The sequence below is a fragment of the Mycolicibacterium celeriflavum genome (genome assembly GCF_010731795.1).
Classification (GTDB): Bacteria; Actinomycetota; Actinomycetes; order Mycobacteriales; family Mycobacteriaceae; genus Mycobacterium; species Mycobacterium celeriflavum.
Window position 1 is genome coordinate 115,344 of record NZ_AP022591.1, and the last position, 57,214, is coordinate 172,557.

The window sequence follows — 57,214 nt, forward strand, 5'->3', positions numbered from 1 at the left end:
TCGTGGGCCGGCGCGGCGCTGGTGCGGGTCGGGCCCCGTGGCTACCGAGACCTGATCATGCTGCGGGGACGAACCGAAACCGCGCTGCTGCCATACGATCCAGGCTCCACCACCGATACCGGTATCATTCTCGACGACCATCACCCCCGCCGGCTACGCGCCGGACTGGAAGGCGAGATCACCAACCTCTACTACCCGGCGAAGACCTACGACAACAACACCGAAGGCTTCGTGCGGGCACTGATCCGCAGCGAGAACGGCGCGGAGTACGCGCGGTTACTGGAGGTCACCACCACGGCCGACGGCGTGGCTTACCAGGTCCTCGCCGAGCGCCCGGACTACGAGCTCGACGAGTTCACCGTCAGCGACGACCTGTCCACCGTGGCGATGCTGTGGAATATCCACGGGGCCAGCGAGTTACAGATCCTCGAGCTCGGCGACAACTTCCTGCACGAGCCGATCCCGCTGCCCGGCATGGTCGCCAGCCAGTTGAGCATCAGCGCCGGCGGGTCGATGCTGGCGGTGACGGTCGAGGGCCCCTCGACCCCACCGACCGTCGAACTCGTCGATCCCCGCACAGGGGTGTGGGAGACGGTCGACCGCGAACCCAGCTCCGGACCGCTCAGCGCCGATCCGACCCTGGAGACCGTGATGGCTCGGGACGGCCTGCGATTCACCGGCTGGCTGTTCCGTCCACCCGAGGGCACTCCGACGATCGGCGCGATGCTGTTCCTGCACGGCGGGCCCGAGGGGCAGGGCAGGCCCGGCTACAACGAGTTCTTCCCGGCACTGCTCGAGGAGGGCATCAGTGTGTTCCTCCCGAACGTGCGGGGTTCGGGTGGGTTCGGCCGGTCATTCATGCACGCCGATGATCGAGAGCGGCGGTTCGCCGCGATCGACGATGTCGCCGACGCGGTCGCGTATCTCGTCGAGCAAGGCGTCGCGCCCGCCGACCGCATCGCGTGTTGCGGATGGTCCTACGGCGGCTACCTGACCCAGGCGGCGCTGACCTTCCACCCCGACCGGTTCGCCGCCGGAATCAGCATCTGCGGCATGAGCGATCTGAACACCTGGTACCGCACCACCGAACCGTGGATCGCAGCCGCCGCATACCCCAAGTACGGCCATCCGATCAGTGACCGCGAACTGCTCGAGGAGCTGTCCCCGCTGCAGCGCGTCGAGGCGATGACGGCGCCATTGCTACTTGTACACGGCGCCAACGACACCAACGTCCCGCCCACCGAATCCCAGCAAATGTGCGATGCGCTGCAATCGCTTAACCGAAAGGTCGAACTGTTGATGTTCGACGACGACGGCCACGAGATCGACAAGCGCGAGAACCGCGCCGTGCTGGTCAAAGCCATGCGCGAGTGGCTGATTGCGTCGTTCAGCGCTCACCGGAGCTCGTAACGCGATTGTGGCCGTAGCCAGGTTTACCGAAATTATCTGCGGGGTAAACACGCTGGGCACGCGCCGACCGGCGCTGTCGAAGGAGGCGCAGCATGCGAGGTGGCGGAATTCTCGGCGTTGTAGTTCTCATCTGGTTGCTGATCGGTGTGGTTGCCGCGTATCAGCGGGGTTACTTCAGCAACAGCGAAACCAATTGTGCGACAGCGGGCAGCATCGCCCTCACCGTTGTCGTTGGGCCGTTGAACTACGCGGGCGTCAACCCGAAGGTCACGAATTGCGACCTGCCCGAGCCCAGCCAGTGACCAACTGGCAGTGAACAACTCAAAAGAAATGGAGTCACGATGATTGTCCTCGGAGCAATTCTGCTCATCCTCGGTCTGGTGTTCGGGATCTCGATCCTGACCTATATCGGTGTGGTGCTGCTCGTCATCGGTGCGGTCTTCTGGATCCTCGGGTCCGTCGGACGCCCGGTCGGCGGGCGAAAAGTCTGGTACTAGCGCCTAGCCGCTCCGACCGGCCGAGGTCAGCGCTGCGAGCGTCATCGCCTTCAAGACGGCTCGCGGGTTGGCCTCGGCCGTTTTGGTCGCTCCGGGTTTCAGGACATGCGGGGTGGAGTTCAACAACCCGAACGTCGCGTGTGCCATCAACCGGGCGTCGGCCTCGGCCAGTGAGTCGTTGCGCTGTCTGAGCACATCCACCCAGATCTCGACGTACTGCCGCTGCGCCTTGCGCACCTGGCGCTTGGCCGAGGGGGGCAGATTGCCGAGGTCGCGGTCCTGGATCCGGATGAGGTCGGGCTCGCCGAGCGTGAACTCCAGATGGAAGTCGATCAGACCGTCCAGTGCCGAGGCCGGATCCCCGGCGGCAGCGACGACCTCCCTCGCGCCGGCCAGCAGCCGGGTGCTGATCCCGACCAGCAGCTCGACCAGCAACGCCTCCTTGTTGGGGAAGTGCCGGTAGATCGCCGGTCCGCTGACCCCCGCGGCGGCGCCGATGTCCTCCAGCCGCACCGCCAAATATCCCCGCTCGGCGACCAGTCGTTCGGCCGCGGCGATCAACTGCGACCGGCGGTCGGATTTCGCCTTGCTGCGGCTCGTCGAGGGCAGCTGAGGGGCCGGAGTAGGGGACAACGCGCCTCCTCCCGCCAGCCGGTAGACATTTCGGTTAATCGTGACTAACATACCACGGGTTAATCGTAATTAACTCAACTGGAACGGGTTCATCGATGACACCGCGGGCTTCACACCGCGAGGGGCACCTCGCGTTGGTCGACGAACTGCGTTCGAAACTCGCTGCTGCGGCGCTCGGCGGTTCCGAGCGCGCCCGCGAGCGGCACGTCAGCCGCGGCAAGTTGCTGCCCCGCGACCGGGTGGACGGCCTGCTCGATCCCGGCAGCCCGTTCCTCGAACTCACCCCGCTCGCCGCCGACGGCATGTACGACGACGAGTGTCCGGGCGCGGGCATCATCACCGGTATCGGCCGGGTCTCGGGCCGGGAGTGCGTGATCGTCGCCAACGACGCGACGGTCAAGGGCGGCACGTACTACCCGATCACGGTCAAGAAACATCTGCGCGCCCAGGAGGTCGCCGGACAGAACCGGCTGCCGTGCATCTACCTCGTCGACTCGGGCGGAGCCTTCCTGCCCCGGCAGGACGAGGTGTTCCCGGACCGGGATCATTTCGGTCGAATCTTCTACAACCAGGCCAATCTGTCGGCCGAGGGCATCCCGCAGATCGCGGCCGTGCTGGGATCGTGCACCGCGGGCGGCGCGTACGTACCCGCGATGAGCGACGAGGCCGTGATCGTGCGCAATCAGGGCACCATCTTTTTGGGCGGGCCACCGCTGGTGAAGGCGGCGACGGGTGAGGAGGTGACGGCCGAAGACCTCGGTGGCGGCGATCTGCACTCCAAAACCTCCGGGGTGACAGACCATTTGGCCCATGACGACCGCGACGCGCTGCGAATCGTGCGGCGCATCGTCGCCACGCTCGGGCCCCGCGAGCCGCTGCCGTGGGACGTCTGGCCGGTCGAGGAGCCGGTGGCCGACCAGAGTGAGCTCTACGACGTGGTGCCGGTCGACTCACGGGTTCCCTACGACGTACACGAGGTCGTCACCCGCATCGTCGATGGCGGCGAGTTCGCCGAATTCAAGGCCGAGTACGGCAGCACGCTGGTCACCGGCTTCGCCCGCATCCACGGCCATCCGGTCGGCATCATCGCCAACAACGGCGTGCTGTTCAGCGAATCAGCGCTCAAGGGCGCACATTTCATCGAGCTGTGCGACAAACGGAGCACGCCGCTGGTCTTCCTGCAGAACATCTCCGGCTTCATGGTCGGCCGAGACTACGAGGCGGGCGGTATCGCCAAGCATGGCGCGAAGATGGTCACCGCGGTGGCTTGCGCGCGGGTGCCCAAGCTCACCGTCGTCATCGGCGGCTCCTACGGGGCGGGCAACTACTCGATGTGCGGACGCGCGTATTCCCCGCGCTTCCTGTGGATGTGGCCCAACGCCAGGATCTCCGTGATGGGCGGCGAACAGGCGGCGGCAGTGCTGGCGACGGTGCGCGGCGAGATGAGGGCCGAGGAGGAAGAAACCTTCAAGGCGCCCATCCGCGCCCAGTACGAACACCAAGGCAACCCGTACTACTCGACCGCACGGCTCTGGGACGACGGGGTGATCGACCCCGCCGACACCAGAACCGTTCTGGGGCTGGCACTCTCGGTCGTCGGTCAGGCCCCGCTCGAATCGGTTTCCTACGGCGTGTTCCGGATGTGATGGCGTGGACTCATTTCTCGCTCCGGCCCTTCCCTCCGCTCCTCGCTGCGCTGCGGTACTCGTCCCCTGCCCTTCGGGCGTGGGCCCAGCGATGCTCAGGAAGGACCTTTGCTCGTGACCTTCGACACTGTTCTGGTGGCCAACCGCGGCGAGATCGCCGTGCGGGTCATCCGTACGCTGCGGGCGATGGGTATCCGCTCGGTCGCGGTGTTCAGCGATGCCGATGACGGCGCACGCCATGTCGCCGAAGCCGACGTCGCGGTGCGCATCGGGCCGGCGGCCGCGCGGGAGAGCTACCTCGACATCGAAGCCGTGGTCGCGGCGGCCCGACGGACCGGCGCGCAGGCCGTGCACCCCGGCTACGGATTCCTCTCGGAGAACGCCCAATTCGCCGCCGCGCTACAGTCGGCCGGAATCGTTTTCATCGGCCCACCGGTCGGTGCGATCCAGACCATGGGCGACAAGATCGCGGCGAAGGCAGCGGTGTCGGCCTTCGGGGTGCCCGTGGTGCCCGGCGTGTCCCGCCCGGGCCTGTCCGACGACGATCTCGTCGCCGGCGCTGAAGAGGTCGGTTTCCCCGTCCTGGTCAAGCCGTCGGCCGGCGGCGGCGGCAAGGGTATGCGCGTCGTGACCGAATCCGCGGAGTTGCCGGCCGCCCTCGTCTCGGCGCGCCGCGAGGCCGCCGCCGCGTTCGGCGACGACACGCTGTTTCTCGAACGGTTCGTGCTGAATCCGCGTCACATCGAGGTGCAGGTGCTCGCCGACGGCTACGGCGCCGTGGTGCATCTCGGCGAACGCGAGTGCAGTCTGCAGCGGCGCCACCAGAAGGTCGTCGAGGAGGCGCCGTCCCCGCTGTTGGACGAGGCGACGCGGGCGCGGATCGGCGCGGCCGCGTGCGACACCGCGCGCAGCGTCGACTACACCGGTGCCGGCACCGTCGAGTTCATCGTGTCCGCCGACCGGCCAGACGAATTCTTCTTCATGGAGATGAACACGCGCCTGCAGGTCGAGCACCCGGTCACCGAGATGGTCACCGGCATCGACCTCGTCGAGCAGCAGGTGCGCATCGCAGCGGGGGAGAAGCTGTCCATCGCGCAAGCCGACATCACCATGTCCGGGCACGCGATCGAGGCCCGTGTCTACGCCGAGGATCCCGGGCGCGGTTTCCTGCCGACCGGCGGCCGGGTGCTCGACCTGGCCGAACCCCAGGGGCCCGGCATCCGGGTGGATTCCGGCCTGTCGCGGGGCTCGGTGATCGGCAGTGACTATGACCCGATGCTGTCGAAGATCATCGCCCACGCCGGCGACCGGGCCACTGCCCTGCGGGCTTTGGACCGGGCGCTGGCGCAGACCGCGGTCCTCGGTGTCACCACCAACATCGAGTTCCTGCGTTTCCTGCTCGCCGATCCCGACGTCGTGGCGGGCCGTCTCGACACCGGTCTGCTCGACCGTCGAAGCCCGGACTTCCGTTCGGCGACCGCGCAGGACGCCGACCTGGTCGCGGCCGCGGCGTACAAGTGGCTGCGCGCGTGGCCGCAACCCGTCGGCGACCTGTGGGCAGTTCCATCGGGCTGGCGGATGGGTCCGCACGCGCCGACCACATACCGGTTGCGGTCGGGTGAGCGCACCGACCACGTCCACCTGACCGGCACGCCGACGGCGGCGACTGCGGTGATCGAGGACGGCCAACCACGTTCCCTGTCGGCCTCTTTGGCCGGTGACCGGCTGGCGGTCACGTTCGACGGCGTGCGCAGCGACTACGTCGTCGCAGCCGACGACGGACAGATCTGGCTGGCCGGCGCCGGCCACACCGTCGCGGTCGAGGAAGTCCGCGAAGCCCCGGTGCGGCCCGACGACGCGCACAGCGGCGACGCCGAGCTGACCAGCCCGATGCCGGGTTCCGTTGTGGCCGTCGGGGTGACCGACGGAGAACGGGTCGAGGCGGGCGCCGTCGTGGTGACCGTCGAGGCCATGAAGATGGAGCACGCGCTGGCCGCCCCGGTCGGCGGCGTGGTGGAACTCCTTGTCGCCGAGGGCGATCAGGTGAAGGTGGGCCAGCCGCTGGCACGAGTCGCCGCGGATGCCCCCACAGCGGAGAAGGAAGAGCTATGAGTGAATTTCTGGCCACCGGCATGCTGCCGGACCACTACGAACAGCTGGCCAAGACGGTGAGCGACTTCGCCCAGAGCGTGGTGGCGCCCGTCGCGGCCAAACACGACGAAGAACACTCGTTCCCGTACGAGGTGGTCGCGGGGATGGCCGACATGGGCTTGTTCGGCCTGCCGTTCCCTGAGGAGTACGGCGGCATGGGCGGCGACTACTTCGCGTTGTGCCTGGCGCTGGAGGAACTCGGCAAGGTCGACCAGAGCGTCGCGATCACGCTCGAGGCCGGTGTGTCACTGGGCGCGATGCCGGTGTACCGGTTCGGGAACGAGAAGCAGAAGCAGGAGTGGCTGCCACTGCTGGCCAGCGGCAAGGCGCTTGGTGCGTTCGGGCTCACCGAAGCCGGCGGCGGTAGCGACGCCGGTGCCACGAAGACGACCGCCAAGCTCGACGATGGGCATTGGGTGATCAACGGGTCCAAGCAGTTCATCACCAACTCGGGTACCGACATCACCAAGCTCGTCACGGTCACGGCCGTCACAGGCGAAAGTGGTGGCAGGAAAGAGATCTCGGCGATCCTGGTGCCCGTTCCGACGGCGGGCTTCACCGCCGAACCGGCGTACAACAAGGTGGGCTGGAACGCGTCGGACACCCACCCGCTGAGCTTCGACGACGTGCGGGTGCCCGAGGAGAACCTGCTCGGCGAACGCGGGCGGGGCTACGCGAACTTCCTGCGCATCCTCGACGAGGGCCGCATCGCGATCGCCGCGCTTTCGGTCGGATCCGCGCAGGGCTGCGTCGACGAATGCGTCCGCTACGCCAAGGAACGCGAGGCGTTCGGCGCCGCGATCGGCACCTACCAAGCCATCGCGTTCAAGATCGCACGGATGGAGGCCCGCGCGCATATCGCCCGCACGGCCTATTACGACGCCGCCGCGCTGATGCTGGCCGGTAAGCCGTTCAAGAAGGCGGCTTCGATCGCCAAGATGGTTGCCAGTGAGGCCGCGATGGACAACGCCCGTGATGCGACCCAGATCTTCGGGGGCTACGGCTTCATGAACGAGTATTCCGTCGCGCGGCACTACCGCGACAGCAAGATCCTCGAAATCGGCGAGGGCACAACCGAAGTGCAGCTGATGCTGATCGGGCGGGAGCTGGGCCTGTGAGTGAGAAGAAAGTCGTCGTCCAGCGTGGCCTGTGGTACGAGGAGTTCGAGACCGGCGTGCTCTATCAGCACCGGCCGGGGCGCACCATCACCGAGGCGGACAACGTCTTGTTCACGACGTTGACGATGAACACCCAGGCGCTGCATCTGGACGCCGCGTTCTCAGACGCGTTACCGCCGTTCAACCAGCGACTGGTCAACTCGATGTTCACGCTGTCCACGCTGGTCGGGCTGTCGGTGGCGCAGCTGACCCAGGGCACGATCGTCGGCAATCTCGGCTTCGGTGAGGTCGCGTTCCCCAAGCCGCTTTTCCATGGGGACACGTTGTACGCGGAGACCGAGGTGCTCGAGAAGCGCGAGTCGAAGAGCCGGCCGGGTGAGGGCATCGTGACGTTCGCGCACACCGGTCGTAATCAGCACGGCGATATCGTGGCGACGGCGTCGCGCAAGACCATGGTGCGCAAGAAGCCTGCGGAGGAGAGCTGATGTCCCAGCCGACGGGACTGGCGACGGGACCGGCCTGGTTGTTCTGCCCTGCCGACCGCCCCGAACGATTCGAAAAGGCCGCCGCTGCCGCCGATGTCGTGATCCTCGACCTCGAGGACGGGGTCGCGGCCAAGGACCGGGAAAATGCCCGCGCCGCGCTCATCGACAATCCGCTGGACCCGGCCCGCACGGTGGTGCGGGTCAATCCGAGCGCCACCGCCGATCACCAACTGGACCTCGAGGCGCTGTCGAAAACCTCCTACACCACGGTCATGCTCGCCAAGACCGAGGACCCGCAACAGGTTCGCGACCTCGCACCGCTGGACGTCGTGGTGCTGATCGAGACGCCACTGGGTGCGCTCGCGGTGACCGATCTGGCGCGCATGGACAACGCGGTCGCGCTGATGTGGGGCGCCGAGGACCTGTTCGCGGTCACCGGTGGCACGGCCAACCGCTATCCCGACGGCAGTTACCGCGAGGTCGCCCGGCATGTGCGGTCGCAGACGCTGCTGGCGGCCAAGGCGTACGGGCGGTTGGCGCTCGACTCGGTGTTCCTCGACATCAAGGATCTCGACGGGCTGCGCGTCGAGGTCGACGACGCGGTGGCGGTGGGTTTCGACGTCAAGGTCGCGATCCATCCCTCCCAGGTCGCGGTGATCCGTGAGGGCTATGCGCCCACCTCCGAACAGGTCGAATGGGCGCGACACGTGCTGGCCGCCGCCCGCGATGCCAAGGGTGTCTTCCAATTCGAAGGCATAATGGTGGATGCCCCAGTACTGCGGCGGGCAGAGCGCATCGTCGCGTTAGCGCCACACCCCGGCGACTAGCCGACACCCCCACACCGGGGGGTTTGCTCTGAACGTCTCCGTGCTGAGCACCTCAGTCGCCTGACGGCGCGATCCGCCGTCAGTGACCCTAGGAGGCGGTATGGCAGGGTCTGTTCAGGCATCCCTCGATGTCGAGTTGGAGCCGGTTCAACTGGTCGCCCCGGACGGGACGCCGACCACCTCGAACGCCGCCTCTGGGTACCGCCGAGACCTCCCGCCCGAGACGCTGTCGTGGCTCTACGAGTCGATGGTCGTCACGCGCGACCTCGACACCGAGTTCGTCAACCTGCAGCGACAGGGCGAGTTGGCGCTGTTCGCCTCCTGCCGCGGCCAGGAGGCCGCGCAGATCGGCGCCGCCGCCTGCCTACGCAAAACCGACTGGCTGTTCCCGCAGTACCGGGAGATCGGCGCGTTTCTGCTGCGCGGCATCACGCCCGCCCAGATGGGCGCCGTGTGGCGCGGCAAGTGGCACGGCGGGCTCGGATTCACCGAGAAATGCGTCGCGCCGATCGCGATCCCGATCGGCACCCACGGACTGCACGCGGTCGGCGCCGCGATGGCCGCGCAACGCCTCGGCGAGGATTCGGTGACGGTGGCGTTCCTCGGCGACGGCGCCACCAGCGAGGGCGACGCCCACGAAGCGTTCAACTTCGCCGCGGTGTACCGGGCGCCGTGCGTGTTCTTCGTGCAGAACAACCAGTGGGCCATCTCGGTGCCGGTCAGCAATCAATTGGCCGCGCCGTCGATCGCGCATCGTGCCCTGGGCTACGGCATGCCCGGCGTCCGAGTCGACGGCAACGACGTGCTGGCGTGTTTCGCGGTGACCGCTCAAGCCGCGCAACGGGCCCGCGACGGCGGTGGCCCGACGCTGATCGAGGCCGTCACCTACCGCATGGGACCGCACACCACCTCCGACGACCCCAACCGCTACCGATCGCAGGAGGAGGTCGACGCGTGGGCGGCCCGCGATCCGATCAGCCGCTACCGCACGTATCTGCAGTCGGTCGGGGTCTTCAGCGACCGTCTCGAGGAACGGGTGCGGGCCAGATCGAAACGGCTGCGCGCCGAATTGCGCGACGCGGTCGTCGGTTCCGAGGACTTCGACGTCACCGAGATCTTCGACACCGTCTATCACGACATCACGCCCGACCTGGCGGCCCAACGCGGACAACTGACCGCCGAACTGGCGAAGGAGGTGTGACATGACCCAGATCATCGAACGGCCCCCGATGCACGGCGACGACACACCAGAGCCGCGCGGACCGCTGCTGACGCCGATGCCGGCGGAGTCTGTTCTGCCGACGCTGACCATGGCGCAGGCCATCAACCGCGCCTTACACGACGCGATGGCCTTCGACGATCGGGTGCTGGTGTTCGGCGAGGACGTGGCCACGCTCGGCGGCGTCTTCCGCGTCACCGAGGGCCTTGCCGAAACCTTCGGCGAGCAGCGGTGTTTCGACACCCCGCTGGCGGAGTCGGCGATCGTCGGCATCGCAATCGGAATGGCGATCCGCGGGCTCATGCCCGTTCCGGAGATCCAGTTCGACGGGTTCGCCGCCCCGGCATTCGATCAGATCGTCAGCCATCTGGCGAAGTACCGGATGCGTACCCGCGGTGACCTCGACATGCCGGTGACCATCCGCATCCCGTCCTTCGGCGGTATCGGTGCCGTAGAACACCATTCGGAGTCCACCGAAACCTACTGGCTGCACACCGCTGGTTTGAAGGTGGCGGTCCCGTCGACACCGTCGGATGCGTATTGGCTGCTGCGCCAGTCGATCACCAGCCGCGACCCCGTCATCTACCTGGAGCCCAAGCGCCGGTACTGGGCACGCGAACCGGTCGACACGAGCACGCCGGGGCTGCCGCTCGGACGGGCGGCGATCCGGCGCGCCGGCGCGGACGTCACCGTGGTGACCTACGGTCCGCTGGTCGCCACCGCGCTGAGCGCAGCGGAAATCGCTTCAGAGCATCATGACTGGAGCATCGAGGTGCTCGACCTGCGCACGTTGAACCCGTTGGACTTCGAGGCGGTCGCCGAATCGGTGCGACGCACCGGCCGCGTCGTGGTGATGCACGAAGGCCCGCGCACCTTGGGCTTCGGCGCCGAACTGGCCGCCCGCATCCAGGAGGAGTTGTTCTACGACCTGGAGGCTCCCGTGTTGCGGGCGACCGGGTTCGACACGCCGTATCCGCCTGCCCGGCTGGAGAAACTGTGGCTGCCCGGGGTGGACCGGTTGCTCGACTGTGTCGAACGAACGTTGGAGCAGCCGTGAGCGTGATGGATTTCCGGGTTCCCGATCTCGGCGAGGGCCTCGAAGACGCGACGATCACGGCGTGGAGCGTCTCGGTCGGCGACGACGTCGAGCTGAACCAGACGCTGTGCACCGTCGAAACCAACAAGGCCGAGGTCGAGATCCCGAGTCCCTACGCGGGTCGCGTCGTCGAACTCGGCGGACGCGAAGGCGACACGTTACCCGTCGGCGCCACGCTGGTGCGCATCGCGACCGACGCCGAACCACCCGCCGAGAAGCGCAAACCCGTGCTGGTCGGGTACGGCACCGACGACGCCATGGACGACAGCAGGCGGTCGAGCGCGCCGCCGCCACACCGCGGTCGCGCCAAGCCGCCGGTCCGGAAACTGGCCGCCGAGCTCAACGTGGATCTGGGCACGCTGACCGGCTCCGGGCCCGGCGGTGTGATCACCCGCGAAGACGTGCTCGCAGCAGCGGGCCGGTCCGCGCCGACCCCGGACATGGTGGCGGTCCGCGGTGTACAGGCCGAGATGGCCCATCGAATGAGCTTGTCGCGCAGAGAGATTCCGGATGCCCACGCCTCTGTCCAGGTCGACGGCACGGACCTGCTTCGGCTGCGCGACCGGCTGGGCGAGCGAGCCGACGAGGACGCGCCGATCACGCCGTTCGTGCTGACGCTGCGGCTGTTGACGATCGCGCTGCGGCATCACCCGAACCTGAACGCCACCTGGGTCGACACCACCGACGGCGCGCAGATCCACCTGCATTCGGCCGTGCACCTCGGGTTCGGGGTCGCAGCGCCGCGCGGCCTGTTGGTGCCGGTCGTCAGCGATGCACACCTCAAGACGACCCGGGAACTGGCGGCGACGGTGGCCCGACTGATCCGAGATGCCCGGGCGGGCACCGTCAAACCGACCGAACTGCAGGGCTCGACGTTCACGGTGTCGAACTTCGGTGCGCTCGGCCTCGACGAGGGTGTGCCCGTGATCAACTACCCCGAGGCCGCGATCCTCGGCGTCGGCTCGCTCAAGCCGCGTGCGGTCGTCGTCGACGGCGCAGTCGTCGCGCGGCCCACGATGACCCTCACCTGCGCCTTCGACCATCGCATCGCCGACGGTGCGCAAGCGGCAGCCTTCCTGGGCGAACTGCGCGACCTCATCGAGGCGCCGGACACGGCGCTGGTCGACCTTTAGAGCATGGGCTTCGGCGGCAGGCGCGGCAGCGGATGTCCCTGCGGTAGCGGTGCCACATACACCGCGTGCTGCGAGCCCCTGCACGACGGTGTGCGCGTCGCGGCCACCGCCGAGGAGTTGATGCGTTCGCGGTACTCCGCCTACGAGAAGGGCGTCGCGGACTATCTGTTCCGAACATGGCATCCGCGGACGCGGCCACCACGCGTCACGGTGGACGCCGAGGTGACATGGACCGGACTCGACATCCACGACGTGGTGTCGACCGGTGCCGACGACGAACGCGGTGAGGTCGAGTTCACGGCCCGCTTCGTCAGGGCCGGGCAGTCCGGCGCCTTGCGCGAGCGCAGTCGGTTCGAGCGCCGGTCAGGGCGCTGGCTCTACCTCGACGGCGAGTGACTTCGGTGTCTGCCGATGGCGTTCACCGCCAAACCCACGAGCCACATCGATCGACTCTTCGCAGCGAAAGGGCGAGAACGCGTGCACACAACGTCGTCAGCTGTGACTCGCCGGGCGCAAGTGGTGACCGGGTAGGAGCGATTATTTGCGGCGGGCGGCCGCGAGCCGCTGCGCAAACTCCGGCGACTGGATCGAGGTGGCCTGCGGACCCAGTTCGATGCCGACCGCGACGCCGTGTTGGTCGGTGTCCACGACGCCCGGGTTGGCCGTCGCCCGCATCGACGCCTTGGTGGACAGCACCACCTCGCGCGGCGCGCCGGCCGGGCCTGCGGCCAACTCGCGGGCGGCGGCCACCGGATCGTCGGCGACCGCGAGCGCCAACCCGTGCCGCACGGCCGATTCCGCGTCGAAACGCATGCCGAACAGCAGCGAGGCGCGCGCCACCTGCGGCCCCACGGCGCGCTGAAGCATCCAGGTAGCACCACCGCCCGGGTGGATGCCCAGCTTCTGGAAGCGCGGGTCGAAAAGCGCCGCCGGCCCCGCGATGCGCACGTCGGCGGCCAGCGCCAGGTTCAGCCCCGCCCCGACCGCTGCGCCGTTGACCGCCGCGATCGTCGGCAGCGCGCAGTCGGCGACCGCCAGGAAACCGTCGTAGATCTTGCGCAATCCGTCCTCGGTCGCCTCGCCCAGCGCGCTCAGATCGGCGCCTGCGCAGAACGCTTTGCCCGCACCGGTGACGATGAGCGCGTGCACATCGGTATCGGCTTCGGCGGCGTCGACGGCTTCGCGCAATGCGGCCGAAATCTCGAAGGTGACCGCGTTGCGGCGCTCGGGATCGTTGACGGTCAGGACGGCGATGCGGTCCTCGACGTGGACCAGTACCGGATCAGACACCCGCTCAGCCTAATGACCGATGTCGGGCAGCCTTCAGTTGGCGACCGTGAGCGTGACGTTGTGCAATGCCACGGCGACGTCGGTCGGCAGGATGTCGACGAAGGTCGGGGCGTTGCGGTCGGCCGGCGCCGAGGCGATCACATTCGCGGGATAACTCGGGCTGCACGGGAAGTTGTGGCAGCGGTACCAGAAGCCCTGTGCGCTCTGGTACGGCGGCATGCTCGGTGCCTGGTCGACGCGGTAGCGGCCCGGTTCGATCGTTGCCGTCGCCCACCCCGGCCGAGGATTCGTGATGACGTTGAAGACGCCGTTGCTGCCGTAGCTCGGCGGGCCGGCGTGTGCGGGCGCCGCGAGCGCTCCCATCAGCACTGCACTGGCTGCCAGGGCCGCAAGGCCGCGCCCGGTGTTCACATCGACGAGTGTATCGAGCGTCTGCGCATCAGGCTGCCGCGTCGGCGTTTCCGGCGCCCGAGTCCTCGGAGTCATTGCCGTCGGTGTTGGTGTCGGTGTCGGTGTCGGTGTCAACCGGGTCGGCATCGACCGGGTCGGTGTCGAGCTGCTCCGACGGAGCGGTGGTGATCGACTCTTCCTCGGCCGCAACGTCTTCCGAATCTTCTTCGGTGTCGTCCACGCCGAGCATGCCGGGCTCGGCCTTCTTGCTGTCCCGCACGACGTTGATCTGCGGCTTGCGCTTCACCGCTGACGACGTGGTTTCCGGCTCGGACTCTTCCGACGTCAGCGCCGTGGACCGTTGTTCGGCGGTTGCCGGCTCCTGCGACTGCGCGGGCGACGAATCCGGTGTAAGACCCTGCTGGATCGCGGTCGGCACCTTTGCCGCGGTGGCCACCAGCTCGGCGGGCGAGGGGAAGAGCCGGGCCGGACGGTAGGCGCTGGGGTCGCTGGGTATCGGATTGCCGCCGTAGTACGCCGAGTCGACGACGACCTTCAGCAGTGGTCCGGTCAGATCGGCGATCTGGTCACCGAAGACGTCGCGGATCAGCCGGGTCAGCGGCAGCTCTTCGGCGGTGTACGTGACGTATGTCGTGTTGTTCCTGGTGGTGACGTAGGTCGTGATCCTGTCGGCGGGAGAGCTGCAGCGCGCGTCGGGGCAGTCGAGAACGGCGCCGGAGACCGTGATCGCGCAGGTGTTCGCGCCGCAGGACACCGTCGGCCTGCCCTCGGCGTCGACCGGCAGGTCGCGTTCGGACTGGTTGAGGCGTGTGTAGAGGTAGCCCACCAACGAGTTCACCGCGGCCACCGGGTTGAGCAAGTCGGCCGGGGCGTTGGAGTTGTAGTCGTATTCGTAGCCGATGTTGACCGCGCGCAGGGCGGGCACGTCGCTCGGCGTCGGGATCGGGTTGACACCGATCAGCGCGAACCACGGATACCTGGTGCCGAAACCGCCGTCCGGGCGCGCGACGTCGTTGTCGAGGATGAAGACCGTCTTGTCGAGGTCGGGTCGGTCTCTCAGGAGCAGCAAACTGGCGTTGGCCGCGCCCCAGCCGGAGGCCAGCACCGCGTTGCGCTCGCCGGCGTTGTCATCGAGCGCCTGCTGGATGCCGACGGGTCCGGTGCGGAAGTCGACGTAGACGATGTCGTTGCCGCCGTCGTACTTCGTGTAGATGGGATCGTTGAACTTCCCGCCGAAGAAGTCGGCCACGCCCTCGCCGGTCGGATTGGTCGAACTGCCGACGACGATCAGCGCGGACAGGTCGACGAGAGTCGCCGAGATCGAGGCCGGGTGGGTAACGGCGAGCCCGACGACACTGGTCGCCACGCCGGCGGCGGCGACGGTCATCGCAAACCTCGTCGCCCGCTTTCCCCCGGATCCGGTCATCCCGTCGTCCTTTCCGCCCCCACGCAGCAAACGCGCGAGTCTGCCGGAAATGGTACGCGAGGCCGATCGTCAGAGTTTGGCGATCAGCGCGGCCGCGCGGACGTCGTCGCCGACGGTCAATGCGACGTGCACCGCGCCGTCGCGCTGCGCCCACCGGATGCTGACATCCTCGCCGTAGCGGATCGGCCTCCGGTACTCGACGACCGCGCGATACGGGGCACGGCACACCTCTGGGGTCAACGGCATCACTTCGTGGACGGCGTGCCAGTAGGCGGTGTTGGTGACGTGCTCGAAGATGTCGATGTCGGTGCGACGCAACGGAAATGGCGTGACCTCGCTGGCGCCGTCCAGGTTCGTCAGCCAGGGCCGCCACTTGAGGCGCAGCTCGTCGGTGGTCGTCGCGAACCGCGCGATCAGGCTGTCCGAGGCGCGCTGCGGCGTCAGCGTCTTGCTGTTGATGGCAATCCAGAAGCCCTCGGTCTCGATCCGGCCACCGTCGCTGCCGACCAGGTCGACGCGCATCGTGCACCATCGGGTCGACAGCGCCGAGCACCACCGACTGAACGAGATCTCGTTGGGAAACTCGATCGGCTCGATGACGTCGATGACGGTGCGCTGGACAAGCCAGTGCGGGTGGTCGTCGGCCTCGCCGGCATCGACGAGGTTCTGCGCGCCGACCTCCTGGATGTAGCGCGCAACGCCGTCCAGACGCAGATGCAGGTTGCCGTCGATGTCGCCGGTCGCGACCGGCCATGCAGTGCGGTAGACGTAACCGGTCTGCGGTAGCGGACTCAGCCGGCGCTCGACGTCGTTGGTTGGCATCGGCTCATGTGTAGCAGGCCGGACATCTCATCAAGTGCCCCTGTTGGGCTTCGGTTGATGCTTGTCGGATCGGTTCCGGTTGATTCTTGACACTCGTTGTTGTGTTCAGGGCTCGGTGCTGGTGCGCAGAGCCCTTTTGTTTCTTACCTCGCCGGTGCTATTGCGGGCGGCGGTCTTGACCAGAACGTCGCCGATGTAGAAGCGCAGCAGCTGGCCGTCGACATGGACGTCGCAGCGTGAGCCGCTGTAGTGGCGTCCCAGGCTGACCTGTTGCCAGGACACGCACACCACGCCGTTGGTGGTTACTCGCCTGCTTACCCAATGCGAGCCGGTGCGTTCCTGGCTGCATCCCTCGACTGGTGGCATCGGTGCGGTCGCAGCGGCCGCTGCCGGGTCGGCGCTGAACCGCGAGGCCGGTGTGGCCATCTGTAGCGCCTGATGTGGGCGGGCCGTGTTGTAGAACGCCACCCACTCCTCGAGCGCCTGCTGGGCTGACTTTAGATCCGCGAAAGGCGCATGCCCGCTGAGGAACTCGAGGCGAAGGGTGCGGTGGAACCGTTCGATTTTGCCGGTCGTGGTCGGGCTGCGCGGCTGGGTCAATATGTGATCGATCCCGTGCTGGCGGCAGATCGCATCGAAGAGCACCTGAGCCTGTCACGAATTTTGTGTAAGTCAGAGGTGATTTGACTACGAGTTGTACTCTAGCACAACGGGATTCGACCGGGGAACAGCCTAGCCAGTGTGTTCAATGCCACAGTCCAGTTGTAAGTGCCGGTGCCTGAGAAGCCTCCTCTCTCGCTGGAGATGTTGCGCAATCCCAGATACAGCAACTTCATCGCGGCGTCCTTGTCGGGAAAGTGACCGCGATTTTTGGTGATCTTGCGCAGCTGGAAGTTGATCGACTCGATCGCGTTGGTGGTGTAGACGATCTTGCGCAGCTCCACCGGGAAGTCCAGGAACGGCACGAACTCAGGCCAGGCGTTGCGCCACACATCAATCGCGCCGGGATACTGGGCGCCGAATGCGGTGTCGAAGTCCTTGAGCGCGAGTTCGGCGACTCCACGGTCGCCGCGCCGTAGATCGCCCGCATCGACGTCGCGACCTTCTTGCGGTCCTTGTAGGACACGAACCGCATCGCGTTGCGGATCACGTGCACCACGCAGGTCTGCACCACGGTGTCGGGGTAGCACGAGCGGATCGCATCGGGCAGCCCGGTCAGCCCGTCGCAGCAGGCGATCAGGATGTCACGGACCCCGCGGTTGCGCAGATCGATGACGACTTTCTGCCAGAATTTGGCGCCCTCGGAGTCTTGGATCCACACCCCCAGGGCATGTTTGCGGCCCTCCAGATCCACCCCAATGGCCAGATAGGCCACCTTGGTGGTGACCACACCGTTGTCCTTGATCCGCAGCCGCAGCCCGTCGATATACAGGATCGGATAGACCTCGTCGAGCGGGCGGGACTGCCAGGCCTTGATCTCATCGACGACGACGTCTGTGACATTGGAGATCAACTCCCGCGACACCGCAGCCCCGTACACCTCCGCCAGGTGGGCCTCGATGTCGCGGGTGGTCATACCGCGCGAATACAGCGACAGCACAACGGAATTGATGTTGTTGAGCCGACGGGCCTTCTTCGGCACGATCGCCGGCTCAAAGGAGCCGTTGCGGTCGCGCGGCGCGTCGATTTGCACCGGGCCGTTGACCGTGGTCACCGTCTTGGACGTGGTGCCGTTGCGGGAATTGCCCGAGCCGCGCCCAGCCGGATCACCGGACTCATAGCCCAGATGATGGGTCAACTCCGAATTCAGCGCCCGCTCCAGCACCGCCTTGGTCAACTCGTTGAGCAAACCATCCGCGCCATCGATCGGGGTACCCGACTTCACCGCATCCTTGATCAACGAATCCAACGTCTCCGCCGAGAACGTCTCGGCCAGCTGCCGCGCCGCCGACTTGTCCTCAGCCGGCACCTGCGTGGTCTTGATCACAAAACACTCCTTCTGTCCGCCCAAACGGCGGTCCGATGATGGACCACCCCGGACTTACACAGATGGAATGACACGCCCGAGCACCTCGACCGGCGGATGGTTGAACCGCCCGGTGAACACCTTGCCGTTGTCGGTCAGGATCTGCGCTGGTGCCCCGAACGCCGCTAGCGCGGCACGCAACCCATCGCAGACGGCCCGTGTCCGTTCACGCGCCATCACCGCTGCGCATACACACATTCGCGAGTGATCGTCTATCCCGGTCAACACCTTGGCCGATGTGCCATCAGCCAGGGCGAACCCACCGACCACATCCATCTGCCACAACTCCATCGCCGCGGCCCGTTCCCAGCGCTTCCACTTGCGTGAGCGACGGTCCCGCAGGTGCGGATCGATCATCTGCGCCCGAACCAATGCGCGATAGGCCGCCGATTCCGACGGCACGGGCCTCACACCTCGTTTGGCCAGCTCGAACACCAACCGCCGCGGCCCCCAGTACGGACGTGAGCGGCGCAGTTCCAGCAGACGGGCCTCCACCTCGGCCGGCATCTGATGCGGACACGACACCGGCCGATGCGACCGATCCGCCAACCCTTCCAGACCCTCGGCCTCATACCGGGCCAACCACGCGTGCAACGTCTGGCGCGACACACCAACCTTGTGGGCAACCTGCGAGATCGACAACCCATCGCTGATCACCGCCAACACAGCCTGATACCGCTGCTCAACCACGCTCAACTCCCTCATCTAGGGAGTGTCAAGGATCAACCGAAGTAGGTGTAAAGCATCAGCCGAAACACTGTCAGCCATCAACCGAAGTAAAAACGTCAAGCCTCAGCCGACGTAATACATCTCATCAAGTGCCCCCGGCAGGACTCGAACCTGCGACCGACCGCTTAGAAGGCGGTTGCTCTATCCGCTGAGCTACGGGGGCAGCGCACTCACCCTAACGGAAATGCCGCAAACCGACGGACCGCCTGAACCCGTATACCTGCTGCCAAGACAGCTAGTAAAGGGCTCTCGCGTGGACCGACGGCCGACTAGCGTGGTGGCCACAGCAGTCATGGTGAGGAGGTTGCGACGGCCCATGAGCGACGTGCCGGAACTCGATGCGGCGGGACTGCCCGAGGAACTCAGCCCGCTGGACCAGATCCTGCACCGCGGTGAGGCCAATCCGCGCACCCGCTCGGGGATCATGACCGTCGAGATCCTCGACTGCGCTCCGGACTGGGATACGTTCCGCGCCAAGTTCGACAACGCCTCCCGCAAGGTGTTACGGCTGCGGCAGAAGGTCGTGATGCCGACGCTGCCGACCGTGGCGCCGAGGTGGGTCGTCGACCCCGACTTCAACCTCGACTTTCACCTGCGGCGCGTGCGCGCCCCGGAACCGGGCACGTTCCGCCAGGTGCTCGACATCGCCGAGGTCGCTGCTCAGTCGCCGCTCGACATCTCCCGGCCGCTGTGGACGGCCACGCTCGTCGAGGGACTGTCCGGCGACCGCGCCGCCCTCGTCGTCCATCTCAGCCATGCGGTCACCGACGGTGTCGGCGGTGTCGAGATGTTCGCCAATCTCTACGACCTCGAGCGTGACCCGCCGCCGCAGCCCGCCCCGCCGCTTCCCATTCCGCAGGACCTGTCGCCCAACGACCTGATGCGCCAAGGGATCAACCGGCTGCCCGGCACCATCGCGGGCCGGATGCGGGGAGCGCTGTTCGGCGCCGCACACGTCGCGGGTGAGGTGATCCGCGATCCGATCTCGCGGTTGGGCAGCGTCGTCGAGTACGCGATGTCGGGCGCGCGAGTGGTCGGTCCCGTCGCGGATCCGTCGCCGGTACTGCGGCGCCGCAGCCTGTCATCGCGCAGCGAGGCGATCGACATCGAGTTCGGAATCTTGCACCGGGCGGCCAAGGCGGCGGGCGGCTCGATCAACGACGCGTATCTGGCCGGTGTGTGTGGCGCCTTGCGGATGTACCACGAAGCCAAGGGCGTGCCGATCGACACGCTGCCGATGGCAGTGCCGGTCAACCTTCGGTCCGACGCCGATCCGGCCGGCGGAAACCGGTTCGCGGGCATCAATCTCGCCGCGCCGATCAGTTTGAGCGATCCCGAAGTTCGCATCCGGCACATCCGCTCGCAGATGACCACCAAGCGCGAGGAACGGGCCATCGACATGGTCGGCGCCATCGCTCCGTTGGTGGGTCTACTGCCCGACTCGGTGCTCGAGTCGATGGCCGGGTCTTTCGTCAATTCCGATGTCCAGGCCAGCAATGTCCCGGTGTACGCCGGGGACACGTTCATCGCCGGCGCGAAAGTTCTACGGCAGTACGGGCTCGGTCCGCTGCCGGGCGTGGCGATGATGGTGGTGCTGATCTCGCGCTCCGGCTACTGCACGATCACCAGTCGCTACGACCGCGCAGCGGTCACCGATCAAGAGTTGTGGGCGCGGTGCCTGCTGTCGGGCTTCGATGAGGTGCTCGCCCTCGGTGGCGACGGTCGAGCCGAACCGGCCTCGTTCAGCGTCGACGCAGCGTCCGCCATTCCCTCGTCACCCAATGGGAGCGCAGCGCAATGACTTCGCCAAATGGTCAGCCCTCGCGGCGCACCATGCGACTGCCGGGGTCGGTCGCCGAGATCCAGGCCAGCCCGCAAGGGCCCGAGGTGGGGGCGTTCTTCGATCTCGACGGCACCCTGGTCGCCGGCTTCACCGGTGTCGTGATGACGCAGGACCGATTCCGCCGCCGTCAGATGTCGATGGGCGAGTTCATCGGGATGGTGCAAGCGGGCCTCAATCACCGACTGGGTCGCTCGGAGTTCGAGGACCTGATCGGCAAGGGTGCGCGCATGCTGCGCGGCAACTCGCTCGACGATGTCGACGAACTCGCCGAGCGGCTGTTCGTCCAGAAGATCGTCAGCCGCATCTATCCGGAAATGCGGGAGTTGGTGCGCGCGCACATGTCTCGAGGCCACACCGTCGTGCTCAGTTCGTCGGCGCTGACGGTACAGGTGGAGCCCGTCGCGCGGTTTCTGGGCATCGGGAATGTGCTGAGCAACAAGTTCGAGATCGACGAGAACGGGTTGCTCACCGGCGAGGTGAAGCGACCGATCATCTGGGGGCCGGGAAAGGCCAGGGCGGTACAGAAATTCGCCGCCGAACACGGCGTCGACCTGTCCAAGAGCTACTTCTACGCCGACGGCGACGAGGACGTCGCGCTGATGTACCTCGTCGGCCACCCTCGCCCGACCAACCCGGAGGGCAAGCTCGCCGCGGTCGCGGCCAAGCGAGGATGGCCGGTGCTGCGCTTCACCAGTCGCAGTGGCGCGAGCCCCATTTCGCAACTGCGGACGGCTGCGGGCATCGCGGCGATGGGCCCGATCGCGGCCGGTGCACTCGGCCTGGGCCTGCTGACCCGCAACAAGCGCACCGGCGTCAACTTCTTCACCGCGACCTTCGGGCGGACGCTGATGAGCACGATCGGCATCAACGTCAACGTGCTCGGCAAGGAGAACCTGACCAAACAGCGGCCCGCGGTGTTCCTGTTCAATCACCGCAACCAGGCCGACCCGTTGATCGCGGGCCACCTGGTCGACACCAATTTCACGTCGGTCGGAAAGAAGGAACTGGAGAAGGATCCGATTGTCGGCACCCTCGGCAGGATCATGGACGCCGCATTCATCGACCGCGAGGATCCACAGAAGGCGGTCGAGGGGCTGAAGAAAGTCGAGGAGTTGGCCCGCAAGGGACTGTCCATCCTGATCGCCCCGGAAGGCACGCGGCTGGACACCACCGAGGTCGGCCCGTTCAAGAAGGGTCCGTTCCGGATCGCGATGTCGGCCGGAATCCCGATCGTGCCCATGGTGATTCGCAACGCCGAGGTGATTGCCGCCCGTGATTCGAGCACGTTCAACCCCGGCACAGTAGACGTGGTGGTCTACCCGCCGATACCCGTCGACGACTGGACACACGACAACCTTGGCGAACGCATTGAAGAGGTCCGCCAGCTCTACCTCGACACGCTGCGGGACTGGCCGCACGACGAGTTGCCCACTCCGGAGCTCTACACCCGCAGGGCGTCGGCGACGAAGAAAGCGGCCGCCAAGAAGCCCGCGCCGAAAAAAGCCGCGCCGAAGAAAGCCGCGCCGAAGAAGGCCGCCAAGAAAACGGCGGCCAAGAAGACGGCGGCCAAGTCTGCGGCAAAGGAGACGGCGGCCAAGAAGACGGCGGCCGAAAAGTCCGCGGGGAAGGGCCGTCCGTGAAGCCCTCCGCCGACCAGTACGCACCCTTCACGCCCACCGGTGACGCGCTGGTGCTGGCGTCGGCTTCCTCTGCAGCCGAACGGGATCTGCTCAACGACTGGCTTGAGCGGCAGCGGCACGCAAACCCCGGCTCCAAGATCGACGTGCTGCTGTTGCCCGACGACGATCCACCGCCCGGCGTGCTCGCCCAACTCGTAGGTGAACTCGAAGCCGGCGAGGACCGCTCCGTCGTACCGGCACGCGTGTTCTGGGTGCCCGGCGGACTGCCGACCCGCTCGAAGGTGGTGGCGCTGATCTCCGGCCGGGACACCTACCGGCCGCCCGAGATCCTGCAGCGGCGCATTCTGCGCCGCGATCCGTCGCGGGCCCGCGTCGTCGCCGGTGAACCCGCAAAGGTCTCCGAGCTGCGCCAGCAGTGGGCCGACACCACGGTCGCCGAAAACCCCCGCGAGTTCGCACGTTTCGTCATCCGGCGGGCGATCCTTGCCATCGAACGCGTCGAACTGCGGCTGTTGGGCCCGGAATACAAGTCGCCCCGGCTCATCAAACCGGAGTTGTTGGCGTCAGCGCGCTTTCGTGAGGGCCTGGAGCGAATCCCGGGCGCAGACCTGGAGACCGCGGGGGAGATGCTCGACGAACTGTCCACCGGGTGGAGTCGGTTCTCGGTCGACCTGATCCCGTCCCTCGGGCGCGCGATATTCAGCCGCGGCTTCGATCCGAACATCGACTACGACCGCGCCGAAGTCGAGGTGATGCGCCGCAATCTGGAGAACCATCCGGCCGTGCTGCTGTTCTCGCACCGGTCCTACCTCGACGGCGTGATCGTGCCGGTTGCGATGCAGGAGAACCGATTACCGCCGGTGCACACGTTCGCCGGAATCAACCTCTCCTTCGGCTTCATGGGGCCGTTGATGCGTCATTCCGGCGTGATCTTTTTGCGCCGCAAACTCGACGATCCGCTCTACAAGTACGTGCTGCGGCAGTTCGTCGGCTACATCGTGGAGAAGCGGTTCAACCTGAGCTGGTCGATCGAGGGCACCCGGTCGCGCACGGGAAAGATGTTGCCGCCCAAGCTCGGACTGCTCGCCTATGTGGCCGACGCCTACCTCGACGGCCGAAGCGAGGACATCCTGTTGCAGCCGGTGTCGATCAGCTTCGACCAGTTGCACGAGACCGCCGAATACGCCGCCTACGCCCGCGGCGGCGAGAAAACGCCCGAAAGCCTGTCGTGGATGTACAACTTCATCAAGGCGCAGGGCGAGCGCAACTACGGCAAGATCTACGTCCGCTTCCCGGAAGCCGTCTCCATGCGCGAATACCTCGGCGCGCCCCACGGGCCGATGACCACTGACGCCGACGCCAAACGCCTTGCGCTGCAGAAGATGGCGTTCGAAGTATCGTGGCGGATTCTGAGCGCTACGCCGGTTAACGCCTCCGCGCTGGTCTCCGCGCTGTTGCTCAGCACCCGCGGGGTCGCGCTGACACTCGACCAGATCCACCACACGCTGCAGCCATCGCTGGACTACCTCGAGCGCAAGCAGACCCCGATGACCAACAGCGCGTTGCGGTTACGTACGCCCGAAGGTGTGCGGGCGGCGCTCGACGCGCTGTCCAACCGGCACCCCGTGACGTGTGTCGAAGGAGGTCGCGAGCTCGTCTGGCGGATCGCACCCGAAGACGAACACGAAGCGGCGTTCTACCGCAACACGCTCATCGACGCGTTCCTGGAGACCTCGCTCGTCGAACTGGCGCTGGTACACGCCGGACGAGCGGAATCCGACCGGCTGGAAGCCTTCTGGTCCCAGGTGATGCGACTGCGCGATCTGCTGAAGTTCGACTTCTACTTCGCCGACTCGGCGGCGTTCCGCGACCACGTCGCCGAAGAGTTGTCCTGGCATAGCGGCTGGGAAGAGCAGGTCTCGGCGGGCGAGGAACAGGTCGACGCGCTACTGCGCACCAAACAACCGCTGTTGGCCGCCGCCATGCTGCGACCGTTCTTCGAGGCCTACGAGATCGTCGCCGACGTGTTGCGCGATGCCCCAGCCGAGATCAACGAGAAAGACCTGACCAAAAGGGCACTCGGACTGGGCAACCAGTACGTGGCTCAGAGCAGGGTGCGCAGCAACGAGGCGGTTTCGGCGCTGCTGTTCGCGACCGCCCGCCAGGTCGCCGCCGACCAGCATCTACTGGAGCCCGCCGCAGATCTGGTCGAGCGGCGCACCGCGTTTCGCGACGAGCTCCGCGCGGTCCTGCACGACATGGACAAGGTCGAGCAGATCGCCCGCGAGCAGTTCTACGTGCGCGAGCTCGGGCGTCGAGCCGCGCGCCGCGGGTCGACCTGAGCCGCTCGGACGAGCTGGCCATACGCTGGTGATATGACCACGGTGGCATCGGGTGTGCGCAGTAGCGCGGTATGGCCGGTGCTCATCGGGGTCGCGGCGTTGGCCGGTGCGGTCGCCGCGAGCATCGGCGCGCTGTCGCTGGCTGATGCGCTGAGCGCCACCGGGTTGCCGGATCCCGGCCCGGTCACCACCTACGGGCTGCCGTTCGTGCGGGCCGCCGGCGAGATCGCGGCGGTGATCGCCGTCGGATCGTTCCTGTTCGCCGCGTTCCTCACCCCGCCGCAACCCAACGGTGTGCTCGACGCCGGCGGTTACCGGGCGTTACGCCTGGGCACCGGCGCGTCGGCGGTGTGGACGGTGTGCGCTGCGCTGATGGTTCCGCTGACGGTGTCCGACGTCTCCGGCCAACCGCTGCGCCAGAACCTCGACCCGCTGGCGGTCTGGTCGGCCGCCAGCCTCGTCGAGACCGCAAGCGCATGGCGGTGGAGCGCGTTCCTCGCCGCGGCCGTCACCGTGGCCAGCCTCCCGGTGCTGCGCTGGTCCTGGACGCCGTTGCTGCTGGCCGGTTCATTGACGACGCTCATTCCGCTCGGCCTGACCGGGCACTCCTCGACCGGCGGCGCCCACGACCTGGCGACCAACAGCCTGCTGTTACACCTCGGCGCCGGGGCGCTGTGGGCGGGCGGGTTGCTCGCCTTGCTGGTACACGTGATGCGCGGTGGCCGGCACGCCGGCCTGGCTGCGCGCCGCTTCTCGGCCCTTGCGCTGTGGTGCTTCGTGGTGATGGCGATCAGCGGCGTGGTCAACGCGCTGGTGCGCATCGAACCGGCCGACCTGCTGCGCACCGAGTACGGCTGGCTGATCGTCGGTAAAGCGGCGGCGTTGATCCTGCTCGGCCTGCTCGGCTGGCGGCAGCGGCGCACGGGGTTGGCCGCGTTGGCGGCCGACCCGGAGTCGCGGGGCACGTTGATCCGGCTGGCGCTGCTCGAGGGGGTGCTGTTCGGGGCGACCTTCGGAATCGCGGTCGGGCTCGGGCGCACGCCTCCACCGCCGCTGGCCGCACAGCCGAGTCCCGTCGAGGTCGCGATCGGATACGACCTCGCCGGACCGCCCACCTTCGCGCGGATACTTGTCGACTGGCGCTTCGATCTGATTTTCGGCACCGCTGCGATCGTGTTCGCAGTGGTTTATTTGCTAGCGGTGCGCCGGCTTCACCGCCGGGGCGACGCCTGGCCGGTGGGCCGGACGCTGGGTTGGCTGTGCGGGTGCGCGGCGTTGCTGTTCGCGACGTCGTCGGGCCTGGGCCGGTACATGCCCGCGATGTTCTCGATGCACATGATCGCGCACATGGTGCTGTCGATGCTGGTGCCTGTCCTGCTGGTGCTCGGCGCGCCGATGACGCTGGCGCTGCGGGCGCTGCCGGCCGCGGGGCGCGGGGATCCGCCCGGCGCCAGGGAGTGGCTGCTGGCGGCGCTGCATTCGCGGGTGTCGCGGTTCTTCACCAATCCGGTCGTGGCGACGGTGTTGTTCGTCGCGGGTTTCTACGGGTTGTACTTCGGCGGCCTGTTCGACGCCGCGGTCGACAAGCACGGCGCCCACGTGCTGATGAACCTGCACTTTCTGCTCAGCGGGTACCTCTTCTACTGGGTGGTGATCGGCATCGACCCGGCGCCGCGGCAGATTCCCCAGCTGGGCAAGGTGGCGATGGTGTTCGCGTCGCTGCCGCTGCATGCGTTCTTCGGGGTGGTCCTGATGGGCATGAAGACGGTGCTGGGGGAGCCGTTCTACCGGTCGCTGCAACTGAGCTGGCACACCGATCTGCTTTCCGATCAACGCACCGGCGGCGGCATCGCGTGGGCGGCGGGCGAGCTCCCGCTCGTGCTGGTGATGTTTGCGTTGCTGATCCAGTGGTCACGCAGCGATCGGCGCACCGCCCAGCGAATAGATCGGGCCGCCGACCGTGACGACGACGCCGACCTGGCCGCGTATAACGCGATGCTCGCCGAACTCGCCAGGCGCGACGGTTCCTCGCGCTAACGGGCGCCGAGACCGTCCCGTCTGGCGCCGAGACCCTCTGGCGCCCAGACCGACGCTATGGCTGGTTTCGGGCCGCCGAATCGACCATTGCGTCGGTTTCGGGAATGTTGGGAGCCGGACTGGCGACCGCATGCGTCCAAGCAGTGTGGAGATTCCCTTCATCGGCAGTGACGCCATAGCCGCCGGCCACCTCACGAGAGCCCACCTGCGCAGCCAGTATCGGCCGCTGTACCGCGGCGTCTACGTGCCGCGACGCTACAACGTGTCGCTGCGCGAGCGGATCGTCGGTGTGACCCTCGCCGCGCCTGACGCGGTGATCGCCGGCGTGGCCGCATCCTCGATACACGGGGCGAAGTGGATCGATGATGACGTTCCGATCGAACTGGTCAAAGCGATTCGACGCCAGCGTGGGCTGATCGTCCGCGACGAGACCCTGGACGAGGGTGAGGTCACCACGGTCGCGGGCATTCGTGTGACCACCCCGGCCCGGACCGCGTTCGACCTTGCCCGCCACCTCCCACGCGACAAGGCCGTCGAACGATTGGACGCGTTGATGAACGCCCGTCCGTTCTCTTCCGAAGATGTGCAGCTACTGGCGAAACGTCATCGCGGTGTGCGTGGTCTGCGGCAGTTACGGGTGGCGTTGCCGCTTGTCGACGGTGGCGCCGAGTCGCCGAGGGAAACCTGGCTGCGGCTGCTCTTCATCGATGCCGGGCTGCCGCGCCCGACGACGCAATTCGTGGTTTATGACGAGTTTGGCCGCTACGTCCGGCGCATTGACATGTGTTGGGAGGACTTCAAAGTCGGCGCCGAGTACGACGGGGAGCAACACCTCAACAGCCGGCGACAATACGTCCTCGACGTTCAGGTCAACCGCGCGCTGCAGCGGCTCGACTGGCACGTGGTCCACGTCATCAAGGAGGACCGGGCGGCTGACATCGTCGAGCAGGCGCGCACTGCTCTGCTATCGCGGGGCTGGCGCCCAGCCAAATGAGTACCTCGCTCGAAACCGACGCAATGGTCGATTTCCGCGCGCGCAATCAGCCAAAACGTCCGGCTCAGCGAAGGTGACTGTTGACCAAAATCGAATTCTGGTCAACTATGGACTAATGAACGCGCGACGGGTGCGTGCAGATCGGATTCTCGACACCGCCAAGGACTTGTTGCTGCGCTGGGGCTATCGCCGTATCCGGATCGACGAGGTCGCCAAGCGGTCCGGCGTCGGCAAGGGCACCGTGTACCTGCACTGGCGCACTCGCGAGCAGATGTTGTCCGCGGTCGGCACGCGCGAGACCGCGGAGATGATCGATGCCGTCGCGGCCGCGATACGAGCCGATCCGCAACAGGTCATGCCGCACCGACTGATGCGTCGAATCTTCCTGGAGGCGATGCAACGGCCTGTGCTGCGGGCGATCTACACCCAAGATGTGGACACGATGGACGCGCTGGTCGCCGACAGCTCCCAACGTTCGATCGGCGCGAACTTCGTCGGCTGGCGCGAGTACTTGTCGATTCTTCATGAGCACGGCTTGCTGGGCGAGGGCCTGCGGCCGGAGGACGTTCACTATCCGCTCACCGCAAGCGTTTTCGGCTTCTTCGCTGCCGAGCCGATGCTGCCCGACGAACTGCGCATGAACCTGGATGAGAAAGCCGATCAGTTGGCGAACATGTTGCGCCGGGCTTTCGAACCGATACGCCCGCCGGGGACCAAGCGGGTCCAGGCCGCTGCCGACAAGGTCGGTGCGCTGTACGAGCGGCTCGCCGGGGAATTCCGGACGCTCACCTACGGAGGAGATGACGATGGCTCGAAGTGACAACGACAGTTGGGATTTGGCGACGAGCGTCGGCGCGACGGCGACGGTGGTCGCCGCTCAACGCGCAATCGCGGCGCGGAATTCGTTGATCGACGATCCGTACGCCGAGCCGCTGGTGCGAGCAGTCAATGCCGATGCGGTTACGCGTTTACTCGACGGTGGCACGCACCAAGAAGATGGGGCCTTCACGGTGCAGCAGGCGGCCGAAGCGATGGCGGTACGCACGCGCTTCTACGACGAGTTGTTCACGAGGGCGGCGGCGGCAGGCGTGCGGCAGGCGGTGATCCTGGCGTCCGGGCTCGACACCCGCGCCTACCGATTGCGGTGGCCGACTGGGACGATCGTCTACGAACTCGATCAGCCGGCGGTGATCGAGTTCAAGACCGAGACCTTGGGGAATCTGGGCGCGCACCCGACTGCGCAGCGCCGCGCCATCGGCATCGATCTCCGCGAGGACTGGCCGAAAGCACTGTTGGCCAATGGCTTTGACAGATCAAGACCGGCAGCATGGATCGCGGAAGGGCTGACGATCTACCTGCCGCCGGAGGCGCAGGACCAACTGTTCGACAACATCACCCGCCTCAGCGCACCGGGCAGCCACGTCGCCACCGAGTATGTCCCCGACGCCGCCGTGTTCTCCGACAACCGATCGGAACGGGTCTTGGCGGGCTACCGAAGGTCCGGCCTGGACACCGAGCTGTCCGACCTGGTCTACGCCGGCCGCCGCAGCGACGTGCTCGAGTTTCTGACGGCCCGCGGCTGGGAAATGTCGTCGCAGACGCTCGAAGAGGCGTACGCCGCCCACGGCTTTGCACTCCCCGACAACGACATGTTCTCCGCGTTCGCCGAGGCGCGCATCGTCACCGGGATACTCACGTAGCCCGTCAATGCGCAATGCCCGACACTGTCGCGGCGTCAACTCCTCGGCGGACTCTGGGAACTATCCCCAATGCCCGATTCATCCACAGCGTCCGCCCGACGACTGAGCTCGCCGCGTTCCGGTGTCGGGGCCGCGGCGCTCAATAACGGTGTCACCGACGCGCCACCAGGCCGTCGGCAATCAAACAAGTCGAGGGAGATCATCATGTTCGAGACACCGTTCACCATCGTCGGCAACATCGTCACCGACCCGATCCACCGGCGCGTCGGCGACCAGGAGATGGTCCGGTTCCGCGTTGCGAGCAACTCGCGCCGCCGCAATGCCGAGGGAACATGGGAGCCGGGCAATTCGTTGTTCGTCACGGTGAACTGCTGGGGGCGGGTGGTCGCCGGTACCAGCGCCGCTCTGGTCAAGGGCGATCCCGTCATCGTCGTCGGCCACGTCTACACCAGCGAGTACGACGACCGCGACGGCAACCGACGCTCATCGGTCGAAGTGCGCGCGACGTCCGTCGGCCCCGACCTGGCACGTTGCACGGCACGTATCGACCGGACCAGACAGCAGACCGACCAGCGGTCCACCGAAACAGACGACCACCCGGTGAATCCGGATGATGACGACGACGTGGAGCAGCCCGACACGGCGCTGCCCCTGACCGCGTAGCGGGCGTCCGCCCGGCGCAGCCTCCTGGGTAGCTCACCCGGCTGCGCCGAGGCGGCCACGCCTACGATGGTCCGCGAGCATCACCCGAGATTCGCGATTTTCGAAAGGCACATCACGGCATGGCCGAATTCATCTATTCGATGCGGAAGGTCCGCAAGGCACACGGCGACAAGGTGATCTTGGACGACGTCAGCCTGAACTTTCTTCCGGGCGCGAAGATCGGCGTCGTCGGCCCCAACGGGGCAGGCAAGTCGAGCGTGTTGCGGATCATGGCCGGGCTGGACCAGCCCAACAACGGCGACGCGCTACTGCAACCCGGCGCGACAGTGGGCATCCTGCAGCAGGAGCCGCCGCTCAACGAGGAGAAGACCGTTCGCGAGAACGTCGAAGAGGGCGTGGCGATCAAGGAGAAGCTCAACCGCTACAACGAGGTCGCCGAGCTGATGGCCACCGACTACTCCGATGAGCTGATGGAGGAGATGGGGCGGCTGCAGGAGGAACTTGACGCGGCCGACGCGTGGGACATCGACTCCCAGCTCGAGCAGGCGATGGACGCGCTGCGCTGTCCGCCGCCCGACGAACCGGTCACCCACCTGTCCGGCGGTGAGCGCCGCCGGGTGGCGCTGTGCAAGCTGCTGCTGTCCAAACCCGACCTGCTGCTGCTCGACGAGCCGACCAACCACCTGGATGCCGAGAGCGTGCAGTGGCTCGAACAGCACCTCGCGGAGTACAAGGGCGCGATCCTGGCGGTCACCCACGACCGGTACTTCCTGGACAACGTCGCCGAGTGGATCCTCGAACTCGACCGTGGGCGCGCCTACCCGTACGAGGGCAACTACTCGACGTATCTGGAGAAGAAGGCCGAACGCGTCGCGGTGCAGGGCCGCAAGGACGCCAAGCTGCAGAAGCGGCTCCAGGACGAGCTGGCGTGGGTGCGCTCGGGCGCCAAGGCGCGTCAGGCCAAGAGCAAGGCCCGGCTGCAGCGCTACGAGGAGATGGCCGCGGAGGCGGAGAAGAGTCGCAAACTCGACTTCGAGGAGATCCAGATACCGACGCCACCGCGACTTGGCAACGTGGTCGTCGAGGTCGAGCACCTCGACAAGGGGTTCGGCGGCCGCACCCTGATCAAGGACCTGTCGTTCACGCTGCCGCGCAACGGCATCGTCGGCGTCATCGGGCCCAACGGCGTCGGCAAGACCACCTTGTTCAAGACGATCGTCGGCCTCGAGCAACCCGACAGCGGCACGGTGAAGGTCGGCGAGACGGTCAAGCTGAGCTACGTCGACCAGTCTCGTGCAGGCATCGACCCGAAGAAGAACGTGTGGGAGGTCGTCTCCGACGGGCTGGACTACATCGAGGTCGGGCAGAACGAGATCCCGTCTCGCGCCTACGTGTCGGCGTTCGGTTTCAAGGGCCCCGATCAGCAGAAGCCGGCCGGGGTGCTCTCGGGCGGTGAACGCAACCGGCTCAATCTGGCGCTGACGCTCAAAGAGGGCGGCAACCTGATCCTGCTCGACGAGCCGACCAACGACCTCGACGTGGAGACGCTGTCATCGCTGGAGAACGCGCTCGAAAGCTTCCCCGGCTGCGCGGTCGTGATCTCCCACGACCGCTGGTTCCTCGACCGCACGTGCACGCACATCCTGGCGTGGGAGGGCGACGAGGACAACGAAGCCAAGTGGTTCTGGTTCGAGGGCAACTTCGGCGCCTACGAGGAGAACAAGGTGGAACGACTCGGCATCGAAGCTGCGCGTCCGCACAGGGTGACCCACCGGAAGCTGACGCGCGACTAAGGTCATGTCGGTGACTCCGGGAGCCGACGGAAGACCAGCCGGTGTCAGGGCCGGCGTGGCCGGGCCGGGTAGCTCACCGGCATTGGACGACCAGACCTTGGCGCGGCTCTCGCGTGCCTATCTCGAGACGTACCGCGGCCCGCACGCCGACGCACCTTCGGCGGATGCCGCGGTGACGATGCCGGTGACCGTGTCGGTGCACGACATGGTGCCGCCCGGCCTGGTCACTGCGCATCACCGGCTGGCTCGAAGCAGGCGGGCCGGCGACACCCGCGTCGCGGTCTACGCCGCCGACGACCCCGCCGGATTCGGGCCCGCGCTGCAGATCGTCACCGAATACACCGCGATGGTCCTCGACTCGGTCACGGTGCTGCTGCACCGCTTCGGCGTCGCCTACACAGCGATCATGAACCCGGTGTTCCGGGTACGTCGCGGACCGGACGGAGAGCTGATCGAGGTGGCACCGATCAGCGAGGCCCGCCGCGACGCCGGCGGCGACGAGGTGTGGATACACGTCAAGCTGGCGCCGACGGTGGATAAATCCGCCGTCGCCCGGGTCGCGCAACTTCTGCCCAGCGTGTTGGCCGACGCCCGCCAGGTCGCGCGCGACTCGGATGCGCTGTCGTCCACGATGCGCTGGCTGGCTCATGAACTCGACGCCGATTCCGGTAATCGGTTCACTGGTTCGGATCGCGGCGATGTGGCGGCCCTTTTGCGCTGGCTGGTCGACGGACATTTCGTGGTGCTGGGCTATCAGCGCTGTCAGGTGCGCGACGGGCGGTCGTCGGTCGACCCGGCCAGCCGGCTGGGGGTGCTGCGGCTGCGCCAGGACGTGCTACCGCAGCTGACGAACACCGACGAGCTGCTGGTGCTGGCGCAGGCCACCATCCCCAGCTACCTGCGCTACGGCGCCTACCCGTACATCGTCGTCGTCCGCGAGAACCAGGGCACCGCGGCGATCGAGCACCGTTTCGTCGGGTTGTTCACGGTCGCGGCGATGAACGCCAACGTCTTGGAGATACCGCTGGTCTCGCGTCGGGTGAACGAGGCGCTGTCACTTGCTCGGCGCGATCCGAGCCATCCGGGACAGTTGCTGCTCGACATCATGCAAACCATTCCGCGATCCGAGCTGTTCGCGCTGCCCGCCCAGAACCTGCTGGACATGGTGAAGGCCGTCGTCGACCTGGGCTCGCGTCGACGCACCCTTCTCTTCCTGCGCGCCGACTCGCTCGCCCACTTCGTGTCCTGCCTGGTGTATCTGCCGCGTGACCGCTACACCACCGCGGTTCGCCTGGAGATGCAGGACATCCTGGTTCGCGAACTCGGCGGTGTCAGCATCGAATACACCGCGCGGGTCAGCGAATCACCCTGGGCGGTAGTGCATTTCTCGGTTCGCATGCCGGACTCGACCAACGCCCGCGACATCGACACGTCCGCCGACAACGAGACACGGATCCAGAACCTGCTCACCGAGGCCGCCAGAACGTGGGGCGATCGGCTGATCGGCGCGGTCAAGACCGGCTCGATCGACCAACGCAAAGCGGAACACTATTCGACGGCGTTCGCAGAGTCCTACAAACAATCGGTCTCACCGCTCGACGCGATCGACGACATCGCGATCATCGAAGAGCTGCAGAACGGTTCGATCAAACCGGTGCTCGTCGACACCGAAGACGAAGGCACCGCACAACTCACCCTCTACCTCGGCGGCCACTCCGCGTCGCTTTCGGATCTGCTGCCGATGCTGCAGTCGATGGGGGTGGTGGTGCTCGAAGAGCGGCCCTTCACCGTCGTGCGGCCCGACGACTTGCCGGTGTGGATCTACCAGTTCAAGATCTCGCCGCACAAATCCATCCCCCGCATCGCGTCCGGCGAGCGCGACGAGACTGCGGCGCGGTTCGCCGAAGCGGTGACCGCGATCTGGCAGGGCCGCGTGGAGATCGACCGGTTCAACGAACTGGTGATGCGCGCCGGCCTGAACTGGCAGCAGGTGAGCGTGCTGCGCAGCTACGCAAAGTATTTGCGGCAGGCCGGTTTTCCCTACAGTCAGTCCCATATCGAGTCGGTCATCAACGACAACGCCAAGACCGCGCGGTCGTTGGTGGAGTTGTTCGAGGCGCTGTTCTTCCCCGCGGCCGAACCCGATGAGAGCACGCCGAAACGCCGCGACGCCCAGGCCGCCGCGGCAGCGGTGTCGGCCGACATCGACGCGCTCGTCAGCCTGGACACCGACCGGGTGCTGCGCGCGTTCGCGTCGATGATCCAAGCCACGCTGCGCACCAACTACTTCGTCACCAACCCGGAGTCCGCACGCGGGCAGGACGTGCTCTCGTTCAAGCTGAATCCCGAATTGATCGACGAATTGCCTTTGCCCCGACCCAAATTCGAGATCTTCGTGTACTCGCCGCGGGTGGAGGGTGTCCATCTGCGGTTCGGATACGTCGCACGAGGCGGCCTGCGTTGGTCGGACCGACGCGAAGACTTCCGCACCGAAATCCTCGGCCTGGTCAAGGCACAAGCCGTCAAGAACGCGGTGATCGTGCCCGTCGGCGCCAAGGGCGGATTCGTCGTCAAACAACCACCGACACCCACCGGCGACCCCGCCGCCGATCGCGAGGCCCAGCGCAACGCGGGCATCGCCTGCTACAAGCTGTTCATCTCCGGCCTGCTCGACGTGACCGACAACGTACACATGGCCACCGGTGACGTGGTGCCGCCGCCCGATGTGGTGCGCCGCGACAGTGACGATGCCTATCTCGTCGTCGCCGCCGACAAGGGCACCGCGACCTTCTCCGACATCGCCAACGAGGTCGCGAAGTCCTACGGCTACTGGCTCGGCGACGCGTTCGCCTCCGGTGGTTCGGTGGGCTATGACCACAAGGCGATGGGCATCACCGCCAAGGGGGCGTGGGAATCGGTCAAGCGCCATTTCCGTGAGATGGGCGTGGATACCCAGACCGAGGACTTCACCGTCGTCGGCGTCGGCGACATGAGCGGCGACGTCTTCGGCAACGGGATGTTGCTGTCCAAGCACATTCGGCTGCTGGCCGCGTTCGACCATCGGCACATCTTCATCGATCCCGACCCGGACGCGGCACGGTCGTGGGAGGAACGCAAGCGCCTGTTCGAGCTGCCCCGGTCCAGTTGGGAGGACTACGACACGTCGTTGATCAGCGAGGGCGGTGGCGTTTACAGCCGACAGCACAAGTCCGTTCGGATCAGTCCACAGGCCCGCGACGCGCTCGGGATCGATGGCGGAGTTGAGGAACTGACGCCGCCCAACCTGATCAAGGCGATCCTGAAGGCCCCGGCCGACCTGCTGTTCAACGGCGGCATCGGCACCTACATCAAGGCGGAAGCCGAGGCCGACGCCGACGTCGGTGACCGCGCCAACGATCCGGTCCGGGTGAACGGAAACCAGGTGCGCGCCAAAGTGATCGGCGAAGGCGGCAATCTCGGTGTCACCTCGTTAGGGCGCATCGAGTTCGACCTCAACGGTGGGCGCATCAACACCGACGCGCTGGACAACTCCGCGGGTGTCGACTGCTCCGACCATGAGGTCAACATCAAGATCCTGATCGACTCGCTGGTCACTGCCGGCAAGGTCAGCTCCGAGGACCGCACCGATCTGCTGTTGTCGATGACCGACGAGGTCGGCAGGCTGGTGCTCGAGGACAACGAGGACCAGAACGACTTGATGGGCACCAGCCGGGCCAACGCGGCCAGCCTGCTGCCCGTGCACGCGCGGATGATCAAAGAGTTCGTCGCCGACCGCGGGCTCAACCGTGAGCTCGAGGCGTTGCCGTCGGAAAAGGAGATCCGGCGCCGCACCGACATCGGAATCGGGCTCACCTCACCGGAACTCGCGACGCTGATGGCACATGTGAAACTGGCACTCAAAGCCGACGTGCTGAGCAGCGAGCTTCCCGACCAGGAGGCGTTCGCCGCGCGGCTGCCCTGGTACTTCCCCGCGAAGCTGCGTGAGCAGTTCAGCAGTGAGATCCGCGCGCACCAACTGCGCCGGGAGATCGTCACCACCATGCTCGTCAACGACCTGGTCGACACCAGCGGCATCACGTATGCCTACCGCATCACCGAGGACGTGGGGGTGGGCCCGGTCGATGCGGTCCGCAGCTATGCCGCCGCCAACGCGATATTCCGGATCAACGACATCTGGCGCCAGATCCGCGCCGCGAGCGCGACGGGGGTGCCGGTGGCGGTGTCGGACCGGATGACGCTGCAGCTACGACGGCTCGTCGACCGGGCCGGCCGCTGGCTGCTCAACTATCGTCCGCAGCCACTGGCGGTGGGTGCCGAAACGAACCGGTTCGCCGCGAAGGTCGCCGCGTTGACGCCGCGGATGTCGGAATGGCTGCGCGGCGACGACGAGGCCATCGTCACCAAGGAAGCCGCCGACTTCGCCTCCCACGGGGTGCCGGAGGACCTGGCGTACCTCATCGCGACGGGGCTCTACCAGTTCAGCCTGCTCGACGTCATCGACATCGCCGACATCGTCGACCGGGAACCGGAGGAAGTGGCCGACACCTACTTCGCGTTGATGGACAACCTCAACACCGACACGCTGCTCACCGCGGTATCGCGGCTGCAGCGAGAGGACCGGTGGCATTCCTTGGCGCGGTTGGCGATTCGTGACGACATCTACGGCTCGCTGCGGGCGCTGTGCATCGATGTGCTTGCCGTCGGAGAACCGGAGGAGACCGGTGAAGAGAAGATCGCCGAGTGGGAGACGACGAACGGCTCGCGGGTGAACCGCGCGCGCCGCACGCTCACCGAAATCTACGAGAGTGGCGAGCACGATCTCGCGACGCTGTCGGTGGCCGCTCGCCAGATCCGCAGTATGACCCGGACCAGTGGAACGGGGACTTCTCGGTGACCCACGGATTCGTCGCGCCGGTGCATGTCCGGTGGTCGGACATCGACATGTACCAGCACATCAACCACGCCACCATGGTGACAATCCTCGAGGAAGCCCGGATTCCGTTTCTGCGGGAGCCGTTCGGCCCGCAGATCGAAACCATCGGGTTGCTCATCGCCGAGGTCAACATCTCGTACAAAGCCCAACTGCGACTGGTGGACTCACCGCTACAGGTGACCATGTGGTCCAAGCGGGTGCGGGCAGTCGACTTCACCATCGGCTACGAGGTGCGCCCTGTCGGCGCGCCCTCCGACGCGAAGCCCGCGGTGATCGCCGACACCCAGTTGGCCGTCGTGCACATCAAAGAGCAGCGGCTGCAGCGACTATCAGAGCAGCAACGGGTATACCTGCAGCGCTGGACCCGATGACTGGATCAGAGCGCGGTCTGTGGCTGACGGATGCTCCCCAGCGTGACGACCTGGCCGCCTTCGCCGAGCGCGCACTGCGCCTCGACGACGCGGCGGTGATCAGGTTGCGTCAACGGCCGGACGGACTCGTTGCCGCCTGGGTGGCAACGGGATTCGACGTGCTGGCCAGCCGGGTGGTCAGCGGCCGGGTCAATCCTGGCGACCTCACCGCCGGTGCCGACACGCTGGCCGCCGGCCTGCGCGCGATGGACCGCAGCGGATATGTCGAACCCGGTTTCGCTCTCGATTCCGCCTGGTACGGCGCGCTACCGCCGGAGTCGGGCTTCGTCCACCTCGACGATGTGCCCGCGCGCGTCATGCTCGATCTCGCCGAGCGTGGTGGGGCGCTGGCCAAACAGCACTCCAGCAACCACGGCCCGCCCGTGTCGCTGCTGGACCAGGAGGTGGTCGCGGTGAGTTCCGGCGCGGACAGCGTCGGCATCCCGATGCGGTGCGTATTCGCTTTGACGGCAATGGGTTTTCTGCCGCAATCCGGTTCGGCGGTGTCTGCCGACGAGATCGTGCGGGTGCGGGTTCTCCCGACGTGGCTGCGCATCGACGCGAGGTTCGGCTCGGTGTATCGCCGCCGCGGGGACCCGGCCGTCGTCCTGCGGTGACGTTCCTTTCTTGCGCGTGGGCGCGTCACCTTCTTGGCGCGAGCGTGCGTGTTTGCACACAACACGCCGCGGGATTGCAACACTGTGCGCACGTTCGCGTCATGGCGAGCGTGCACAAACCGCCGACAAATGCCGGCGTGTCGTGTGCAAACACGCACGCTGGCGAGAAGGAAGAAGGGCTACACCAGCCAGGCGGCGGTATCCGGCGGTAGTCCGTCGTCGACCAACGGACCGCTGGCGAACAAGATCTCGCCCTCGGGCAGCGGGACCGAGCGGGTGCCCGCGTTGAGTACGCACACCAACCCGCCGCTGCGGTGGAACACCAGGCTGTCGGCAGGGGAGTCGAGCCATTCGACCGTCTGCCCGGCGAATTCGTCACGGCTACGCCGCAATTGGAAGGCTCGGCGAAAGAACGACAGCGTCGACTCCGGATCCTCGAGTTGCCGCGCCACCGTCAACCGCGCCCATTCCGGTGGAATAGGCAGCCATGTCTCGGGGTTGTCGGAGAACCCGAACGGGGGAGCCTCGCCCTCCCACGGCATCGGGATCCGGCTGCCGTCGCGCCCGCGCCGGGTGTGTCCGGACCGCTCCCACACGGGATCTCGCAGCGCTTCGTCGGGCAGGTCGACATTCGGCAACCCGAGTTCTTCGCCGTTGTAGACGAACACCGCCCCTGGCAGTGCGAGCATCACCAGCGCCATCGCTCGTGCGCGCGCCAGTCCGACCTGTCCACCGCCGTAACGTGTCGGGACGCGGTCGACGTCGTGATTGGCCAGTGTCCAGGTGGGAACGGCATCCACCAATTCTGCTGCCGTCAGCGAGTTTTCGATTGCATGCCGAATGTCGGTCGCGTCGAACGCCGCACGTAGCAGACGGAAGTTGAAACCGAGGTGCAATTCGTCGGGACGCACATAGCGGGCGAACTGTTCGTTGTCGTAAACCCAGACTTCGCCGATCGCAACGGCTTTCGGATAGTCGTCGAACACCCGACGGATCCGGCGGTGGATCTCATGCACGCCGTCATTGTTGAAGCGGGGGTCGTCGTCCGACTCGGACAGCAGCATCTCGCCCTTGAGCACCGCCATGTCCGGAAGCCCGGGCGGTTTGGCCATGCCGTGCGCGACGTCGATGCGGAATCCGTCGACGCCGCGGTCGAGCCAGAACCGCAAGGTCCGCTCGAGGTCGTCGAACACCTCCGGGTTCTCCCAGTTCAGGTCGGGCTGTGACGCGTCGAACAAATGCAGGTACCACTGGCCGGGGTGGCCGTCGGCTTCGACCACCCGTGTCCAGGCCGGCCCGCCGAAGATGGACAACCAGTTGTTCGGCGGGTGCTCGCCGTGCGGTCCGCCGCCGTCGCGGAAGATGTACCGCTCGCGCTGGTCGCTGCCGGGGCTCGCGGCGAGCGCCGCCTGAAACCACGGATGGGCAGAACTGGTGTGGTTGGGCACCAGGTCCATCGTCACCTTCATGCCCAGGCCGTGGGCTGCGGCAATGAGACGGTCCAGTGCCGCCATACCGCCGAACAGCGGGTCGACGGCGCGCGGGTCGGCCACGTCGTAGCCGTTGTCGGCCATCGGCGAGACCATCACCGGGTTGAGCCAGATCGCATCGACCCCGAGCGCGTCGAGGTAGTCCAGCCGGGCCGTCACACCGTCGAGATCGCCGACGCCGTCGCCGTTGCTGTCCTGAAACGACCGCGGGTAGACCTGGTAAAACAGCGCGTGCGACCACCAGGGCGTCATCAAAACGGGGAGTTCACCATCGAATCGGCGGCCATCTCCAAGTAGCTCAGCAGCTCTTTGCGATGCTCGTCGTCGAGCGTCTGAGAATCGATCTCGGCGATCGCGTTGTGCATGCAGCGCAGCCACGCGTCGCGTTCGAGATAGCCGATGCGGAACGGGGCGTGGCGCATCCGCAGCCGCGGGTGCCCACGCTGGTCGGAATACGTCCGTGGCCCGCCCCAGTACTGCTCCAGGAACATCCGCAGCCGCACCTCGGCGCCTTCCAGGTCCTCCTCGGGATACAGCGGACGCAGAATCTCGTCCTCGCGGACAAGCTCGTAGAACCGCCCCACGATCGCGCGGAACGTCTCGTGGCCACCGACTTCGTCGTAGAACGACTGCAGGGGCTGTGTCACGCCACCATTGTTCCCTGTCGCTGGATTGACCAGGTCAGCCCGGTCGGGTCACTCGGTGTTCACCGGACTGACCTGCGAACACGCCAAGAAATTTCGTGCGATTGTCCGAGATCCGTGGTGAACTGTCGGACGGAGGACGTATGGCGCATCGCAAGAAAGGCCCGTCCAGAAGGGCCGGCCAGCGGAGTCACGGTGCCGCGACCGCCCTAGCCGGGTCGGTGGTACCGGGCGCGCAGGCGCGCGTCCTGCGCAGCGTCGACATCCATCCGCCAAGTACCACCGAGGCCTCGATCTGGGGCCGCCGCCGTGTCCTGCTGTTGAACTCCACCTACGAACCGTTGACCGCTCTGCCCATGCGGCGGGCGGTCATCATGCTGATGTGCGGTAAAGCCGACGTGGTGCACGACGACCCCAGCGGCCCGGTGATCCACTCAGCGACCCGCTCGATTGTGGTGCCGTCGGTGATCCGGCTGCGGTCGTATGTGCGGGTGCCGTACCGCGCGCGCATCCCGATGACCCGCGCGGCGCTCATGCACCGTGACCGGTTTCGCTGCGCATACTGCGGCGGCAAGGCCGACACCGTCGACCATGTGGTGCCGCGCAGCCGTGGTGGAGCCCACTCCTGGGAGAACTGCGTGGCGGCCTGTTCGCTGTGCAACCACCGCAAAGCCGACCGGCTGCTCGCCGAGCTGGGATGGACGCTGCGCACGGTGCCGATTCCGCCGAAGGGACAGCACTGGCGGCTGCTGTCGAGCCTGAAGGAACTCGACCCGGTGTGGGTGCGATATCTGGGCGAAGGCGCGGCGTAATCGCGGCTGGTATACGGTTTGCGACGTGAGCACCGCACTGACACATGCGCTATTGATCCTGGTGCCGCTCGGGCTGACGGCCGTGCTTGCCGCACTGATCTGGCGCCACAAGGGCCCGCACCCGGCGACCTACAAGATGTCCGAGCCCTGGAAGCACGCGCCGATACTGTGGGCGTCCGACGAGCCGGCCGACCACGGGCACGCCACCGGGCGGAGCATTGAGGCCGACTCCGCGGCTCACGGCGGAAACGTCGGTGAACACGACACGCATGGGGTCACGATTGGAGGCGGCGCCAGTGGCAAGTGGTGATGTTGCGGTAACCGGCCATCGGGGCGCGGTCGAGCGTTCGGATCTCCCGCTGGGATGGGTTGTCACCTCCAGCGGCAGAATCTCCGGCGTCACCCAACCGGGGGCGCTGTCGGTCGACTACCCGTTCCCGGTCAAAGATCTGGTCGTTCTCGACGACGCGCTCAAGTACGGCTCGCGTGCGGCCAAGGCGCGCTTCGCTGTCTACATCGGTGACCTCGGGGCCGACACCGCGGCCGCCGCGCGCGCGATCCTGGCGCAGGTGCCCACGCCCGACAACGCTGTGCTGCTTGCGGTCTCGCCGGACCAGCACGCGATCGAGGTGGTCTACGGCGCCGACGTCAAGGGCCGCGGGATCGAGGAGTCCGCTCCGCTGGGTGTTTCCGCCGCTGCCGCGTCGTTCAAGGACGGCAACCTGATGGACGGGCTGATCAGCGCGGTGCGCGTGATGAGCGCCGGCGTCACCCCGCCATAGCGCACGCCCTCGTTTCCGCGAGGGTCCCCTCTCCCGCGCGAGAGTGCGTGTCTGCTGCGCGACACGCGGCCTCAGTGGAACGTTTTGCGCACGCTCGTGCGGGTGTCAGGGTGCGCTGACTGTCAACGCGGCGCGAATCTGGACATAGCGCTCGAGGAACCGGCGTTCGTCGAGGCGCTTGCGACGCAGCCAGCCGGTCACCTCGTCGTTGCACTTGCTGGTGTTGCAGGAGGCGCAGGCGGGCACGACGTTGTCGATCGTGTAGCGGCCACCCCTGCTGATCGGCATGACGCAGTCGCGCTGCAGCGGCCGGTCGGTCACGCCGCAGTACGCGCAGCCGTTCCACACGGCTTTGATGGCCCCCCACTGAGCTGCGGTCAGGTCATGGTCGACGGCGTCGAGGCGGCGCTTCCGTTTGCGGGCGGCCCTCGCGCGACGACTTCTGTTCACCGCCATGCCGTCAGCATGCAGCGCGAGCGTGCGCAAACTGCTGCTCCGGAGCGGCGTGTCGTGTGCAGACATGCACGCGGGCGCAAAAAGCAGCAAGTCAGGACGCGTCGAAGGTGCGGGCGCGCAGCGCTCGCTCGATCCCGGCGCGGCCCTCGATGACCAGCCGACGCAGCGGAGGCGGCACATCGGGGTCTGCGAGGAACTTGTCGGCGGCGGCCAAGCCGGCCTCGCTGACGTCCCACGACGGATACAACCCGATGACGACGGTCTGGGCGACCTCACTGGACCGCCGTTGCCACACCCCGGAGATGGCCCCGAAGTACTTGTCGCTGAACGGTTTCAGCATTTCCTGCTGGCCCGGGCGCACGAAGCCGCCGATGATCGAACGCGCGGTGATGTTCGGCAGCGTGTCGTCCTCGATCACCTGCTGCCACGCCGCCTCTTTCACGGGTGCCTGGGGCCGGGCCGCCGATGCCGCGGCGGCGTGGCGCTGGCCCGCGGCCGTCGGGTCCCGTTTCGCCTCGGCGTCGATGAACGGCGTCTCCTGACTCTCGGCGTCGACGGCGCCGGCCGCCGCCAGCGCGGTGACGATGCGCCACCGCAGATCGGTGTCGACGACCAGCCCCGGCAGACCCTTGACCGCGGGGTCCACCTCCAGCAGTTCGGTCAGCACCTCGATGTGACGCCCGCTGAGCACCGAACCGCACAACGCGTTGACGTAGGCCAGTTGGTGATCCGAGCCGGGTTCGGCCTCGCGCCCCGATTCCAGGAGCCGGTCGGCGAATTCGGGCCAGCCCTGCTCGTCGGCCCACTGCGGATCGGCGTACGCGCTCAGCGCGGTCTGCGCCTGCAGCAGCAGGCGTTGCAATACCCCGACTTCGGTTTCGGCGTGAACGCCGCCGCACACCAGCGACACGAAGTCGCGGGCCTTCAACTCCGCCTCGCGCGTCATCTCCCAGGCCGCCGACCACGCCAGCGTGCGGGGGAGCGGGTCGGCGATGTCGGCGATTCGGGTCAGCACGGTCTGCAGCGAGTCCTGGTCCAGCCGCAGCGAGCAGTACGTCAGATCGTCGTCGTTGACCAGGATCAGCTTGCCGCGCCGAACACCTTGCAGCGCAGGAACATCGGTGCTCGAACCTTCGACATCGAGTTCCTCTCGGTGCACACGCGTCAGCTTGCCGGAACCGTCGTCGTCGTACACTCCGACCGCCAACCGGTGCACCCTGGTCTCCCCGGCGCCGGGCGCGGCGCCGCTCTGGGTGATCGCGAAGCGGGTGAACCGCCCGTCGGCATCGAGATCGAAGTCGGGCCGCAGCGTGTTGAGACCGGTCGTCTTGAGCCACTGCCTGCCCCAGCCCGACAGGTCGCGCCCCGACGCCTTCTCCAGCGCGCCGAGCAGATCACCGAACGTGGCGTTGGCGAAGGCGTGGTCGCGGAAGTAGTCGCGCAGTCCCGACAGGAACTCCTCGAGCCCGACATACGCGACCAGTTGCTTGAGCACCGAAGCGCCCTTGGCGTAGGTGATTCCGTCGAAGTTCACTTCGACGGCGGCCAGGTCCGGGATGTCGGCGGCCACCGGATGTGTCGAGGGCAGTTGGTCCTGCCGATATGCCCACGACTTCTCCACGTTGGCGAACGTCGTCCACGCTTGGGTGTACTCGGTGGCTTCGGCCTGGCACAGCACCGAGGCGAACGTCGCGAAAGACTCGTTGAGCCACAGGTCATCCCACCAAGCCATGGTGACCAGGTCGCCGAACCACATGTGTGCCATCTCGTGCAGCACGGTTTCGGCGCGGCGCTCGTAGGAGGCGCGCGTGACCTTGCTGCGGAACACGTAGTCCTCGAGGAACGTCACCGCGCCGGCGTTCTCCATCGCTCCGGCGTTGAACTCCGGAACGAACAACTGGTCGTACTTGCCGAACGCGTAGGGGACACCGAAGTTGCTGTGGTAGAAGCCGAATCCCTGTTTGGTCTCGGCGAACAACCGGTCGGCGTCCATGTGCTCGGCCAGTGACCTACGGCAGAACAGCCCCAGCGGGATGTCGCCGTGATCGTCGCTGTAGACGTCGTCCCAGCGCGCGTACGGACCGGCGATCAGCGCCACCAGATAGGTACTCATCCTGGGGGTGGCGGCGAACGTGTGCCGGCGGGCCGGTCCGTCGTCGGCCACGTCGACGGTGGCGCCGTTGGACACCACCTCCCAGTGCGACGGCGCAGTCACCGTGACGTCGAAGGCCGCCTTGAGGTCCGGCTGGTCGAAGCACGCGAACATCCGCTTGGCGTCGGCGGTTTCGAACTGCGAGTACAGGTACACCTCGCCGTCGACGGGGTCGACGAACCGGTGCAGGCCCTCACCGGTGTTGGAGTAGCGGCAGTCGGCCTCGACGACCACGACGTTGTGCCCGGAAAGGCCCGTCAGTGGGATACCGGTGGATTCGTCGTAGCCGGAGACGTCGATGTCGCGCCCGTTGAGCGTGGCGCTGTGAATGGTTTCGGCCGCGATGTCGATGTAGGTGTCGGCGCCGGCGAGCGCGTCGAACTCGACGGTCGTCGTCGACCGGAACGTGCGATCGCCGGGCTTGCCGCTGCCGTCGGTGACGTCGAGAACGATGCGGTAGCTGTCGACGGTGACGAGGGCGGCGCGTTCAACGGCTTGGTCGCGGGTCAGGTTGGGAAGTACCACGCGACCAACTTATCGCCCGGCGGGGTTAGAAGCCCGGTATGGCCCGCGTGGCCGGTAGCCAGTCCAGCACCGTGCCGTTTCCGATCGACGAGATTGCCTGCGGGCAGTACATCGAGATCGCGATTCCGGTGAAGAAGGCGGTTATCTCGGGCGGGACGCCGTTGTCGGCCACCTGGGAATACACCCGTGCGACGTTCTTGCCCGGTTCGACGAGCATCGGGCACACCGACCTGCCGAGCGCCACGGTGTCCGTCGGGTTGTCGACGGCCACCCCCGCGCCTCTCAGTGCGGCGAGGAACGAGTCGTCGATTGGTTCGGCCTGGGCCGGCGCGGCGACCGTCGTTGCGACCGCCGCCAGACCGACCGCAACCGCCATAGCGCGTGCGTGAAGATCAAAGTGTTTGTTCACTTCGGTAACGATTCTTCACATTTGTCACAGGGGCAACACGGTTCGGTCACTGTTCGCACACTTAGGCGTTTCTTATTCGCGTCCGCTGCCGCGCATCGACTATCGGAGCGCCCCGCAAACGGGGGCCCACCTGGAGCGTTGGCCGCCGTTCGGGTGCCGCTCCTATGGCTTGCGGATCGGATCGGCGGTGCCGGCCGTGAGGAGGTTCGGCAGGCTCCGGTTGATATAGAAGTCCCAGCCTCGCGAGCAGGCCTCGTAGCACTCGACGGTTGGCCGCAGACCCTCGTGAGTGAACCGCAGACTTGTTCCGCCGGGGGTGGTGGTGATGTCGAAGATCACCTGCGTGCCGGTCCATTCGGTGTGGTCCTCGACGAAATCGAGCCGGCTGTCCACGACCTGCCACACGATCCGTTGCGGCGGTGTCACTTCGGTGAGGCGAAACCGGCACCAGAGGTCGGTGAAGTCGGTGAAGGTGAATTCGCCGCCGACGGAGGCGGTTTCGCCTTCGATGCCCTCGCTCCACCATTTGTCGACGTTCGTGACACCCTCGAAGACCTCCTCGGGGGTGTTCGGCACGACGATGTCGATCGTCAAACTGTTGTCACTCATTTTCCTGCTTCCCTTCTCTTCGGTGGTTTTGCCCTACCGACGAAGGAGGACGGCCGAGATGGACATCGGCCGGAAAAAAACTCGTCAGAGGTTGTGAATGCGATCGGATAAGTAGCGGCGCTCGGCCTCGGTCGGCGCGAGCTTGCGGGCTTCCTCGTAGGCCGCCCTGGCCTCTGCGGTGCGACCTAGTCGGCGCAGCAGGTCGGCCCGGGTGGCGGGCAGCAGGTGGTATCCGTCGAGCCGGCCGGACGCCGCGATGTCGTCAACGAGCGCCAAGCCAGCTCCGATGCCGTCGGCCATCGCGACCGCGACGGCCCGGTTGAGGTCCACGATCGGAGACGGCGCGAGCCGGGCCAGCTCGGTGTACAGCGCGGCGATCTGCCGCCAGTCCGTGCTCGCCACGTCGGGCACGCTCGTGTGGCAGGCGGCGATCGCGGCCTGCAGTTGGTACGGCCCGGCACGTCGCATTAGCAGCGCCTGATCCAGCGTCTCAGTGCCCTCGACAATCAGCGCCCGGTCCCAGCGGGACCGGTCCTGGTGTTCCAGCGTGACCAGCACCCCGTCGTGCGTCCGCGTCGCCCGCCGGGCTTCGTGCAACAACATCAGCGCCAGCAGTCCGCGCGGCTCGTGCTCCTGCGGCATCAGCCCGACCAGCACGCGGGTCAGCCGGATGGACTCGGCGCTCAGCGCCCGGCCCACACCCTGCTCGTCGTAACCCGCGTTGAAGATCAGGTACAGCACCGCGAGCACGGCGGCGAGTCGCTGCGGCAGCAATTCGGCCGGCGGCACCCGGTACGGGATTCCGGCCTCTTTGATCTTGCGCTTGGCGCGGGTCAGGCGTTTGGCCATCGCCGGTTCGGCGGTCAGGAATGCGCGGGCGATCTCGGCGGTGCTCAGACCGGCCAGCGTGCGCAGCGTGAGCGCGACCCGGGCTTCGAACGGCAGCGCCGGGTGGCAGCACGTGAAGATCAGCCGTAGGCGCTCATCGGGGATCTCGTCGGGGGGCGGCGCCTCTGGTTCCTGGGTCACGACCAACTGGCGGAGCTTGGCGGCGCCCGCGGCATCGCGGCGTAAGCGGTCGGTGGCCCGATTGCGGGCCGTCGTCGTGAGCCAGGCGCCCGGCCGCTGCGGCACGCCGTCGCGGGGCCAGGTTGTCAGCGCGGTGGCGAACGCGTCCTGCGCGCAGTCCTCGGCGAGGTCCCAATCCCCGGTGAGCCCGATCAGGGTCGCGACCACCTGGCCCCACTCGTCGCGGTACGCGGTGTCGACGGCTGTTCGGATGTCGTCGGGTGCGGTCATCCCCATTCCCAGACGGGGCGGATCTCGATGCAGCCCCGGCGCGCGTAGACGTGGCCGGCCGCGATTTCGATCGCCTCGTCCAGGTTCGCGCACTCCAGGATCACGACGCCGCCGACGAAGTCCTTGGTCTCGGCGAACGGGCCGTCCGACACCAGGGTCTCGCCATCGCGCACCCGGACAGTGGTCGCCGTCTCCACCGGCCGCAGTCGCTCACCGGCCAGTTCGGCGCCCCGCCGCTTCAGGTCCGCCTCCCAGGCGTGATGCGCAGGGTCTGCGGCCAACTCCTCGTTGGTCGGTGCGTCGGTCTCGTCGTCGCAGATCAGCAGCACATACTTCATGCGCCGATTCTGCCCCGACCCCACAGGAATGACGGCCGAAAGCCGCCCGTCGCCGCAGCGTCGTTACGGCCGGCGCACAGGCGGGAACACCGACCGGGTGCCCGCAGTTGTCACAACTGACGTCTGAAACCCATGCGCTCGAGAGGACTCCCATGCCCGAGAAGTCAGTCGCCGATTTCTGGTTCGACCCGCTGTGCCCGTGGTGCTGGATCACGTCGCGCTGGATCCTCGAGGTCGAGAAGGTCCGCGACATCGAGGTCAACTTCCGGGTGATGAGCCTCGCGGTGCTCAACGAGGGTCGTGATCTGCCGGAGCAGTACCAGGAGGCGATGAAGAAGGCGTGGGGGCCGGTGCGCGTGGCCATCGCGGCCGAACAGGCCAAGGGTCGCGAAGTCCTCGGACCGCTGTACACCGCGATGGGAACCCGGATCCACAACCGCGGATATGGCGAATCCGACCCCGACTTCAGTCGCGTCATCACGGAGTCGCTGGCCGAGGTCGGGTTGCCCGCCGAACTCGCCGATGCCGCCGCGACCGACAAGTACGACGAGGCGCTGCGCAAAAGCCACCACGAGGGCATGGATGCCGTCGGCGACGATGTCGGGACGCCGACCATCCACGTCAACGGCGTGGCGTTCTTCGGACCGGTGCTGTCGAAGGTCCCGCGCGGCGAGGAGGCCGGCAAGCTGTGGGACGCCTCGGTGACGTTCGCGTCGTACCCGCACTTCTGGGAACTGAAGCGCACCCGCACCGAGCCGCCGCAGTTCGACTGATCGCGCGCGGCGGCGGCAGCGGTTGCGTCTGCCACAATGGCCGCCATGCGCGTCTACCTGGGAGCCGACCACGCCGGCTTCGACCTCAAGCAGGCCATCATCGAGCACCTGCGCGGCACCGGCCATGAAGCGATCGACTGCGGAGCCTTCGTCAATGACCCCGACGACGACTATCCGGCGTTCTGCATCGCCGCGGCCGAGAGAACGGTGGCCGACCCGGGCAGCCTCGGCATCGTGCTCGGCGGTTCGGGCAACGGCGAGCAGATCGCGGCCAACAAGGTGCCCGGTGCGCGGTGTGCGTTGGCGTGGAGCGTCGAGACGGCGCAACTGGCTCGCGAACACAACAACGCCCAGCTGATCGGCATCGGCGGGCGGATGCACACGGTGGATGAGGCGTTGGCCATCGTCGACGCCTTCCTGAGCGCCGTGTGGTCGGAAGCCCAACGGCACCAACGCCGTATCGACATGCTCGCCGAGTACGAGCGCACCCATGTAGCGCCTCCCGTGCCCGGCGCTTAGGGATGCCCGAGGGCCACACGCTGCACCGGTTGGCCCGGTTGCACCAGCGCCGCTTCGGTCGCGCGCCGGTGATGGTGTCCAGTCCGCAGGGCAGGTTCGTCGACGGCGCCGCAGCGGTCAACGGCCGAGCGCTCAGGAAGGCCACCGCGTGGGGTAAGCATCTGTTCCACCACTACGAAGGCGGCCGGGTGGTGCATGTCCACCTCGGTCTGTACGGCACGTTCACCGAGGTGCCGCTCCCGATGCCGCTGCCGGTCGGGCAGGTGCGGATGCGGATGATCGGCGCCGAATACGGGACGGATCTGCGCGGGCCGACGGTGTGCGAGGTGCTGGCCGAACCGGAGACTGCCGACGTGATTGCTCGGCTAGGCCCCGATCCGCTGCGTCGCGATGCCGACCCGTCACTGGCGTGGGCGCGAATCCGTAAGTCGCGCAGGCCGATCGGAGCGCTCCTGATGGACCAGTCCGTGATCGCCGGAGTCGGCAACGTGTACCGCAACGAGCTGCTCTACCGGCACGGCGTCGACCCGCACCGGCCAGGCGTGCGCATCGAGGAGGAAGAGTTCGAAGCGATGTGGGACGACCTCGTCGCGCTGATGCGAATCGGACTGCGGCGCGGCAAGATTCACACCATCCGCAGCGAGGATGACCACGGGCTGCCGCCGTACGCTCCCGGCCGACCGCGCACCTATGTGTACCGGCGCGCCGGTGAGCCGTGCCGGGTTTGTGGCACCGAGATCCGCACCGAGGTGATGGAGGGCCGCAACCTGTTCTGGTGTCCGACCGACCAAAGTTAGGCGTCGGCTCTCAGAAGCCGCCGAAATCCCCGAAGCCCCCGCCGATGTCGCCGCCGCCCCAGTCGCCGCCGTGATCACCGCCGGGGTCCTGGCCCTGATCGAACCCTTGGTCGTAGCCCTGAGCGAAACCCTGCTCGTAGCCGGTTCCGTGCATGCCCGAGAACAGCGCGTCGAACAGCAGCACCGAGCCCAGTCCCCAGGCGCCGGCGACCAGCGCGGGCTTCCACCACGGCTCGGAGTACCAACCTGCCGGTACGGGACGACCGGCGACGCGGCCGCCGGGGTAGTAGTTGGGGGTGCGTTCGGACGGTGACGGCGACGCTTCGATCTGGCGACCCTCGAAGTCGACCTTGCGATCTTCGGTCACGGTGCCGGCGGACCGCTGTCCGGCCAGCGTCTCCAGCTCCGGTCCGGGGTCCATGCCCATCGCAATGCGTGCGGCGCGCACGTAGTAGAGGCCTTCGAGAGCGCTCTCTTTTGCGAGCAGCGCCTGCTTGGCGGTATTGGCCTGCTCGATCTGCGAACCGGCGGCGGTGTAGCGCTCGGACGCGTCGGCGAGGGCCTGTTTGGACGCGTCGTCAGTGCCGGTGAGGTTGATGACCTGACCGCCGAGGCGTTCGATGACGCGACGGGCGTCGGCCTTCGCATCATCGAGCGTGGCGGTCTTGCGCCGGTCCGAGGCCTTCATCGCCGCGTAGGCAACGACGCCGAGAGCGGCGATGACCAAAACGACGAGGACCAGCAGAACGCTGTTCATGGCGTCAAGCGTACCGAGCACACCGGCCGAAAAACGGCTGCCGACCTCGACCGGGATTACGCCCACAGCGGAGCGCACGGTACCCGGATGGTCCGCGAGATCGACGTGAACGTGGTCGCTACTCGCTTTTCTTCGCGCCAGCGTCGATCTCGAGTGAGCAAACCGCGCGTTTGGAAGCCGTAGCCGCGGTTACTGTCGAGTAGGGCCATCTTCTAGGAGGTCTGCGATGACCGTTACAAAGGAAGTCAGCGAGCGACAGGCCAGGGAGTTCGCCGAACAGGCGCGGGAGGCGCAGTGGCGCCAGCCCAGTTTCGGTAAGGAATTGTTCCTCGGCAGATTGCGGTTGGATCTCGTCCATCCCCATCCCAGCGGCTCCGCGGAATCCACGGAACAGGGTGAGGCGTTCCTGGCCAGGCTGCGGGAGTTCTGCGAGTCGCAGATCGACGCCGCGGTGATCGAGCGCGACGCGCAGATCCCGGACAAAGTGGTCGCCGGCCTGAAGGAACTCGGGGCGTTCGGCATGAAGATCAGCACCGAGTACGGCGGCCTAGGCCTGTCCCAGGTGTACTACAACAAGGCGCTCATGCTGGTGGGCTCCGTGCATCCGTCGCTGGGTGCCCTGCTGTCTGCCCACCAGTCGATCGGGGTCCCGCAGCCGATCTCGATGTTCGGGACCGACGAGCAGAAGCGAACCTGGCTACCGCGGTGCACCGAGGAGATAAGCGCGTTCCTGCTCACCGAACCGGACGTCGGCAGCGACCCGGCCCGGCTCCATGCCACCGCCACCCCGGAGGGCGACGACTACATACTGAACGGGACCAAGCTGTGGACCACCAACGGCGTCGTCGCCGACCTGCTCGTGGTGATGGCTCAAGTACCCAAGAGTGAGGGCCACCGCGGTGGGATCAGCGCGTTCGTCATGGAGGCGGACACACCCGGCATCGTCGTGGAGAACCGCAACGCTTTCATGGGGTTACGCGGCATCGAGAACGGCCTCACCCGGCTGACCGACGTGCGGGTGCCCGCGGCAAACCGGATCGCCCGCGAAGGCGAAGGGCTGAAGGTCGCGCTTTCTACGCTCAACGTGGGGCGGCTGTCGTTACCGGCCATTTGTGCCGGGTCTGCGAAGTGGTGTCTGAAGATCGCGAAAGAGTGGTCTCGGGAGCGGGTGCAGTGGGGCAGGCCGGTCGGCGAGCACGAAGCAGTGGCCGGCAAGGTCGCGTTCATCGCGGCCACCGCTTACGGCCTGGAGGCAATGCTCGAACTGGCCAGTGAATTGGCCGACGCCAAGCAGAACGACATTCGGATCGAGGCCGCGCTGGCCAAGCTCTACGGCTCAGAGATGGCTTGGCAGATCGCGGACGAGCTGGTGCAGATTCGCGGCGGGCGCGGCTTCGAGACCGCCGAGTCGTTGGCCGCCCGCGGCGAGCGCGGAGTGCCCGCCGAGCAGATGCTGCGGGACATGCGCATCAACCGGATCTTCGAAGGCTCCACCGAGGTCATGCACCTGCTGATCGCCCGCGAGGCGGTGGATGCGCACCTGTCGGTGGCCGGCGACGTGATCGACCCTGAGGCCGATCTGTCGCGCAAAGCGCGAGCCGCGGCCAACGCCGGCAAGTTCTACGCCCGGTGGCTGCCGACCTTGGTCACCGGCAAGGGCCAGGTGCCCACGTCGTTCGGTGAATTCGGGCCGCTGGCGACCCATCTGCGTTACGTCGAGCGGGCAAGCCGCCGGCTGGCGCGCAGCATCTTCTACGGAATGTCGCGGTGGCAGGGCAAGCTGGAGCACAAGCAGCGGTTCCTGGCCCGGATCGTGGATATCGGCGCGGAGCTGTTCGCGATGACCGCCGTATGTGTGCGGGCACAACGTGACCCGGAGGGCGGCAGCGCGGTCGAGCTCGCCGGCGCGTTCTGCGAACAGGCGCGGGTGCGGACCGAGCAGCTGTTCGACCAGCTCTGGCACAACTGCGACGACTCCGACCGGGCACTTGCTCGCGGCGTGCTCGACGACCGTTTCACGTGGCTCGAGGAGGGGATTTTGGACCCGTCGATCGACGGGCCGTGGATCGCTCAGGAAGGCGGCGCCGAGAAGCCTGACGTGCACCGCGTCATACGGTGACCCGGCTTTGGAGCGGGCGACGGGAATCGAACCCGCGTAGCTAGTTTGGAAGACTAGGGCTCTACCATTGAGCTACGCCCGCGTGTGCAGCAAGAGCAGATCGTACCGGCGGCACCCGAATCAAATCCAATTGAAGGCTTCGCGTGTCCAGCCCGTAGTATCTCGCGTGGTCGTTCCGTGTTTTCGGGAAGGCCGCAAGACGACGGGGTGTAGCGCAGCTTGGTAGCGCATCCGCTTTGGGAGCGGAAGGCCGCAGGTTCAAATCCTGTCACCCCGACTGCGACACCGAACCAGCGCCAGACCAACAAGGAGCAGATCGTGAAGAGCACCGTCGAGAAGTTGAGCCCCACCCGGGTTCGCATCAACGTGGAGGTGCCCTTCACAGAGCTCGAGCCCGACTTCGACCGCGCGTTCGCACAGTTGGCCAAACAGGTCCGGCTGCCCGGTTTCCGTCCCGGCAAGGCGCCCCGCAAACTGCTCGAGGCCCGCGTCGGCCGCGAGGCGATGCTCGACCAGGTCGTCAGCGACGCCCTACCCGGCCGCTACAGCGAAGCGGTGACCACCTCCGAGGTGCAGCCGCTCGGGCAACCCGAGATCGAGATCACCAAGAAGGAGTACGGCGAGGACCTGACGTTCACCGCCGAGGTCGACATCCGGCCGGAGATCGAGATCCCCGAGCTGTCCGAGCTGAAGGTCACCGTCGACCCCATCGAGGTGAGCGACGACGAGGTCGATGCCGAACTGCAGACGCTGCGCGCCCGCTTCGGCACGCTCACGGGAGTGGATCGTGCCGCCGAGACCGGCGACTTCGTCTCCATCGACCTGTCCGCCACGGTCGACGGCAAGGAGCTGCCCGACGCCACCACCGAAGGTCTATCCCATGAGGTCGGCTCGGGCCAGTTGGTGGAGGGCCTCGACGAAGCGATCGTCGGCCTCAAGGAGGGCGAGACCCGCGTCTTCACCACCACGCTGGCCGCGGGTGAAAACGCCGGCGAGGAAGCGCAGGTAACCCTCACCGTCAAGTCGGTCAAGGAGCGTGAGCTGCCCGAGCCCGACGACGAGTTCGCGCAACTGGCAAGCGAATTCGACACCATGGAGGAGCTGAAGAACTCGCTCACCGAGCAGGTGCGTGGGACCAAGCGCGCGCACCAGGCCGAGCAGATCCGCGACAAGGTGCTCGAGACATTGCTCGAGCAGGTCGACGTGCCGCTGCCGGAGAACGTGGTGCAGGCGCAGATCGACGACACGCTGCACAACGCGATCCACAGCCTCGATCACGACGAGGCCCGCTTCGGCGAGCTGCTGGAGTCCCAGGGCAGCAGCCGTGAGCAGTTCGACGCCGACACCCGCAGCAACGCGGAGAAGGCCGTCAAGACCCAGCTGCTGGTCGACGCGATCGCCGACAAGCTCGACGTCCAGGTCACCCAGAACGACATCACCGAGCGCCTGATGCTGATGTCGCAGCAGTACGGCCTGCAGCCGCAGCAGCTGGTACAGGCACTGCAGCAGAACAACCAGATGACGGCCCTGTTCGCCGACGTGCGCCGTGGGCTGACGCTCGCCGCCATCGTCGAGGCCGCGACCGTCACCGACTCCGACGGCACCGCGATCGACACCTCGGAGTTCTTCGGGCGCGCGCAGACCGAGGACGAGGCCGAACAGGCTTCGGGGACCGCCGAAGAGACGACCGAAGCCGCAGCCGACGAGGAATCGGCCGACACGAAGTGACGCTGTGAGCGAACGCAGCCCGTCTCGGGAGTGCGTGCGCTCGCGGGTTGGTTAGTGTCGGTGAGTATCAAGCTCTTGAAGAAAGCAGGTATCCAGTCGTGACCCACATGCGTGGCGCCTCGCAAGGCCTAAACCTTGTCGACTCGGTCTATGAGCGGTTGCTGGCGGAGCGGATCATCTTCCTGGGCTCACAGGTCGATGACGACATCGCGAACAAGCTGTGCGCGCAGATTCTGCTGCTGTCCGCCGAAGACCCCACCAAGGACATCCATCTCTACATCAACTCGCCCGGCGGCTCGATCAGCGCCGGCATGGCCGTTTACGACACCATGGTCTTGGCGCCGTGCGACGTCGCCACCTATGCGATGGGCATGGCGGCCTCGATGGGCGAGTTCCTGCTCGCCGCGGGCACGAAGGGTAAGCGTTACGCATTGCCGCACGCGCGGATCCTGATGCACCAGCCGCTGGGCGGCATCACCGGCGGCGCGGCCGACATCGCGATCCAGGCCGAGCAGTTCGCCGTGATCAAGAAGGAGATGTTCCGGTTGAACGCCGAGTTCACCGGGCAACCCATCGAGCGGATCGAGGCGGACTCCGACCGCGACCGCTGGTTCACCGCGCAGGAAGCCCTCGAGTACGGCTTCGTCGACCACATCATCACCAGCGCGAGCATCAACGGCTCGGGACCAGGAGCAGGACTAGACAAATGACCGACCACACTGATCCGCGTCTGGCGCCGCAGGCGCGCTACATCCTGCCGTCGTTCATCGAGCACTCGAGCTTCGGCGTCAAGGAGTCCAACCCGTACAACAAGCTGTTCGAGGAGCGCATCATCTTCCTCGGCGTGCAGGTGGACGACGCGTCGGCGAACGACATCATGGCGCAGCTGCTGGTGCTGGAGTCGCTGGATCCGGACCGTGACATCACGATGTACATCAACTCGCCGGGCGGCTCGTTCACCTCGCTGATGGCCATCTACGACACCATGCAGTACGTGCGCGCCGACATTCAGACAGTGTGTCTTGGCCAGGCCGCCTCGGCCGCCGCGGTGCTGCTCGCGGCCGGCACTCCCGGTAAGCGCATGGCGCTGCCGAACGCCCGCGTGCTCATTCATCAACCCGCGCTGGCCGGTGTCATCCAGGGGCAGTTCTCCGACCTGGAGATCCAGGCCGCCGAGATCGAGCGGATGCGCACGCTGATGGAGGTGACGCTGGCCAACCACACGGGCAAGTCCCCCGAGCAGATCCGCAAGGACACCGACCGCGACAAGATTCTCACCGCGGAAGAGGCCAAGGAATACGGCGTCATCGACACCGTTCTGGAGTACCGCAAGCTTTCGGCGCAGACCGCCTGACCTTCGGGCTGACCGTCACATTCGCCGCGAGCGTCGCGCCCGGCGTCGAGGACGCCGCGCTCTCGGTCGAGTAACGTCGGCGACACGCCAAGGACACGGTCGCGGTTTGGAAGGCCCTACGGCGGATTCAGGCGATATGTTCTGCGAACACAGTTAAATACCACCGACGCGATTCGGGTTTATCGGTCGCCCCCCAGCCAACCGAACGGGTAGCGTCGAAGCAGACGTTCGACACGGACCCCGACGGATGACGAACAGGAAGTAGGGACACCACCACCATGGCGCGCATTGGAGACGGCGGTGACCTGCTGAAGTGCTCATTCTGCGGAAAGAGTCAGAAGCAGGTCAAGAAACTCATCGCCGGACCCGGCGTATACATCTGTGACGAGTGCATCGACCTCTGCAACGAGATCATCGAAGAGGAACTGGCGGACGCCGACGACGTCAAGCTCGACGAGCTGCCCAAGCCGGCAGAGATCCGCGACTTCCTCGAGGGCTATGTCATCGGACAGGACACCGCGAAGCGCACGCTGGCGGTCGCCGTCTACAACCACTACAAGCGAATTCAGGCGGGGGAGAAGACCCGCGATTCGCGCACCGAACCCGTCGAACTCACCAAGTCCAACATCTTGATGCTGGGCCCGACCGGCTGCGGCAAGACCTATCTCGCGCAAACGCTGGCCAAGATGCTCAACGTTCCGTTCGCGATCGCCGACGCCACCGCGCTGACCGAAGCGGGCTACGTCGGCGAGGATGTCGAGAACATTCTGCTCAAGCTGATCCAGGCCGCCGACTATGACGTCAAGCGTGCCGAGACCGGGATCATCTACATCGACGAGGTCGACAAGATCGCCCGCAAGAGCGAGAACCCGTCGATCACCCGCGACGTGTCCGGCGAGGGCGTCCAGCAGGCGCTGCTGAAGATCCTCGAAGGCACCCAGGCGTCGGTGCCTCCGCAGGGCGGGCGCAAGCATCCGCACCAGGAGTTCATCCAGATCGACACCACCAACGTGTTGTTCATCGTCGCAGGCGCTTTCGCGGGTTTGGAGAGGATCGTCTCCGACCGCGTCGGCAAGCGCGGGTTGGGCTTCGGCGCCGAGGTGCACTCGAAGGCGGAGATCGACACCCAGGACCATTTCGCCGAGGTCATGCCCGAAGATCTGATCAAATTCGGGTTGATTCCGGAGTTCATCGGCCGGCTGCCGATCGTCGCGTCGGTGACGAACCTCGACAAGGACTCGCTCGTGCAGATCCTGTCCAAGCCGAAGAACGCGTTGGTGAAGCAGTACACGCGGCTGTTCGACATGGACGGCGTCGAGTTGGAGTTCACCGACGAGGCGCTGGAAGCCATCGCCGATCAGGCCATCCACCGCGGCACCGGCGCTCGCGGCCTGCGCGCCATCATGGAAGAAGTCCTGCTGCCGGTGATGTATGACATCCCCAGCCGCGACGACGTCGCCAAGGTGGTCGTCACCAAGGAGACGGTCCAGGACAACGTGCTGCCGACCATCGTGCCGCGTAAGCCGTCGCGCCCCGAGCGCCGCGACAAGTCCGCCTAGTTTCCGGGAGTATTGCGCGTCGAGATCGACGGTATGGCTGCATCGCGAGCCGAATCCCGACCATTACGTCGGTTTCGAGGCTGGACCGGAGTCAGCGGGTGATGCGGTCGGGCCGGGTGTAGACGTTCATCGACTCGCCGCGCAGGAATGCGACAAGGGTCAGCCCGGACTGGCTGGCCAGATCCACCGCGAGTGAGGACG

Annotated in this window: 50 protein-coding genes, 3 tRNA genes and 3 pseudogenes (2 of these 56 only partly in view); 36 read left to right on the top strand and 20 right to left on the bottom strand. The window is 66.7% G+C overall.

The window, feature by feature from the left end; all coding sequences use genetic code 11:
• The 3 genes from G6N18_RS00525 to G6N18_RS24220 all read left to right on the top strand — a co-directional run.
• On the top strand, positions 1–1,410 hold the 3' portion of the coding sequence (locus tag G6N18_RS00525; protein WP_083006962.1) for an alpha/beta hydrolase family protein. The gene continues 429 nt to the left of window position 1, outside the view; 1,410 of the gene's 1,839 nt are visible here — the last part of the coding sequence; the start codon falls outside the window, past its left edge; its stop codon occupies positions 1,408–1,410.
• Positions 1,411–1,502: 92 nt separating this feature from the next.
• On the top strand, positions 1,503–1,712 hold the full coding sequence (locus tag G6N18_RS00530; RefSeq protein WP_067224791.1) for a hypothetical protein: 210 nt from the start codon (positions 1,503–1,505) through the stop codon (positions 1,710–1,712).
• A 39-nt stretch (positions 1,713–1,751) separates the two neighbouring features.
• Complete coding sequence (locus G6N18_RS24220) at positions 1,752–1,907, top strand: hypothetical protein (RefSeq protein ID WP_165606493.1); 156 nt, start codon at positions 1,752–1,754, stop codon at positions 1,905–1,907.
• Positions 1,908–1,910: 3 nt separating this feature from the next.
• Here the strand turns inward: G6N18_RS24220 and G6N18_RS00535 are convergent, their stop codons facing one another.
• A complete protein-coding gene (locus G6N18_RS00535; RefSeq protein WP_272937602.1) occupies positions 1,911–2,540 on the bottom strand; it encodes an SACE_7040 family transcriptional regulator in 630 nt (209 codons plus the stop codon).
• 95 nt (positions 2,541–2,635) lie between these two features.
• Between G6N18_RS00535 and G6N18_RS00540 the strand changes: the two genes are divergently transcribed.
• The 9 genes from G6N18_RS00540 (at position 2,636) to G6N18_RS00580 (ending at position 12,611) form a co-directional block, all read left to right on the top strand.
• Positions 2,636–4,186: a carboxyl transferase domain-containing protein gene (locus G6N18_RS00540; RefSeq protein WP_083006913.1), complete on the top strand. Its 1,551-nt coding sequence runs from the start codon at positions 2,636–2,638 to the stop codon at positions 4,184–4,186.
• Positions 4,187–4,300: 114 nt separating this feature from the next.
• Positions 4,301–6,298 carry an acetyl-CoA carboxylase biotin carboxylase subunit gene (locus G6N18_RS00545; protein ID WP_083006910.1) on the top strand — a complete coding sequence of 666 codons (1,998 nt, stop codon included), beginning with the start codon at positions 4,301–4,303 and terminating at the stop codon, positions 6,296–6,298.
• Positions 6,295–7,455 (top strand): acyl-CoA dehydrogenase family protein, encoded by a 1,161-nt coding sequence (locus tag G6N18_RS00550; protein ID WP_083006908.1) that lies wholly within the window; start codon positions 6,295–6,297, stop codon positions 7,453–7,455. Before G6N18_RS00545 ends, G6N18_RS00550 begins: the two co-directional genes overlap by 4 nt.
• Positions 7,452–7,940, top strand: a complete 489-nt coding sequence (locus tag G6N18_RS00555; RefSeq protein ID WP_083006906.1) for a MaoC family dehydratase — start codon at positions 7,452–7,454, stop codon at positions 7,938–7,940. Before G6N18_RS00550 ends, G6N18_RS00555 begins: the two co-directional genes overlap by 4 nt.
• Complete coding sequence (locus G6N18_RS00560; RefSeq protein WP_067224806.1) at positions 7,940–8,767, top strand: HpcH/HpaI aldolase/citrate lyase family protein; 828 nt, start codon at positions 7,940–7,942, stop codon at positions 8,765–8,767. Before G6N18_RS00555 ends, G6N18_RS00560 begins: the two co-directional genes overlap by 1 nt.
• 100 nt (positions 8,768–8,867) lie before the next feature.
• Complete coding sequence (gene pdhA / locus G6N18_RS00565) at positions 8,868–9,968, top strand: pyruvate dehydrogenase (acetyl-transferring) E1 component subunit alpha (protein WP_067224808.1); 1,101 nt, start codon at positions 8,868–8,870, stop codon at positions 9,966–9,968.
• Between the two features lie 76 nt (positions 9,969–10,044).
• Complete coding sequence (locus tag G6N18_RS00570; protein WP_407663588.1) at positions 10,045–11,043, top strand: alpha-ketoacid dehydrogenase subunit beta; 999 nt, start codon at positions 10,045–10,047, stop codon at positions 11,041–11,043.
• Between the two features lie 5 nt (positions 11,044–11,048).
• A complete protein-coding gene (locus G6N18_RS00575) occupies positions 11,049–12,215 on the top strand; it encodes a dihydrolipoamide acetyltransferase family protein (protein WP_276060159.1) in 1,167 nt (388 codons plus the stop codon).
• 3 nt (positions 12,216–12,218) lie between these two features.
• Entirely contained in the window at positions 12,219–12,611 is a 393-nt protein-coding gene (locus G6N18_RS00580; protein WP_067224815.1) for a YchJ family protein, read from the top strand.
• Between the two features lie 141 nt (positions 12,612–12,752).
• On the opposite strand, the gene G6N18_RS00585 is transcribed toward G6N18_RS00580, so the two are convergent.
• From G6N18_RS00585 to G6N18_RS00620, 8 genes and pseudogenes are all read right to left on the bottom strand, one after another.
• Complete coding sequence (locus tag G6N18_RS00585; protein ID WP_067224817.1) at positions 12,753–13,505, bottom strand: enoyl-CoA hydratase; 753 nt, start codon at positions 13,503–13,505, stop codon at positions 12,753–12,755.
• 33 nt (positions 13,506–13,538) lie between these two features.
• Positions 13,539–13,868, bottom strand: coding sequence for a hypothetical protein (locus G6N18_RS00590; protein ID WP_083006960.1), 330 nt, complete (start codon positions 13,866–13,868; stop codon positions 13,539–13,541).
• A 76-nt stretch (positions 13,869–13,944) separates the two neighbouring features.
• Positions 13,945–15,342 (bottom strand): PE-PPE domain-containing protein, encoded by a 1,398-nt coding sequence (locus G6N18_RS00595; RefSeq protein WP_083006903.1) that lies wholly within the window; start codon positions 15,340–15,342, stop codon positions 13,945–13,947.
• 69 nt (positions 15,343–15,411) lie between these two features.
• On the bottom strand, positions 15,412–16,164 hold the full coding sequence (locus tag G6N18_RS00600) for an acyl-[acyl-carrier-protein] thioesterase (RefSeq protein WP_083006901.1): 753 nt from the start codon (positions 16,162–16,164) through the stop codon (positions 15,412–15,414).
• Between the two features lie 105 nt (positions 16,165–16,269).
• Positions 16,270–16,812 (bottom strand): annotated as a pseudogene (locus tag G6N18_RS00605) (integrase core domain-containing protein); the annotation flags it as partial.
• Between the two features lie 53 nt (positions 16,813–16,865).
• Positions 16,866–18,100, bottom strand: a pseudogene (locus G6N18_RS00610) (IS256 family transposase).
• A gap of 129 nt (positions 18,101–18,229) precedes the next feature.
• A pseudogene (locus G6N18_RS00615) lies at positions 18,230–18,895 on the bottom strand (helix-turn-helix domain-containing protein); the annotation flags it as partial.
• 114 nt (positions 18,896–19,009) lie between these two features.
• Positions 19,010–19,082, bottom strand: a tRNA-Arg gene (locus G6N18_RS00620).
• A gap of 153 nt (positions 19,083–19,235) precedes the next feature.
• On the opposite strand from G6N18_RS00620, the gene G6N18_RS00625 reads away from it, so the two are divergent.
• The 12 genes from G6N18_RS00625 (at position 19,236) to G6N18_RS00680 (ending at position 37,891) form a co-directional block, all read left to right on the top strand.
• Positions 19,236–20,720, top strand: a complete 1,485-nt coding sequence (locus G6N18_RS00625) for a wax ester/triacylglycerol synthase family O-acyltransferase (protein WP_163689776.1) — start codon at positions 19,236–19,238, stop codon at positions 20,718–20,720.
• A complete protein-coding gene (locus G6N18_RS00630; protein ID WP_083001366.1) occupies positions 20,717–22,402 on the top strand; it encodes an HAD-IB family hydrolase/lysophospholipid acyltransferase family protein in 1,686 nt (561 codons plus the stop codon). The genes G6N18_RS00625 and G6N18_RS00630 overlap by 4 nt, the downstream gene beginning before the upstream one ends.
• Positions 22,399–24,744 (top strand): glycerol-3-phosphate 1-O-acyltransferase, encoded by a 2,346-nt coding sequence (locus tag G6N18_RS00635; protein ID WP_083001364.1) that lies wholly within the window; start codon positions 22,399–22,401, stop codon positions 24,742–24,744. The genes G6N18_RS00630 and G6N18_RS00635 overlap by 4 nt, the downstream gene beginning before the upstream one ends.
• A 33-nt stretch (positions 24,745–24,777) precedes the next feature.
• Complete coding sequence (locus G6N18_RS00640; RefSeq protein WP_083001362.1) at positions 24,778–26,781, top strand: bifunctional copper resistance protein CopD/cytochrome c oxidase assembly protein; 2,004 nt, start codon at positions 24,778–24,780, stop codon at positions 26,779–26,781.
• 130 nt (positions 26,782–26,911) lie between these two features.
• Entirely contained in the window at positions 26,912–27,775 is an 864-nt protein-coding gene (locus G6N18_RS00645; protein ID WP_083001360.1) for a type IV toxin-antitoxin system AbiEi family antitoxin, read from the top strand.
• Positions 27,776–27,890: 115 nt separating this feature from the next.
• Positions 27,891–28,595: a TetR/AcrR family transcriptional regulator gene (locus G6N18_RS00650; protein ID WP_083001358.1), complete on the top strand. Its 705-nt coding sequence runs from the start codon at positions 27,891–27,893 to the stop codon at positions 28,593–28,595.
• Positions 28,582–29,475: a class I SAM-dependent methyltransferase gene (locus tag G6N18_RS00655; protein ID WP_083001356.1), complete on the top strand. Its 894-nt coding sequence runs from the start codon at positions 28,582–28,584 to the stop codon at positions 29,473–29,475. Before G6N18_RS00650 ends, G6N18_RS00655 begins: the two co-directional genes overlap by 14 nt.
• A gap of 204 nt (positions 29,476–29,679) precedes the next feature.
• A complete protein-coding gene (gene ssb / locus G6N18_RS00660) occupies positions 29,680–30,138 on the top strand; it encodes a single-stranded DNA-binding protein (protein WP_067224853.1) in 459 nt (152 codons plus the stop codon).
• Between the two features lie 119 nt (positions 30,139–30,257).
• Entirely contained in the window at positions 30,258–31,931 is a 1,674-nt protein-coding gene (gene ettA / locus G6N18_RS00665) for an energy-dependent translational throttle protein EttA (protein WP_059102350.1), read from the top strand.
• Between the two features lie 4 nt (positions 31,932–31,935).
• Positions 31,936–36,825 (top strand): NAD-glutamate dehydrogenase, encoded by a 4,890-nt coding sequence (locus G6N18_RS00670; protein ID WP_083001355.1) that lies wholly within the window; start codon positions 31,936–31,938, stop codon positions 36,823–36,825.
• A gap of 47 nt (positions 36,826–36,872) precedes the next feature.
• Positions 36,873–37,235 (top strand): acyl-CoA thioesterase, encoded by a 363-nt coding sequence (locus G6N18_RS00675; protein WP_407663589.1) that lies wholly within the window; start codon positions 36,873–36,875, stop codon positions 37,233–37,235.
• The gene (locus G6N18_RS00680; protein ID WP_083001352.1) at positions 37,232–37,891 is read left to right on the top strand and encodes a DUF8010 domain-containing protein; all 660 of its coding nucleotides are present in this window, start codon (positions 37,232–37,234) and stop codon (positions 37,889–37,891) included. The genes G6N18_RS00675 and G6N18_RS00680 overlap by 4 nt, the downstream gene beginning before the upstream one ends.
• A 179-nt stretch (positions 37,892–38,070) precedes the next feature.
• On the opposite strand, the gene G6N18_RS00685 is transcribed toward G6N18_RS00680, so the two are convergent.
• On the bottom strand, positions 38,071–39,633 hold the full coding sequence (locus G6N18_RS00685) for a glycoside hydrolase family 13 protein (RefSeq protein ID WP_083001350.1): 1,563 nt from the start codon (positions 39,631–39,633) through the stop codon (positions 38,071–38,073).
• A complete protein-coding gene (locus G6N18_RS00690; protein WP_083001348.1) occupies positions 39,633–40,028 on the bottom strand; it encodes a globin in 396 nt (131 codons plus the stop codon). Before G6N18_RS00690 ends, G6N18_RS00685 begins: the two co-directional genes overlap by 1 nt.
• Before the next feature lie 140 nt (positions 40,029–40,168).
• On the opposite strand from G6N18_RS00690, the gene G6N18_RS00695 reads away from it, so the two are divergent.
• The 3 genes from G6N18_RS00695 to G6N18_RS00705 are packed head-to-tail and all read left to right on the top strand — an operon-like array spanning position 40,169 to position 41,619.
• Positions 40,169–40,837 (top strand): HNH endonuclease, encoded by a 669-nt coding sequence (locus tag G6N18_RS00695; RefSeq protein WP_067226533.1) that lies wholly within the window; start codon positions 40,169–40,171, stop codon positions 40,835–40,837.
• Positions 40,838–40,862: 25 nt separating this feature from the next.
• Positions 40,863–41,147, top strand: a complete 285-nt coding sequence (gene ctaJ / locus G6N18_RS00700) for an aa3-type cytochrome oxidase subunit CtaJ (protein WP_109749418.1) — start codon at positions 40,863–40,865, stop codon at positions 41,145–41,147.
• Positions 41,134–41,619, top strand: a complete 486-nt coding sequence (locus G6N18_RS00705; protein ID WP_067226529.1) for a DUF5130 domain-containing protein — start codon at positions 41,134–41,136, stop codon at positions 41,617–41,619. The genes ctaJ and G6N18_RS00705 overlap by 14 nt, the downstream gene beginning before the upstream one ends.
• 105 nt (positions 41,620–41,724) lie before the next feature.
• On the opposite strand, the gene G6N18_RS00710 is transcribed toward G6N18_RS00705, so the two are convergent.
• The 6 genes from G6N18_RS00710 to G6N18_RS00735 all read right to left on the bottom strand — a co-directional run bounded on the left by G6N18_RS00710 (position 41,725) and on the right by G6N18_RS00735 (position 47,407).
• Positions 41,725–42,075 (bottom strand): HNH endonuclease, encoded by a 351-nt coding sequence (locus G6N18_RS00710; RefSeq protein WP_109749421.1) that lies wholly within the window; start codon positions 42,073–42,075, stop codon positions 41,725–41,727.
• Positions 42,076–42,166: 91 nt separating this feature from the next.
• Positions 42,167–44,752: an aminopeptidase N gene (pepN, locus tag G6N18_RS00715; RefSeq protein WP_083001346.1), complete on the bottom strand. Its 2,586-nt coding sequence runs from the start codon at positions 44,750–44,752 to the stop codon at positions 42,167–42,169.
• A 25-nt stretch (positions 44,753–44,777) separates the two neighbouring features.
• Complete coding sequence (locus G6N18_RS00720; RefSeq protein WP_083001345.1) at positions 44,778–45,128, bottom strand: DUF732 domain-containing protein; 351 nt, start codon at positions 45,126–45,128, stop codon at positions 44,778–44,780.
• 195 nt (positions 45,129–45,323) lie between these two features.
• Positions 45,324–45,770, bottom strand: coding sequence for an SRPBCC family protein (locus G6N18_RS00725; RefSeq protein WP_083001343.1), 447 nt, complete (start codon positions 45,768–45,770; stop codon positions 45,324–45,326).
• A gap of 84 nt (positions 45,771–45,854) precedes the next feature.
• Positions 45,855–47,069, bottom strand: a complete 1,215-nt coding sequence (locus G6N18_RS00730) for an RNA polymerase sigma factor (protein WP_083001341.1) — start codon at positions 47,067–47,069, stop codon at positions 45,855–45,857.
• Positions 47,066–47,407: a YciI family protein gene (locus G6N18_RS00735; RefSeq protein WP_083001339.1), complete on the bottom strand. Its 342-nt coding sequence runs from the start codon at positions 47,405–47,407 to the stop codon at positions 47,066–47,068. Before G6N18_RS00735 ends, G6N18_RS00730 begins: the two co-directional genes overlap by 4 nt.
• Before the next feature lie 152 nt (positions 47,408–47,559).
• On the opposite strand from G6N18_RS00735, the gene G6N18_RS00740 reads away from it, so the two are divergent.
• Genes G6N18_RS00740 through G6N18_RS00750 form a run of 3 tightly spaced genes read left to right on the top strand, consistent with a single transcriptional unit; the run spans position 47,560 to position 49,496 of the window.
• Positions 47,560–48,180, top strand: coding sequence for a mycothiol-dependent nitroreductase Rv2466c family protein (locus tag G6N18_RS00740; protein ID WP_083001337.1), 621 nt, complete (start codon positions 47,560–47,562; stop codon positions 48,178–48,180).
• 45 nt (positions 48,181–48,225) lie between these two features.
• Complete coding sequence (locus G6N18_RS00745) at positions 48,226–48,699, top strand: ribose-5-phosphate isomerase (protein WP_083001409.1); 474 nt, start codon at positions 48,226–48,228, stop codon at positions 48,697–48,699.
• A gap of 2 nt (positions 48,700–48,701) precedes the next feature.
• Positions 48,702–49,496: an Fpg/Nei family DNA glycosylase gene (locus G6N18_RS00750; protein ID WP_083001335.1), complete on the top strand. Its 795-nt coding sequence runs from the start codon at positions 48,702–48,704 to the stop codon at positions 49,494–49,496.
• A gap of 10 nt (positions 49,497–49,506) precedes the next feature.
• On the opposite strand, the gene G6N18_RS00755 is transcribed toward G6N18_RS00750, so the two are convergent.
• Positions 49,507–50,253, bottom strand: a complete 747-nt coding sequence (locus tag G6N18_RS00755; RefSeq protein WP_067226571.1) for a hypothetical protein — start codon at positions 50,251–50,253, stop codon at positions 49,507–49,509.
• A gap of 226 nt (positions 50,254–50,479) precedes the next feature.
• Here G6N18_RS00755 and G6N18_RS00760 point away from each other — a divergent pair, with 226 nt between their 5' ends.
• Complete coding sequence (locus tag G6N18_RS00760) at positions 50,480–52,372, top strand: acyl-CoA dehydrogenase family protein (protein ID WP_083001333.1); 1,893 nt, start codon at positions 50,480–50,482, stop codon at positions 52,370–52,372.
• 8 nt (positions 52,373–52,380) lie between these two features.
• Here G6N18_RS00760 and G6N18_RS00765 read toward each other — a convergent pair.
• A tRNA-Gly gene (locus tag G6N18_RS00765) sits at positions 52,381–52,454 on the bottom strand.
• A 121-nt stretch (positions 52,455–52,575) separates the two neighbouring features.
• Here G6N18_RS00765 and G6N18_RS00770 point away from each other — a divergent pair.
• The 5 genes from G6N18_RS00770 to clpX all read left to right on the top strand — a co-directional run bounded on the left by G6N18_RS00770 (position 52,576) and on the right by clpX (position 57,013).
• Positions 52,576–52,649, top strand: a tRNA-Pro gene (locus G6N18_RS00770).
• 41 nt (positions 52,650–52,690) lie between these two features.
• Positions 52,691–54,100 carry a trigger factor gene (tig, locus tag G6N18_RS00775; protein ID WP_083001332.1) on the top strand — a complete coding sequence of 470 codons (1,410 nt, stop codon included), beginning with the start codon at positions 52,691–52,693 and terminating at the stop codon, positions 54,098–54,100.
• A gap of 47 nt (positions 54,101–54,147) precedes the next feature.
• Positions 54,148–54,810 (top strand): ATP-dependent Clp protease proteolytic subunit, encoded by a 663-nt coding sequence (locus G6N18_RS00780; protein WP_082683763.1) that lies wholly within the window; start codon positions 54,148–54,150, stop codon positions 54,808–54,810.
• Complete coding sequence (locus G6N18_RS00785; protein ID WP_083001330.1) at positions 54,807–55,454, top strand: ATP-dependent Clp protease proteolytic subunit; 648 nt, start codon at positions 54,807–54,809, stop codon at positions 55,452–55,454. Before G6N18_RS00780 ends, G6N18_RS00785 begins: the two co-directional genes overlap by 4 nt.
• Positions 55,455–55,732: 278 nt before the next feature.
• Positions 55,733–57,013, top strand: a complete 1,281-nt coding sequence (clpX, locus tag G6N18_RS00790; RefSeq protein WP_083001328.1) for an ATP-dependent Clp protease ATP-binding subunit ClpX — start codon at positions 55,733–55,735, stop codon at positions 57,011–57,013.
• Positions 57,014–57,104: 91 nt separating this feature from the next.
• Here clpX and fdhD read toward each other — a convergent pair whose 3' ends face one another.
• Positions 57,105–57,214, bottom strand: the final stretch of a protein-coding gene (gene fdhD, locus G6N18_RS00795; RefSeq protein WP_083001327.1) for a formate dehydrogenase accessory sulfurtransferase FdhD. It continues 715 nt past the right edge of the window; only the last 110 of its 825 coding nucleotides appear in the window; its start codon lies off the right edge, out of view; it ends in the stop codon at positions 57,105–57,107.

Bases quoted from the DNA above. Each gene is read 5' to 3' on its own strand.
- G6N18_RS00530 (WP_067224791.1), top strand. From the start codon at position 1,503: ATGCGAGGTGGCGGAATTCTCGGCGTTGTAGTTCTCATCTGGTTGCTG.
- G6N18_RS24220 (WP_165606493.1), top strand. From the start codon at position 1,752: ATGATTGTCCTCGGAGCAATTCTGCTCATCCTCGGTCTGGTGTTCGGG.
- G6N18_RS00540 (WP_083006913.1), top strand. From the start codon at position 2,636: ATGACACCGCGGGCTTCACACCGCGAGGGGCACCTCGCGTTGGTCGAC.
- G6N18_RS00550 (WP_083006908.1), top strand. From the start codon at position 6,295: ATGAGTGAATTTCTGGCCACCGGCATGCTGCCGGACCACTACGAACAG.
- G6N18_RS00560 (WP_067224806.1), top strand. From the start codon at position 7,940: ATGTCCCAGCCGACGGGACTGGCGACGGGACCGGCCTGGTTGTTCTGC.
- pdhA (WP_067224808.1), top strand. From the start codon at position 8,868: ATGGCAGGGTCTGTTCAGGCATCCCTCGATGTCGAGTTGGAGCCGGTT.
- G6N18_RS00570 (WP_407663588.1), top strand. From the start codon at position 10,045: ATGCCGGCGGAGTCTGTTCTGCCGACGCTGACCATGGCGCAGGCCATC.
- G6N18_RS00575 (WP_276060159.1), top strand. From the start codon at position 11,049: ATGGATTTCCGGGTTCCCGATCTCGGCGAGGGCCTCGAAGACGCGACG.
- G6N18_RS00580 (WP_067224815.1), top strand. From the start codon at position 12,219: ATGGGCTTCGGCGGCAGGCGCGGCAGCGGATGTCCCTGCGGTAGCGGT.
- G6N18_RS00590 (WP_083006960.1), bottom strand. From the start codon at position 13,868: ATGGGAGCGCTCGCGGCGCCCGCACACGCCGGCCCGCCGAGCTACGGC.
- G6N18_RS00595 (WP_083006903.1), bottom strand. From the start codon at position 15,342: ATGACCGGATCCGGGGGAAAGCGGGCGACGAGGTTTGCGATGACCGTC.
- G6N18_RS00600 (WP_083006901.1), bottom strand. From the start codon at position 16,164: ATGCCAACCAACGACGTCGAGCGCCGGCTGAGTCCGCTACCGCAGACC.
- G6N18_RS00625 (WP_163689776.1), top strand. From the start codon at position 19,236: ATGAGCGACGTGCCGGAACTCGATGCGGCGGGACTGCCCGAGGAACTC.
- G6N18_RS00630 (WP_083001366.1), top strand. From the start codon at position 20,717: ATGACTTCGCCAAATGGTCAGCCCTCGCGGCGCACCATGCGACTGCCG.
- G6N18_RS00640 (WP_083001362.1), top strand. From the start codon at position 24,778: ATGACCACGGTGGCATCGGGTGTGCGCAGTAGCGCGGTATGGCCGGTG.
- G6N18_RS00645 (WP_083001360.1), top strand. From the start codon at position 26,912: ATGCGTCCAAGCAGTGTGGAGATTCCCTTCATCGGCAGTGACGCCATA.
- G6N18_RS00650 (WP_083001358.1), top strand. From the start codon at position 27,891: ATGAACGCGCGACGGGTGCGTGCAGATCGGATTCTCGACACCGCCAAG.
- G6N18_RS00655 (WP_083001356.1), top strand. From the start codon at position 28,582: ATGGCTCGAAGTGACAACGACAGTTGGGATTTGGCGACGAGCGTCGGC.
- ssb (WP_067224853.1), top strand. From the start codon at position 29,680: ATGTTCGAGACACCGTTCACCATCGTCGGCAACATCGTCACCGACCCG.
- ettA (WP_059102350.1), top strand. From the start codon at position 30,258: ATGGCCGAATTCATCTATTCGATGCGGAAGGTCCGCAAGGCACACGGC.
- G6N18_RS00670 (WP_083001355.1), top strand. From the start codon at position 31,936: ATGTCGGTGACTCCGGGAGCCGACGGAAGACCAGCCGGTGTCAGGGCC.
- G6N18_RS00675 (WP_407663589.1), top strand. From the start codon at position 36,873: ATGTACCAGCACATCAACCACGCCACCATGGTGACAATCCTCGAGGAA.
- G6N18_RS00680 (WP_083001352.1), top strand. From the start codon at position 37,232: ATGACTGGATCAGAGCGCGGTCTGTGGCTGACGGATGCTCCCCAGCGT.
- G6N18_RS00685 (WP_083001350.1), bottom strand. From the start codon at position 39,633: ATGACGCCCTGGTGGTCGCACGCGCTGTTTTACCAGGTCTACCCGCGG.
- G6N18_RS00695 (WP_067226533.1), top strand. From the start codon at position 40,169: ATGGCGCATCGCAAGAAAGGCCCGTCCAGAAGGGCCGGCCAGCGGAGT.
- G6N18_RS00710 (WP_109749421.1), bottom strand. From the start codon at position 42,075: ATGGCGGTGAACAGAAGTCGTCGCGCGAGGGCCGCCCGCAAACGGAAG.
- G6N18_RS00720 (WP_083001345.1), bottom strand. From the start codon at position 45,128: ATGGCGGTTGCGGTCGGTCTGGCGGCGGTCGCAACGACGGTCGCCGCG.
- G6N18_RS00725 (WP_083001343.1), bottom strand. From the start codon at position 45,770: ATGAGTGACAACAGTTTGACGATCGACATCGTCGTGCCGAACACCCCC.
- G6N18_RS00730 (WP_083001341.1), bottom strand. From the start codon at position 47,069: ATGACCGCACCCGACGACATCCGAACAGCCGTCGACACCGCGTACCGC.
- G6N18_RS00735 (WP_083001339.1), bottom strand. From the start codon at position 47,407: ATGAAGTATGTGCTGCTGATCTGCGACGACGAGACCGACGCACCGACC.
- G6N18_RS00740 (WP_083001337.1), top strand. From the start codon at position 47,560: ATGCCCGAGAAGTCAGTCGCCGATTTCTGGTTCGACCCGCTGTGCCCG.
- G6N18_RS00745 (WP_083001409.1), top strand. From the start codon at position 48,226: ATGCGCGTCTACCTGGGAGCCGACCACGCCGGCTTCGACCTCAAGCAG.
- G6N18_RS00750 (WP_083001335.1), top strand. From the start codon at position 48,702: ATGCCCGAGGGCCACACGCTGCACCGGTTGGCCCGGTTGCACCAGCGC.
- G6N18_RS00755 (WP_067226571.1), bottom strand. From the start codon at position 50,253: ATGAACAGCGTTCTGCTGGTCCTCGTCGTTTTGGTCATCGCCGCTCTC.
- G6N18_RS00760 (WP_083001333.1), top strand. From the start codon at position 50,480: ATGACCGTTACAAAGGAAGTCAGCGAGCGACAGGCCAGGGAGTTCGCC.
- G6N18_RS00785 (WP_083001330.1), top strand. From the start codon at position 54,807: ATGACCGACCACACTGATCCGCGTCTGGCGCCGCAGGCGCGCTACATC.
- clpX (WP_083001328.1), top strand. From the start codon at position 55,733: ATGGCGCGCATTGGAGACGGCGGTGACCTGCTGAAGTGCTCATTCTGC.